This window comes from Tibeticola sediminis, assembly GCF_003843835.1.
Classification (GTDB): Bacteria; Pseudomonadota; Gammaproteobacteria; order Burkholderiales; family Burkholderiaceae_C; genus Tibeticola; species Tibeticola sediminis.
Genome location: NZ_RKQL01000001.1, coordinates 1,012,813 through 1,055,579, shown reverse-complemented (window position 1 = coordinate 1,055,579; position 42,767 = coordinate 1,012,813). Strand labels below are relative to the sequence as shown.

The 42,767-nt window shown below is 65.1% G+C and carries 40 protein-coding genes and 5 tRNA genes (1 of these 45 running past the window's edge); 32 read left to right on the top strand and 13 right to left on the bottom strand.

Going from position 1 to position 42,767, the window contains the following annotated elements:
* Positions 1 to 101: 101 nt before the first annotated feature.
* The 10 genes from EDC62_RS04905 to EDC62_RS04860 form a co-directional block, all read right to left on the bottom strand.
* Positions 102 to 629 (bottom strand): CinA family protein, encoded by a 528-nt coding sequence (locus EDC62_RS04905; RefSeq protein ID WP_124221008.1) that lies wholly within the window; start codon positions 627 to 629, stop codon positions 102 to 104.
* A 118-nt stretch (positions 630 to 747) separates the two neighbouring features.
* Positions 748 to 1,359 (bottom strand): phosphatidylglycerophosphatase A family protein, encoded by a 612-nt coding sequence (locus tag EDC62_RS04900; RefSeq protein ID WP_124221006.1) that lies wholly within the window; start codon positions 1,357 to 1,359, stop codon positions 748 to 750.
* 42 nt (positions 1,360 to 1,401) lie between these two features.
* Entirely contained in the window at positions 1,402 to 2,385 is a 984-nt protein-coding gene (gene thiL / locus EDC62_RS04895) for a thiamine-phosphate kinase (protein WP_124221167.1), read from the bottom strand.
* A 5-nt stretch (positions 2,386 to 2,390) separates the two neighbouring features.
* Positions 2,391 to 3,224 carry a gamma-glutamyl-gamma-aminobutyrate hydrolase family protein gene (locus EDC62_RS04890; protein WP_124221004.1) on the bottom strand — a complete coding sequence of 278 codons (834 nt, stop codon included), beginning with the start codon at positions 3,222 to 3,224 and terminating at the stop codon, positions 2,391 to 2,393.
* Between the two features lie 84 nt (positions 3,225 to 3,308).
* Positions 3,309 to 4,433, bottom strand: a complete 1,125-nt coding sequence (locus tag EDC62_RS04885) for a YbdK family carboxylate-amine ligase (RefSeq protein ID WP_124221002.1) — start codon at positions 4,431 to 4,433, stop codon at positions 3,309 to 3,311.
* Positions 4,423 to 5,715, bottom strand: a complete 1,293-nt coding sequence (locus tag EDC62_RS04880) for a cation:proton antiporter domain-containing protein (protein WP_124221000.1) — start codon at positions 5,713 to 5,715, stop codon at positions 4,423 to 4,425. Before EDC62_RS04880 ends, EDC62_RS04885 begins: the two co-directional genes overlap by 11 nt.
* Positions 5,708 to 6,928, bottom strand: coding sequence for a cation:proton antiporter (locus EDC62_RS04875; protein WP_124220998.1), 1,221 nt, complete (start codon positions 6,926 to 6,928; stop codon positions 5,708 to 5,710). The genes EDC62_RS04880 and EDC62_RS04875 overlap by 8 nt, the downstream gene beginning before the upstream one ends.
* 39 nt (positions 6,929 to 6,967) lie before the next feature.
* Positions 6,968 to 7,357 (bottom strand): Co2+/Mg2+ efflux protein ApaG, encoded by a 390-nt coding sequence (gene apaG, locus EDC62_RS04870; RefSeq protein ID WP_124220996.1) that lies wholly within the window; start codon positions 7,355 to 7,357, stop codon positions 6,968 to 6,970.
* 97 nt (positions 7,358 to 7,454) lie between these two features.
* Positions 7,455 to 7,886, bottom strand: coding sequence for a DsrE family protein (locus EDC62_RS04865; RefSeq protein ID WP_124220994.1), 432 nt, complete (start codon positions 7,884 to 7,886; stop codon positions 7,455 to 7,457).
* An 87-nt stretch (positions 7,887 to 7,973) separates the two neighbouring features.
* The gene (locus EDC62_RS04860) at positions 7,974 to 8,564 is read right to left on the bottom strand and encodes a chalcone isomerase family protein (RefSeq protein ID WP_124220992.1); all 591 of its coding nucleotides are present in this window, start codon (positions 8,562 to 8,564) and stop codon (positions 7,974 to 7,976) included.
* Between the two features lie 393 nt (positions 8,565 to 8,957).
* Between EDC62_RS04860 and trpE the strand changes: the two genes are divergently transcribed.
* The 25 genes from trpE (at position 8,958) to EDC62_RS04740 (ending at position 33,982) form a co-directional block, all read left to right on the top strand.
* Positions 8,958 to 10,457 carry an anthranilate synthase component I gene (gene trpE, locus EDC62_RS04855; protein ID WP_124220990.1) on the top strand — a complete coding sequence of 500 codons (1,500 nt, stop codon included), beginning with the start codon at positions 8,958 to 8,960 and terminating at the stop codon, positions 10,455 to 10,457.
* Between the two features lie 5 nt (positions 10,458 to 10,462).
* Positions 10,463 to 11,047 (top strand): anthranilate synthase component II, encoded by a 585-nt coding sequence (locus tag EDC62_RS04850; protein WP_124220988.1) that lies wholly within the window; start codon positions 10,463 to 10,465, stop codon positions 11,045 to 11,047.
* A gap of 26 nt (positions 11,048 to 11,073) precedes the next feature.
* The gene (locus EDC62_RS04845; RefSeq protein WP_124220986.1) at positions 11,074 to 11,748 is read left to right on the top strand and encodes a LysE family translocator; all 675 of its coding nucleotides are present in this window, start codon (positions 11,074 to 11,076) and stop codon (positions 11,746 to 11,748) included.
* Positions 11,749 to 11,770: 22 nt separating this feature from the next.
* Entirely contained in the window at positions 11,771 to 12,808 is a 1,038-nt protein-coding gene (gene trpD, locus EDC62_RS04840) for an anthranilate phosphoribosyltransferase (RefSeq protein WP_124220984.1), read from the top strand.
* 1 nt (position 12,809) lies between these two features.
* Positions 12,810 to 12,971 carry a hypothetical protein gene (locus tag EDC62_RS12970; RefSeq protein ID WP_170159010.1) on the top strand — a complete coding sequence of 54 codons (162 nt, stop codon included), beginning with the start codon at positions 12,810 to 12,812 and terminating at the stop codon, positions 12,969 to 12,971.
* A complete protein-coding gene (trpC, locus tag EDC62_RS04835) occupies positions 12,968 to 13,768 on the top strand; it encodes an indole-3-glycerol phosphate synthase TrpC (protein WP_124220982.1) in 801 nt (266 codons plus the stop codon). The genes EDC62_RS12970 and trpC overlap by 4 nt, the downstream gene beginning before the upstream one ends.
* The gene (locus EDC62_RS04830; protein ID WP_124220979.1) at positions 13,765 to 14,445 is read left to right on the top strand and encodes a uracil-DNA glycosylase; all 681 of its coding nucleotides are present in this window, start codon (positions 13,765 to 13,767) and stop codon (positions 14,443 to 14,445) included. The genes trpC and EDC62_RS04830 overlap by 4 nt, the downstream gene beginning before the upstream one ends.
* Positions 14,446 to 14,537: 92 nt before the next feature.
* Positions 14,538 to 14,623: transfer RNA gene (locus EDC62_RS04825), tRNA-Tyr, on the top strand.
* 97 nt (positions 14,624 to 14,720) lie between these two features.
* Positions 14,721 to 14,794 (top strand) — tRNA-Gly (locus EDC62_RS04820).
* A 30-nt stretch (positions 14,795 to 14,824) separates the two neighbouring features.
* Positions 14,825 to 14,899: transfer RNA gene (locus tag EDC62_RS04815), tRNA-Thr, on the top strand.
* 68 nt (positions 14,900 to 14,967) lie between these two features.
* The gene (tuf, locus tag EDC62_RS04810) at positions 14,968 to 16,158 is read left to right on the top strand and encodes an elongation factor Tu (RefSeq protein ID WP_124219223.1); all 1,191 of its coding nucleotides are present in this window, start codon (positions 14,968 to 14,970) and stop codon (positions 16,156 to 16,158) included.
* Between the two features lie 20 nt (positions 16,159 to 16,178).
* Positions 16,179 to 16,254 (top strand) — tRNA-Trp (locus tag EDC62_RS04805).
* Positions 16,255 to 16,356: 102 nt separating this feature from the next.
* Positions 16,357 to 16,743 (top strand): preprotein translocase subunit SecE, encoded by a 387-nt coding sequence (gene secE / locus EDC62_RS04800; protein WP_124220977.1) that lies wholly within the window; start codon positions 16,357 to 16,359, stop codon positions 16,741 to 16,743.
* Positions 16,740 to 17,327: a transcription termination/antitermination protein NusG gene (gene nusG, locus EDC62_RS04795; protein WP_245968739.1), complete on the top strand. Its 588-nt coding sequence runs from the start codon at positions 16,740 to 16,742 to the stop codon at positions 17,325 to 17,327. The genes secE and nusG overlap by 4 nt, the downstream gene beginning before the upstream one ends.
* A 110-nt stretch (positions 17,328 to 17,437) precedes the next feature.
* On the top strand, positions 17,438 to 17,869 hold the full coding sequence (gene rplK, locus EDC62_RS04790; RefSeq protein WP_124220973.1) for a 50S ribosomal protein L11: 432 nt from the start codon (positions 17,438 to 17,440) through the stop codon (positions 17,867 to 17,869).
* Between the two features lie 3 nt (positions 17,870 to 17,872).
* Positions 17,873 to 18,574 carry a 50S ribosomal protein L1 gene (rplA, locus tag EDC62_RS04785; RefSeq protein ID WP_124220971.1) on the top strand — a complete coding sequence of 234 codons (702 nt, stop codon included), beginning with the start codon at positions 17,873 to 17,875 and terminating at the stop codon, positions 18,572 to 18,574.
* Between the two features lie 405 nt (positions 18,575 to 18,979).
* A complete protein-coding gene (gene rplJ, locus EDC62_RS04780; protein WP_124220969.1) occupies positions 18,980 to 19,504 on the top strand; it encodes a 50S ribosomal protein L10 in 525 nt (174 codons plus the stop codon).
* 42 nt (positions 19,505 to 19,546) lie between these two features.
* Positions 19,547 to 19,927: a 50S ribosomal protein L7/L12 gene (gene rplL, locus EDC62_RS04775; RefSeq protein ID WP_124220966.1), complete on the top strand. Its 381-nt coding sequence runs from the start codon at positions 19,547 to 19,549 to the stop codon at positions 19,925 to 19,927.
* A gap of 263 nt (positions 19,928 to 20,190) precedes the next feature.
* Entirely contained in the window at positions 20,191 to 24,303 is a 4,113-nt protein-coding gene (gene rpoB, locus EDC62_RS04770) for a DNA-directed RNA polymerase subunit beta (protein WP_124220964.1), read from the top strand.
* Positions 24,304 to 24,372: 69 nt separating this feature from the next.
* On the top strand, positions 24,373 to 28,605 hold the full coding sequence (gene rpoC / locus EDC62_RS04765; RefSeq protein WP_124220963.1) for a DNA-directed RNA polymerase subunit beta': 4,233 nt from the start codon (positions 24,373 to 24,375) through the stop codon (positions 28,603 to 28,605).
* Between the two features lie 73 nt (positions 28,606 to 28,678).
* Positions 28,679 to 30,019 (top strand): 16S rRNA (cytosine(967)-C(5))-methyltransferase RsmB, encoded by a 1,341-nt coding sequence (rsmB, locus tag EDC62_RS04760; RefSeq protein WP_211330908.1) that lies wholly within the window; start codon positions 28,679 to 28,681, stop codon positions 30,017 to 30,019.
* A gap of 247 nt (positions 30,020 to 30,266) precedes the next feature.
* The gene (locus tag EDC62_RS04755) at positions 30,267 to 30,815 is read left to right on the top strand and encodes a DUF4390 domain-containing protein (protein ID WP_245968761.1); all 549 of its coding nucleotides are present in this window, start codon (positions 30,267 to 30,269) and stop codon (positions 30,813 to 30,815) included.
* Positions 30,812 to 33,094, top strand: a complete 2,283-nt coding sequence (locus tag EDC62_RS04750) for an ATP-binding protein (RefSeq protein ID WP_124220959.1) — start codon at positions 30,812 to 30,814, stop codon at positions 33,092 to 33,094. Before EDC62_RS04755 ends, EDC62_RS04750 begins: the two co-directional genes overlap by 4 nt.
* A gap of 37 nt (positions 33,095 to 33,131) precedes the next feature.
* Positions 33,132 to 33,836: a response regulator gene (locus EDC62_RS04745; RefSeq protein ID WP_124220957.1), complete on the top strand. Its 705-nt coding sequence runs from the start codon at positions 33,132 to 33,134 to the stop codon at positions 33,834 to 33,836.
* A gap of 70 nt (positions 33,837 to 33,906) precedes the next feature.
* A tRNA-Phe gene (locus tag EDC62_RS04740) sits at positions 33,907 to 33,982 on the top strand.
* 272 nt (positions 33,983 to 34,254) lie between these two features.
* Here EDC62_RS04740 and cadR read toward each other — a convergent pair.
* A complete protein-coding gene (gene cadR / locus EDC62_RS04735) occupies positions 34,255 to 34,674 on the bottom strand; it encodes a Cd(II)/Pb(II)-responsive transcriptional regulator (protein ID WP_037989410.1) in 420 nt (139 codons plus the stop codon).
* Between the two features lie 139 nt (positions 34,675 to 34,813).
* On the opposite strand from cadR, the gene EDC62_RS04730 reads away from it, so the two are divergent.
* Positions 34,814 to 35,710: a cation efflux transmembrane domain-containing protein gene (locus tag EDC62_RS04730; protein ID WP_072756553.1), complete on the top strand. Its 897-nt coding sequence runs from the start codon at positions 34,814 to 34,816 to the stop codon at positions 35,708 to 35,710.
* A gap of 256 nt (positions 35,711 to 35,966) precedes the next feature.
* Positions 35,967 to 36,356 (top strand): EAL domain-containing protein, encoded by a 390-nt coding sequence (locus tag EDC62_RS04725; RefSeq protein WP_082438493.1) that lies wholly within the window; start codon positions 35,967 to 35,969, stop codon positions 36,354 to 36,356.
* A 199-nt stretch (positions 36,357 to 36,555) separates the two neighbouring features.
* Here the strand turns inward: EDC62_RS04725 and EDC62_RS04720 are convergent, their stop codons facing one another.
* Together EDC62_RS04720 and EDC62_RS04715 are read right to left on the bottom strand one after the other, a co-directional pair.
* Entirely contained in the window at positions 36,556 to 37,938 is a 1,383-nt protein-coding gene (locus EDC62_RS04720) for a heavy metal sensor histidine kinase (RefSeq protein ID WP_124220953.1), read from the bottom strand.
* The gene (locus EDC62_RS04715) at positions 37,939 to 38,622 is read right to left on the bottom strand and encodes a heavy metal response regulator transcription factor (protein ID WP_072756547.1); all 684 of its coding nucleotides are present in this window, start codon (positions 38,620 to 38,622) and stop codon (positions 37,939 to 37,941) included.
* A gap of 175 nt (positions 38,623 to 38,797) precedes the next feature.
* On the opposite strand from EDC62_RS04715, the gene EDC62_RS04710 reads away from it, so the two are divergent.
* The 5 genes in view from EDC62_RS04710 to EDC62_RS04690 are tightly spaced (at most 54 nt apart) and all read left to right on the top strand, a layout consistent with a single transcriptional unit that may run on beyond the window.
* Positions 38,798 to 40,657 (top strand): copper resistance system multicopper oxidase, encoded by a 1,860-nt coding sequence (locus EDC62_RS04710; protein ID WP_124220951.1) that lies wholly within the window; start codon positions 38,798 to 38,800, stop codon positions 40,655 to 40,657.
* Between the two features lie 23 nt (positions 40,658 to 40,680).
* Entirely contained in the window at positions 40,681 to 41,598 is a 918-nt protein-coding gene (locus tag EDC62_RS04705) for a copper resistance protein B (RefSeq protein ID WP_170159009.1), read from the top strand.
* Positions 41,599 to 41,652: 54 nt separating this feature from the next.
* The gene (locus tag EDC62_RS04700) at positions 41,653 to 42,165 is read left to right on the top strand and encodes a cupredoxin domain-containing protein (protein ID WP_170159012.1); all 513 of its coding nucleotides are present in this window, start codon (positions 41,653 to 41,655) and stop codon (positions 42,163 to 42,165) included.
* A 24-nt stretch (positions 42,166 to 42,189) separates the two neighbouring features.
* Positions 42,190 to 42,672 carry a DUF411 domain-containing protein gene (locus EDC62_RS04695; RefSeq protein ID WP_124220944.1) on the top strand — a complete coding sequence of 161 codons (483 nt, stop codon included), beginning with the start codon at positions 42,190 to 42,192 and terminating at the stop codon, positions 42,670 to 42,672.
* Positions 42,673 to 42,691: 19 nt separating this feature from the next.
* Positions 42,692 to 42,767: the beginning of a DUF2933 domain-containing protein gene (locus EDC62_RS04690; RefSeq protein WP_207895076.1), read on the top strand. It continues 179 nt past the right edge of the window; the window shows 76 of its 255 coding nt (coding positions 1-76); it begins with the start codon at positions 42,692 to 42,694; its stop codon lies off the right edge, out of view.

Sequence of the window (42,767 nt, the reverse complement as noted above, 5' to 3'; positions counted from 1 at the left end):
GAGGATTTGCAACGCCGCCCCCGCGCCCGAGGGCGACTCGAACGGGTGCGCAGCGCTCACCCAAACGGTGAACGGCCTGCGCACCGAAAATTGCTGAAACATCAATACCTTGCTTTACGCGAGCAGCGGTCAACTGCCGGATTTAGGTTCAACCGGCGCACGATGCCCGCCAGCGCATGCGCCACCGTTTGCGCGCGCACCGCGGCGCGGTCGCCGTCGAAACGGCGGTACTCGGTTTCGGTGTGCAGCCCACCCTCGGGTGTGCGCAGGCTCCAGCCGAACCAAACCGTGCCCACGGGCTTTTCAGGGCTGCCGCCGGTCGGGCCCGCGATGCCGGTGACGGCGACGCTCATCTGGGCATGCGCGTGTCGGAGCGCACCCTCGGCCATCGCGCGCGCCACGGGCTCGCTCACGGCGCCAAAGCGCTCGATCAGCGCGGGGTCCACACCCAGCAGTTCGGCCTTGGCGGCGTTGGAGTAGGTGACGAAGCCGCGCTCGAACCAGGCGCTCGAGCCCGCCAGGTCCGTGCAGGCCGCTGCGATCAGGCCGCCGGTGCAGCTTTCGGCGGTGGCCATCATCCAGCCGAGTTTTTGCAGTTTTTCGGCCAGTTCCCAGCGTATTTCGGTCATTTCATGCTCCTGAAAACAGAGCGACCCCGCTGCCACGCCCGGGGCCCTCAGAGGCTGAGAGGGAATCGGGCGTGTTTTGGGGCGTCAAAGCGGGCATGACCAATTCCCTCTCAGCCTCTCAGGCCAGCCAGGCGCGCCAGGCGGCGATCACCAGCAGCGTGCAGAACGCAGCGACCAGGTCGTCGAACAAAATCCCCCAGCCGCCGCGCCAGCTTCGGCCGTGAAACACCCGGTCGGCCCAGCCCACGGGGCCGCGCTTGATGGCGTCGAACGCGCGAAACAGCGCAAACGCCACCGCCTGCGCGAGCCAACCCGCAGGCAGCAGCAGCCACAGCACCAGCCAGAAAGCGACCACCTCGTCCCAGACGATGGCGCTCGGGTCGTCGGTGCCGAGGTTGCGCGCGGTGACGGTGCAGGCCCACCAGCCCACCAGCAACGCGCCGAGGATGAAAAATCCTTGTTGCGCCGGTGTGAGCCAGGGTGCAAGCGCCGCCCACGCCAGCCAGGCCCAGAGCGTGCCGGCCGTCCCCGGCGCGACCGGTGACAGGCCCGAGCCGAAGCCCAGCGCAATCGCATGCGCCGGATGCGCGAGCATGAAGCGCGCCGTGGCCCGCGGCGGCAGCGGCGGCAGGCTCGAGGCGGGGCATGCTGCCGGGCCGGCTTCCGGCACGGATGCAGACCGGTCGGCGGCGTCGGGGGATGCAGCGGAGGGCGTGGTTTCGATGGGCATGGTTTCATTATCCGCAGCGCTGACCCCGACTTCGGCGGCAACTCAGGCGAAATGGTCGAAGCCGCCGTAGGGGCAGGGGCGGACATGGCCGTCGGCTGCGCGCAGGCGCAGGCCCGGCGCGGCTTCGATCGTGCCGATGCATGTGACCGGCGTGCCGGCCGCCTGGGCGGCGCGCAACACCGCTCCGTGCGCCGCGGCCGGGGCTGTGAACACGAGTTCGTAGTCGTCGCCCCCGGCGAGCACCCACTCCAGACGTTTTTCAGGGGGAATTTCGCCGTATCCCAGCGCCAATTGGTCCGGTTTCGCTAGTAAAGATGTAGCAGTTGCGGCGTCGATACACGCGCCGACGCCGCTTGCGGTGAGGATGTGTCCGAGGTCGCCCGCGAGCCCGTCGCTCACATCGGCGCAGGCGCTGGCGATGCCGCGCAGCGCGAGCCCCAGCGCCACGCGCGGGGTGGGGGTTTCCATGCGTGCGCGCACGCGCTCGAACGCGGCCTGCGGCAGCGAGAGCGTGCCGCGAAACACCTCGAGCGCCAGCCGCGCCTCGCCCGGTGTGCCGCTGACCCACAGCTCGTCGCCCACGCGCGCGCCGCTGCGCCGCAGGGCCTGGCCCGGTGGCACCTCGCCGAAGACGGTGATGCACAGGTTCAGCGGACCGGCGGTGGTGTCGCCGCCCACCAGCGCGCAGCCATGCGCATCGGCCAAAGCGAACAGCCCGCGCGCAAAACCCTCCAGCCAGGCGGCGTCTGGCCGCGGCAGGGCCAGCGCGAGCGTGAAAGCCAGCGGCCGCGCGCCGCAGGCCGCAAGGTCCGAAAGATTCACCGCCAGCGCCTTGTGGCCCAGCCGCTCGGGCGCAACGGTGCTCAGGAAGTGCCGGCCTTCGACCAGCATGTCGCTGGAGACGGCCAGTTGCTGGCCCGCCGTGGGGGCCAGCAGCGCGCAGTCGTCGCCGATGCCCAGGGCCACGCCCGGCGCGGTCTTGCCGCTTCTGTGGAAGAAGCGCTCGATCAGCTCGAACTCACCCAGCTGGCTCATGGCTGCGGCGCCGCCGGGGTGGGGGTGGCGCGCGCACGGCCGCGCAGCCGCCGCGCGCGATGGCGTGCGGCGGCGAGGAAGCTCTGCATCATCGGCCCGCTGTCGAGCAGGCCCAGCGCCTGGTCGCGCTGGGTGAGGTGGAACTCAGGGTGCCACTGCACGCCCAGCCCAAAGCCCGCGCCTTTGAGCCGGATCGCCTCAATCACCCCGTCGTCGGGGCAGACCGCCTCGACGGCGAGCCCCGTGCCCAGCCGGTCCACGCACTGATGGTGGATGCTGGTGACGCGATGCGCTCCCGGGCCATAGATCTCCCGCAGGTCGGACCCGGCGGTAAAGCGCACGGCATGGGTGAGCCGGTCGTAGCGGTTCAAGTCCTGGTGCACCACGGCGCCGGGGCGCTGGGTGGGAATGTCCTGCACCAGGGTGCCGCCCAGGGCCACGTTGAGCAGTTGCGCGCCGCGGCACACGCCCAGCACCGGCTTGCCCGCGGCGATGAAGGCGCGCAGCAGCGCGAGCTCGTAGCGGTCACGCACCGGGTCGTGCGGCCAGGGGCCGGGCAGCGGCTCGGCGCCGTAGGCCTCGGGCGAGATGTCGATGCCGCCTTGCAGCACCAGGCCGTCGAGCAGGTCGACGATGTCTTCCGTGGGCGCGGGAGTCATGGCGAACGGGGCGCGTTCGTCGATGAAGGGCACCATCAGCGCAAGGGCGCGATGCGCCATGATCCAGTGCGCCATAGAGCTCTCGAGGAACTGCAAAGGCTTGAGCGGCAGGCCCAGGCCCGCCGGCGGTTCGTGCAGCAAGCGAGCGGTGATGCCGATGCGCAGGGTCATGGGGCGGTGGCGGGCAGGCGTTCGGGAGGCAATGCTGTGAAGAATGCGGGCGCGGCGGCTTCGTTCATGCAAGCGCACAGGTGCTCAACGCGCGTCGGCACGGAATCGCCGACCGGCCTGGCGCACCACTTCGCCTAGCCACTGCGCGGACTGCTGCTGCTCCCGCAGCCAGCGCGCGTCGTTATGGCCGCGCTCCACGCTCTCGCGCAGCAGCGCCAGGCCGGCCGTGGCGTCGAGCGTCTGCGCATAGGGCGCGAGCCGCTCGAAGCTCTGCAACAGATGCTCGCGCAGCGACAGATGCTCGCCGCTGCCGGGGTCCACGTAGATCGCGTCGAGCCCGAAGCGGCAGGCCTGGAAGCGGTTGTAGGTGTAGACGAGGTAATCGTCCTCATGCGGCTCAAACGGCTCGGCGCGCATGAACCACGCACCCAGGCACTGTACATAGGCGGCCAGCGCTGCCGCGCGCTCGACCGTCAGCGGCGTGTCGAACACGCGGATTTCGATGGTGCCGTACTCCGGCTTGGGGCGGATGTCCCAATAAAAATCCTTCATGCTCTTGACCACGCCGGTGCGCGTCATCTTGTCGAAGTAGGCCTCGAAATCGCTCCAGCGCGTCACAAAGGGCGCGCGCCCCGACAGCGGGAAGGCAAACACCGAGTTGAGCCGCGCCGAGTCGAACGCCGTGTCATGCCCTTGCACATACGGCGAGGAGGCCGACAGCGCAATGAAGTGCGGAATGTAGCGCGACATGCGGTGCAGCGTGCGCAGCGCGGTGTCGGCATCGGGGCAGCCCACATGCACATGCTGGCCGAAGATGGTGAACTGCTTGGACAGATAGCCGTACAGCGCCGAAAGTTCACGAAACCGCGGCTTGTCGTAGATGCGCCGCTCGTGCCAGAGCTGAAACGGATGCGTGCCACCGCCGCATACCGCAATGCCCAGCCGGTCGGCCGCGCGCACCAGCGCATCGCGGATCTGCGCGAGCTGCGACAGCACCTCCGCGCTGCTGTGGCACACGCCGGTGGAGATCTCGATCATCGCCGAGGTCATCTCCGGCACCACGCTGCCCGGCAGTTTCTGCGCGCGCATCAGGCGCAGCATGTCCTCGGCATAGGGCGCGAGGTCGTAGTCGTGGGTGTTGACCAGTTGCAGTTCGAGTTCCACCCCCAGCGACAGCGCGCTCGAGGTGGTGAAGGCTTCAAGCGCCATCGCGGCCTCCCTTCTCGTTGTTCGTCGGCGCGGGCGTGCCGCCGCCCAGGCCCGCGGACGGCGGGCACTCGCCTGCGCGGCGCAGCGCGTGCGCCGCGAGCATCGCGCCGAGGAGCTCCATCACCAGAATTGCCGGCAGCGCCAGCGCGGCGATGTCGGCCGCCTGGGCCGGCCGCGCACTGGCGAATTGCGAGGTCAGCACCAGCGCCACCGCCGACATGGGCGACATCGTCGCCGCCACCCACAGCGCCTGCGAGGGCCGCAAGGCGCCGCCCACGCTGCCCAGCACCAGGCCCAGCGCCTTGGCCAGCAGCCGCGCAGCCAGCACCGCCGCCACCGAGGCCCAGAGCGCGGGGCTCCAGTCGCCCTGCGCGGCCAGCGCCGCCACCAGCACGAACATCAGCAGGACCAAGGGGCTGGCCAGCGTCTGCAGCGTGGCCGGCCAGCGCCAGGGCCGCGGGTCGATCTGCTTGAGCAGCAAGCCGCCCAGCAGGCCGGCCAGCGGCGCCGAGCCGCCGAGGTGCGCGCCCAGAGTGGTGAAGGCCGCCAGCAGCGCCACCAGCACGATGGCGGTGTGCTCGACCGAGCCCGCGGGCAGCATCAGCACCAGCCGCATCGCCAGCGCCATCAGTGCCGCCGCGACGAAGGACAGCCCCAGCACCACCAGCACCGGTTGCAGCGCCGCCAGCCGCAGCGGCGCTGCGGCCGCGTCGCCACCGGCGGACGTCCCCAGCCCCGCGAGCGCGCCGCCAATGGTCAGCACATACAAAGTGTTGAGCGTGGTGAGCGTGCGGGCGCGCTCCGTCACCGGCCCCGAGGCCCGCAGATCCAGCGCCACCCGTGAGAGCACCGCCGGCGAGGCCGCCATGCCGATCAGCGCCAGCGGCAGTGCCACCGCATCTGGCACGGCCAGCCAGGTCAGCAGCGTGCGCACCGCCAGAAAGCTCAGGCCCGCCTCCAGCACGCTTTGCACCAGCACCATCGGGTTGTGGCGGAACCAGCGCAGCGACACCCGCGAGCCCGCCTCGAACAGCACCACCGACAAGCCCAGTTCCAGCAGAAAGCGCCCCAGCCCGGTCAGCGGCCAGGCGCTCGCCGCAAAGCCGCCCAGCCCGGCGAGCGCGCCCACCACCGAGTAGCCCAGAATGGCCGGCACCGCCAGCAGCCGCTGCAGCAACTGGCCGGCCAGGGCGGCTGCGGCCAGCAGCAGCGCCCACTGCACCGCGGGAAAGCCCGCCGAAGGGCGGATCCACTCGCCCCAGAAACTTTGCAGTTCAGCCATGTATCTCCTTGTCGGGTTCATCGGCGGCCAGCCGGTCGCCCGACCAGCGGAAGGCCTGCGCGGCAACCGGCGGCCCGATAGTTTCGAGCACCGCCACCGCCGCCAGCACCACCGCCGAAACGGCCGCGCCCTGCTCGGGGAACAGGTTCAGCGTGGTCGCGGTCAGCCCGATGGCCAGGCCCGCCATGGGCATCAGCAGCAGGCCCGCACTCAGGCCCTGGCGCACCGGCACGCCCGTGAGATAGCCCACGCCGCCCACGGTGATCAGCTTGGCCGCGCCGCGCGCGAGCACGAAGGCGCCGGCCGCCGCCGCGTAATGCCACATCTCGGCCAGGTGCAGATTGGCGCCGGCGTAGACGAAGAGCGCGATGAAGAACAGCTCAAACGCCGCGCCGAACGCCAGGTCCGCGATCAGGCTTTGCTGCTCCAGGCTGCGCACCGTCACCCCGAGCACCAGCGGCGCGAACAGCCCCGACAGGTGCAGCGACTGCGAGCCGCCCAGCGCGAACATCACCGCCCCGATCACCAGCGCCAGGTGGTACTGCGACGCGCGCTTGGTGCGCCGCGCCGCCCAGTGCAGCAGCCAGCCCAGCGCCACACCCAGCGCCGCCGAGCCGAGCAGCCGCCATGCCGGCGCACCCAGCGTCACCGCCCAGCCCGCGTCGTTGTGCTGGTAGAGCACCGGCAGCACCGCCGAGAAGGCGACGAAGGCCATCATGTTGTTGAGCGCCACCAGCGCGCGGGCGCGCTCCGTCACCGGGCCGCTGGCGCCGAGCTCGTGGCCGACGTGGATCAGCACCGCCGGCGAGGACGAAATGCCGATGGTGGCAATCACCGCCGCCACCACGCCGCTCACGCCCACCAGCGCCAGCGCCGCGTAGATGAGGACAAACGTGGCCACCCCTTCGGCCAGCGACACCAGCAGCAGCCGCCGGTCCGCCAGCAAGGCCTTGAGATCGAGCGAGAGGCCGAGCCGGTAGAGGATCAGCGCCAGCGCCACGTCGACGATGACCTTCGCCTGGGCCATGCCCTCGGGGCCGATCAGCCCCAGCCCCTGCGGCCCCACCGCCAGGCCCACGGCCATGAAGCCGGTGATGCTGGGCAGCCAGCGCAGCCGGTGCGCGAAATACCCGCCCAGCGCCCCGCCGAACAGCAGCAGGCCGAACAGCAGCAAGGTGTTGATCTCGGGCGGCCAGCTGGGCAGGAAATTCATGGGCGGCGGGTGCGGTTGATTCGGTTCGGCCAGGAAAGCTCAGTGCAGCGTGCGGGGCCCGAGGTGGCCGGTGGCGTCGAGCGTGAACGGGGCGATCGGCACGTCGAAGGGCTCGCCCTCGTCGGTGACGAAGCGGTAGCGGCCGCGCATGGTGCCCGTGGGCGTGTGCAGGCGGCAGCCGCTGGTGTATTCGAACGATTCGCCGGGCTGCAGCAGCGGCTGGTGTCCGACGACGCCGAGGCCACGCACCTCTTCGAGATGGCCGTCGCTGTCCTCGATCACCCAATGGCGCGAAATGAGCTGGGCCGCCGCGTCGCCCAGATTCGTGATCGTGATGGTGTAGGCAAAGCCATACACCTCGTCGATCGGCTCCGAGGCTTCGGGCACGTAGCGGGTTTGGACGCGGATGTCGATCTCGGGTGGGTGCATGGGCTTGATGATAAGCGTCCCCGTCTTTGCCCATGGCCGAAAAGGGCAACGGCGCCCGAAGGCGCCGTTGCGAGGGACGGGTTCAGCGTGTCCCGAGTCAGGGCTTGAGGTAGACGTAGCCTTCGCGGGCCTGCAGCTTGGCGACTTCGGCCACGCCCGAGGGCACGATCTTGGCTTCCATCACGAGCCGCTTGGGGTCGATCTTGCGCGCGACCAGCGTGTTGTTGCACACGCGGAACTCCACGCCCTTGTTGGCCAGGTCGCTGATGGAGCCGGCAAACGGCTGGTCTTGCTGGTTGGTCGCACCGTCGAGCAGAAAGTCGATGCCCAGGCCGTGCGTGACGACGACGATCTGGACCGTCGGGTCGGCCGCCAGGTGATTGCGGATGTTGCCGATGGCGCGCGACGCCTGCGGAATGCCTTCGCTCAGGTGGTAGACCACCTTGATCGGCGCATCCGCAGCCTGCGCGCCCTGCGCGATGAGGGCGGCGCCAAAAAGCGCCAGAAAGAAACGGAACAGACGGTTCATGGAAGGCTCCTATGGGGCAAAACTCGTTCTTTCAGCATAGACCAAATCATGCCCGCAGCCATCCGGGCAAACCATCACCCGTGCCGTTCACGCGGGTTTGCCGAGCAGGGCGTCTTTCAGCCGCCAGTCGGCCGGGTTGGGGCCGAGCCAGATGCGCATCATGGCGTTGAAGAATTCCGGTTCCTTGAACGGTTCGCCCTGCGGCTGGCCTTTGACGGTGATGATGGTTCCTTTCCCCGGAATCCAGTCGATGCTGAAGGTTTCACCGGGCGAGAGCTTCTTCTGCTCGGCAAAGATCTGGCCCATCCGGATCAGGCCCGGAATCAGTTTGGACATTTCGCTTTTGGGCGTGTTGTCCTCGACGCCGCGCGTGAACAACTTGCCGAGTTCATTGGTGTCGATTTCACGCACCATGGTGATGTGCATGCGCTTTGGGCCTTGCAGGGCCAAGACCGCTTCGGGTGTGTTGGCCTTTTGCGGCAGGTAGAGGGCTGCGACATAGACCTTGAAGATCGCCTTGGTGCGCACCCCCGCGCCGTTGAGCACCAGCGTCTTGCCCGCCAATTCCACGCTGTCGTCGACTTTCACGCCCGCGACCTCCAAGGGCGCAGCCGCGGCCCAACCCGAGGCCAGCAGCAACAGGCACGACATCAGAAAGCGTTTGCGGGAAAAGTTCATCTCGAGGCTCCTCAGCAATATGAACGGTCGTTCGATGGCGCTTGATTGTCCGACCGATCGGGCCGTCGTGCATCAGGGTTTGTTCGAGGGATGGCGCGCGCCCTGGGCGGCTGGGTATGCGGTTTGGACGAGACGTTTGCTAAACTGGCTGCATCATGAACGTCGCTTCGCTACGCACTGAGCTGCTGGATGCTCCGGGGCAGAGCCGGCCCCGGGGGGCTTGGCCCTGGCGGCGCTCGCCTGTGCTGCCGCTTTGAGCCTGCGCGTTTTCGCGCGCTCGGCACCGGTTCGGTTTCCCGCCCGCAGCGGGCACGGTGCCCTCACCCCCTTCCCGTATGACCCCTGCCGACGTGGCCTGTGTGCTGCGTCTGGCCACCCGAAGAGATGCGCTTCATGATGACCGAGCTCGAATTCAAAAGCCTCGCCGGCCAAGGCTTTAACCGCATCCCGCTGATGATCGAGGCCTTTGCCGACCTCGAAACCCCGCTGTCGCTTTACCTCAAGCTTGCGCACGGGAAGGACGGCGGGCGCTACAGCTTTTTGCTCGAATCCGTCGTGGGCGGCGAGCGTTTCGGCCGCTACAGCTTCATTGGCCTGCCCGCGCGCACGCTGCTGCGCGCCAGCGGCTTTGGCGATGCGGCCCGAACCGAAGTGGTGCGCGATGGCGTCGTGATCGAAACCGCGCAGGGCAATCCGCTCGATTTCATTGCGGCCTACCAGCAGCGTTTCAAAGTGGCGCTGCGCCCGGGGCTGCCGCGTTTTTGTGGCGGCCTGGCCGGCTACTTCGGCTACGACACGGTGCGGCACATCGAGAAAAAACTCGTGCATTCGTGCCCGCCGGACACTCTGGGCTGCCCCGACATCCTGCTGCTGCAGTGCGAGGAACTGGCCGTCATCGACAACCTCTCGGGCAAGCTCTACCTCATCGTCTATGCCGACCCGGCCCAGCCCGAGGCCTACTTGACGGCGAAGAAGCGGCTGCGCGAGCTCAAGGAGCAGCTTCAATACTCGGTCAGCGCGCCGGTGGTCAAGCCCACGCAGAGCTACCCGGTCGAGCGGGAATTCGCCAAGGCGGACTATCTCGCGGCGGTTGAGCGCGCCAAGCGGCTCATCGAGGCGGGCGACTTCATGCAGGTGCAGGTCGGGCAGCGGCTCAAGAAGCGTTACACCGAGTCGCCGCTGTCGCTCTACCGCGCGCTGCGCTCGCTCAACCCGAGCCCGTACATGTACTACTACCACTTCGGCGACTTCCATGTCGTCGGCGCCTCGCCCGAGATTTTGGTGCGGCAGGAGCACACGGCGGCGGGCGACAAGGTCACGATCCGTCCGCTCGCGGGCACACGGCCGCGCGGCGCCACGCCCGAGGCCGACCAAGCGATCGAGCAGGAGCTGCTGGCCGACCCGAAGGAGCGCGCCGAGCATGTGATGCTCATCGATCTTGCCCGCAACGACATCGGCCGCATCGCCAAAATCGGCTCGGTCAAGGTCACCGAGGCCTTCGTCGTCGAACGCTACAGCCATGTCATGCACATCGTGAGCAACGTCGAGGGCCTGTTGCAAGACGGCATGAGCAGCATGGACGTGCTCAAAGCCACCTTTCCCGCAGGCACGCTCACCGGCGCGCCCAAGGTCCACGCGATGGAACTGATCGACCAGCTCGAGCCCAGCAAGCGCGGCCTCTACGGTGGCGCTTGCGGCTATCTCAGTTACGCCGGTGACATGGATCTGGCCATCGCCATCCGCACCGGCATCGTCAAGGACGGGCAGCTCTATGTGCAGGCCGCCGCGGGCGTGGTGGCCGACTCGGTGCCCGAAATGGAATGGCGCGAAACCGAACACAAGGCGCGTGCGCTGCTGCGTGCGGCCGAACGGGTCGAGGAAGGTCTGGAGTGAACGCCATGACGAACCGCATCAAGCTCCTGATGGTGGACAACTACGATTCGTTCACCTACAACCTCGTGCAGTATTTCGGCGAACTCGGCGCCGAGGTCGAAGTGTTTCGCAACGACGAGATCACGCTCGAGGGCATCGCCGCGCGCGCGCCGGATCGGCTGGTCATCTCGCCGGGGCCGTGTTCGCCGGCCGAGGCGGGCATTTCGGTCGCCGCCATCGAGCATTTCGCCGGCAAGCTGCCCATACTCGGCGTGTGCCTCGGGCACCAGAGCATCGGGGCGGCCTTCGGCGGACGCATCGTGCGGGCGAAGCAGCTCATGCACGGCAAGACCAGCGTCATCACCACCACGCAAGAGGGCGTGTTCGCCGGGCTGCCCGAGCGCTACACCGTCAACCGCTACCACTCGCTGGCCATCGAGCGCGAGACTCTGCCCTCGTGCTTGAAGATCACGGCCTGGACGGACGACGGCGAGATCATGGGCGTGCGTCACACCGAGCTCGACGTGCAAGGCGTGCAATTCCACCCCGAGTCCATCCTGACCGAGCATGGGCACGCGCTGCTGAAGAACTTCCTCGACGGCGCGCTCTGACCGTCCCGGACATTGAAGAAGCCGCCATGCCAGACGCCCACCATCTCCTGCTGTTCGTCGCTGCGGGCCTGCTGCTCAACCTCACGCCGGGCCCGGATGTGCTGTGCGTGACCACGCAGGGCTTGCGCGCGGGTTTCCGCGCCGGGGTGGCCGCAGCACTCGGCGTGGCAGCGGGCTGCTTCGTGCACATCGTGGCGGCGGCGGCCGGCGTGGGTGCGCTGCTGGCCGCTTCGGGTCAGGCCTTCCTCGTGCTCAAGCTCGTGGGCGCCGCTTACCTGCTCTGGGTCGGCCTGCGGCTGCTGCGCCATCCCGGCGAGGTTGATATCAAATCAATAGCAATAACCGACCGAATCACGCCGGCTTTCGGGGTAAAAAGCTTTAAAGATGCCTTTTTGAACGGCTTTTGGACCAACGCGCTCAATCCGAAGGTCGCCTTGTTCTTCCTGGCCTTCGTGCCGCAGTTCATCGCGCCCGACGCGGCCGACAAGACACGCGCGTTCATCGCGCTGGGCCTCGTGTTCAACGCCAACGGTTTGCTCGTCAACCTGGGCTGGGCGGCCATGGCGGCGTGGATGCGCCATGGGCTGGGCCGCGCTGGCCACCGGCTCGAGCGCGTGACCCGTGCGCTCGACCGTGCCGCAGGCGTGCTGTTCGTGGCCTTCGGTATCAAATTGGCTGCTGCCGCCGGCCCGGCGAGCTGATGTTTTTCGAGGAGACCCTTTCATGCCCATCACGCCCCAGGAAGCGCTGCAGCGCGTCATCGAACACCGGGAAATCTTTCACGACGAGATGCTTCATCTCATGCGCCTCATCATGCGCGGCGAGCTCTCGCCGGTCATGACGGCTGCCCTCATCACGGCCCTGCGCGTGAAGAAAGAGACCATCGGCGAAATCACCGCGGCGGCACAGGTCATGCGGGAGTTTTCCACCAAAGTGCCGGTGGCCGACACCACGCACCTCGTCGACATCGTCGGCACCGGCGGGGACGGCGCGCAGACCTTCAATATTTCGACCTGCGCGATGTTCGTCGCCGCCGCCGCGGGGGCTCGGGTCAGCAAGCACGGCGGGCGCAGCGTCTCGAGCAAAAGCGGCAGCGCCGATGTGCTCGAGAGCCTTGGCGCCGACATCAACCTCAGTCCCGAAGCCATCGCCCGCTGTATCGCCGAGGTCGGCATCGGCTTCATGTTCGCGCCCAACCACCATCCGGCCATGAAGAACGTGGCGCCGGTGCGGCGCGAACTCGGCGTGCGTACGATCTTCAACATCCTCGGCCCCCTGACCAACCCCGCGGGCGCGCCCAACATCCTCATGGGCGTGTTCCACCCCGATCTCGTCGGCATCCAGGTGCGCGCGCTGCAGCGGCTCGGTGCCGAGCACGCGCTCGTCGTCTACGGCCGCGACGGCATGGACGAAATCAGTCTCGGCGCGGCCACCCTCGTCGGCGAGCTCAAGGGCGGCGAGATCAGCGAATACGAAATCCATCCCGAAGACTTCGGCCTGCCGATGGCGAGCAACCGCGCGCTGCGCGTCGAGACGCCCGAGGCCTCGCGCAGCTTGTTGACCGAGGTGCTCGACGATGTGCCCGGCCCGGCGCGCGACATCGTCATCCTCAACGCCGGCGCGGCGCTGTATGCAGCCAATGTCTGCGCCGACATTGGAGAGGGCATCGCCCGTGCGCGCGCAGCCATCGCTTCGGGCGCGGCGCGGGAGCGCTTGCACCGCTTCGTCGCGCTCACCCGCGAACTGGCCGGAGCGCGCTGAGATGGCCAGCCTCTGGCGTGACCCGGGCGCCTGGATCGCCATCGGCATCTCGGTGCTGTTTTTGCTCGTCGCCTGGGTCATGCACCGGGTGATCGTCAAAGTGCTCAAGGCGCCGCCCCCAACCCAAGAAGCCGCGGCTCGCAAGCCGCCCGACACCCCATGAACGACATCTTGCAACGCATCGTGGCCGTCAAGCGCGAAGAAGTCGCCGCCGGCCAGAAGAAGAAACCGCTCGCCGCCATGCGCGCCGACGCCGAAAGCCGCGTGCTCACCCGCGATTTCCTCGGCGCCATGCGCCGCAAGCTCGAGGCGGGGCAGGCCGCGGTGATCGCCGAAGTCAAAAAAGCCAGCCCTTCGCGCGGCGTGCTGCGCGAGGACTTCTACGCCGCCGATATTGCCCAAAGCTATGCCGAGGGCGACGGGCACGTCCAGGCGGCCTGCCTCTCGGTGCTCACCGACACCTCGTTTTTCCAGGGTTCGGCGGACTACCTCAAGCAAGCGCGGGCCTCCTGTCCTTTACCCGTGCTGCGCAAAGACTTTCTCATCGACCCCTGGCAGGTCTTTGAATCGCGCGCCATGGGTGCAGATGCGATCTTGCTCATCGCCGCCTGCCTCGACGACGCACAGATGGCCGACTTCGAGGCCATCGCGCGTCACCTCGACATGGCCGTGCTGGTCGAAGTCCACGATGCGGCCGAGCTCGAACGCGCCCTGCGTCTCCAGACCCCCCTGATCGGCATCAACAACCGCAACCTACGGACCTTCGAGGTCACGCTCGACACCACGCTCGCCTTGCGCCCGCGCGTGCCAGCCGATCGCATCGTCGTCGCCGAAAGCGGCATCCTCATGCGCAGCGACGTGCAACGCCTGCGCGACGCCGACGTACACGCATTCCTCGTAGGCGAAGCCTTCATGCGCGCGCGGGACCCTGGCCTCGCGCTGGCCGAACTGTTTGCATGAGGCCCGACGAGCTGCCCCGGGCGTTTGCGCACGCGCCGGACGCGTGGCGCGCCGTTCTGCCCGAGTGGGATGCGGCACTCGAGCAGCGCATCTCGGACGCGGTGCGGCGGGTGTCCGGGTCGGCGCCGATGGCCCCGAAAGATCCTTTTCGCGCTTTGCGGCTCGTCTCGCCCGAGCAGGTCCGAGTCGTCATCTTCGGGCAGGATCCCTATCCGGGCGCCGGCCATGCCGATGGCCTCGCTTTCTCCGCGCCCACGAGCAGCCGGCCCTCCCTGCGCCGGATCTTCGACATCCTCGAAGCCGACCGACCCGGCTGGCGCCGGCCGCGCAGCGGGCGCCTCGACGCCTGGGCGACCCAGGGCGCGTTGCTGCTCAATCCGACCTTGACTGTCGAGGTCGGGAAAATCAACAGCCACGGCCGCGTCGGCTGGCAGCTGCTGACGGGCGCGATCGTGCGCTGGCTGGCGCAGCGACCTCAAGCCCCGGCGTTTCTGTTGTGGGGAAGCCACGCGCAGCGGTTTTTCGACGCAAGCCTCGCGGGCGCACCGCCCGTCGCGGCACCGGTACTCACGACCCGTCACCCTTCGAACGACTTTCATCGTCGCTTCATGGCTGAAGGCAGCCACTTTCAAGCCACCGCCGACCGGATCGATTGGTGGGTGCTCACCGATGCGTGAAGACGACCCACTCGAACGCCACGCAGCGCCGTCGCCTTCAAAAAATTCGAGCCGTGGCGGCCGAAACGTGGCATAATTGATGGCTGCGCTGCGGAGGGGTGCCCGAGTGGCTAAAGGGGGCAGACTGTAAATCTGTTGGCTTACGCCTACGCTGGTTCGAATCCAGCCCCCTCCACCAAGCTGTTGGCCGGCTTGGCAAGCAGACGAGCGACGAGCGATTGGAACAGGTTTTTCCACGCATGGACTCACCGCGGGCGTGCTGCCGCGTGAACGATGCGGGAGTAGTTCAATGGTAGAACCTTAGCCTTCCAAGCTAATGACGCGGGTTCGATTCCCGTCTCCCGCTCCAGCTTGGTTGTTTGTCGGTGGCAGAGATTTCGCCCTTGTGGCTCAGTGGTAGAGCACTCCCTTGGTAAGGGAGAGGTCGCGGGTCCGATTCCCGCCAAGGGCACCAGATTCGGGTGGGTGGCGTCGTCACCCACCCGGTTTCCGTTGGGTTCAATTTTTTTCGGAGTCGAAAAAATGGCAAAAGAGAAATTCGAGCGGACCAAGCCGCACGTGAACGTGGGCACGATTGGTCACGTCGACCACGGCAAGACCACGCTGACGGCGGCGATCACCACCGTGCTGGCGAGCAAGTTCGGTGGGGCGGCCAAGAAGTACGACGAGATCGACGCGGCTCCCGAAGAAAAGGCCCGCGGCATCACCATCAACACCGCGCACGTCGAGTACGAGACTGCCAACCGCCACTACGCCCACGTCGACTGCCCTGGCCACGCCGACTACGTCAAGAACATGATCACGGGCGCGGCCCAAATGGACGGTGCCATCCTCGTGGTGTCGGCTGCCGACGGCCCCATGCCCCAGACCCGCGAGCACATCCTGCTGGCCCGTCAGGTCGGCGTGCCCTACATCATCGTCTTCCTCAACAAGTGCGACATGGTCGACGACGAGGAACTCCTCGAACTCGTCGAAATGGAAGTGCGCGAACTGCTCAGCAAGTACGACTTCCCCGGTGACGACACCCCCATCATCCGTGGCTCGGCCAAACTCGCCCTCGAAGGCGACAAGGGCCCGCTCGGCGAGCAGGCGATCATGAAGCTCGCCGAAGCGCTCGACACCTACATCCCCGAGCCCAAGCGCGCCATCGACGGCCCCTTCCTCATGCCCGTCGAAGACGTCTTCTCGATCTCTGGCCGCGGCACCGTCGTCACCGGCCGTATCGAGCGCGGCATCATCAAAGTCGGTGACGAAATCGAAATCGTCGGCATCAAGCCCACGCTCAAGACCACCTGCACCGGCGTCGAAATGTTCCGTAAGCTCCTCGACCAGGGCCAAGCGGGCGACAACGTCGGCATCCTGCTGCGCGGCACCAAGCGCGAAGAAGTCGAGCGCGGCCAAGTGCTGTGCAAGCCCGGCTCCATCAAGCCGCACACCCACTTCGTCGGCGAGGTCTACGTCCTCTCCAAGGAAGAAGGTGGCCGTCACACGCCGTTCTTCAACAACTACCGTCCGCAGTTCTACTTCCGCACCACCGACGTGACCGGCTCGATCGAGCTGCCCGAGGGCAAGGAAATGGTGATGCCCGGTGACAACGTCGCCATCACCGTCAAGCTCATCGCTCCGATCGCCATGGAAGAAGGCCTGCGCTTCGCCATCCGCGAAGGCGGCCGCACCGTCGGCGCCGGGGTCGTGTCGAAGATCATCGAGTAAAGCGATCGGAGCGTTCGTATAGGGGTATAGCTCAATTGGCAGAGCGTCGGTCTCCAAAACCGAAGGTTGTAGGTTCGATTCCTACTGCCCCTGCCACCTGAATGTGGCTCCGCGATGGCCCGCCAGATGTCTGGCGGGCTTCTATGTCTGAAGCGACACATTCTTCGAACCGGAGGCGCACTCGAGGCGCCGGTATCTATGGCATCTGTTCACGACGTTGAAACCGTCCACTCCGGCGCTGAGCGGGTTCGCCTCGCGGCTGCGGGTGTCTTGGCCTTGGCCGGTTTCGTCGCCTTCTTCCTTCTGTCTAAACAGGGGGGGCTCGTTCAGTGGGCGGCCCTGCTGGTGGGTTTTGCGGCCGCGGTGGGCGTGTTTCTGACGACCGAGCCGGGTCGCCGCCTCATCGCCTTTGGTCGCGAATCCTGGCGTGAGGTTCAAAAGGTCGTCTGGCCCTCACGGAAAGAGTCGCTGCAGGTGACGGGCTATGTTTTTGCGTTTGTCGTCGTCATGGCGCTGTTTCTCTGGTTGACCGACAAGACCTTGGAATGGCTGCTCTACGACTTGATTCTGGGATGGAGAAAATGACTGCCGACGCACCCTCGTCCGAGATTACGGCCGGCGCCGCGCCCGCGCGCCCCGACATGCGTTGGTATGTCGTGCATGCCTACTCCGGCATGGAAAAGGCCGTGGAGCGCAACCTTCGGGAGCGTATCCAGCGCGCCGGCATGGAAGACAAATTCGGGCGCATCCTGGTTCCGACCGAAGAGGTGGTCGAGGTCAAGGAAGGCCGTAAGCGCACCACCGAGCGCAAATTCTTCCCCGGCTATGTCCTCGTCGAGATGGTGATGGACGACGACACCTGGCACCTCGTGAAAAACACGAACAAGGTCACGGGTTTCGTGGGCGGCGCCAAAAACCGTCCCGCACCGATTTCCGAAGCCGAGGTGCAGAAAATCGTCAGCCAGATGCAGGAAGGCACTGAGAAGCCGCGCCACAAAGTCGAGTTCGAGGTTGGCGAGTACGTGCGCATCAAGGAAGGCCCGTTTGCCGACTTCAACGGCACGGTCGAAGACGTGAATTACGAAAAGAGCAAGCTTCACGTCTCGGTCACCATCTTTGGCCGCGCGACGCCGGTGGAGCTCGATTTCGGCCAGGTCGAAAAAGCCTGATTTTGGGGTCTGCGTGCTTGCCGGCTCGGCGCGCGGACCGTTTGATCGTTGAGCCGTAACCCCGGGGAGCCGCAGACCACTGCGGCGCCTGAACCCGCAAGGAGTCCATCATGGCGAAGAAAATCGTCGGCTACGTCAAGCTGCAAGTGCCAGCTGGCAAGGCCAATCCCTCACCCCCCATTGGTCCGGCGCTGGGTCAGCGCGGCCTCAACATCATGGAGTTCTGCAAGGCGTTCAACGCCCAGACTCAGGGTGTCGAGCCCGGCCTGCCGCTTCCGGTCGTGATCACGGCCTACGCGGACAAGAGCTTCACGTTCGTCATCAAGACGCCGCCGGCGACCACGCTGATCAAGAAGGCGCTCAAGCTCGACAAGGGTTCGGCCAAGCCGAATTCGGTCAAGGTCGGCAAGATCACGCGCGCTCAGCTCGAAGAAATTGCCAAGACCAAGATGCCCGACATGACGGCGGCCGACCTCGATGCAGCCGTTCGTACGATCGCGGGTTCCGCCCGGTCGATGGGCGTCAACGTGGAAGGGGTGTAAGCCATGGCCAAACTGACCAAACGCCAAAAGGCCTGCCAAGGCAAGGTCGACAGCACGAAGCTGTACCCGTTGCCCGAAGCGCTCGGCATCGTCAAGGATTGCGCGACGGCCAAGTTCGATGAATCGATCGATGTGGCGGTCCAGCTGGGCGTCGATGCCAAGAAGTCGGATCAAGTGGTGCGCGGCGCCGTCGTGCTGCCGCACGGCACCGGCAAGACCAAGCGCGTTGCCGTGTTCGCCCAAGGTGCCAAGGCCGAGGAAGCCAAAGCCGCCGGCGCGGACATCGTCGGCATGGATGACCTCGCCGAGCAGATCAAGGCGGGCAACATCAACTTCGACGTGGTGATCGCAGCCCCCGATGCGATGCGGGTCGTCGGTACGCTCGGCCAAATCCTGGGTCCGCGCGGCCTGATGCCGAACCCGAAGGTCGGTACCGTGACGCCGGACGTCGCCACCGCCGTGCGCAATGCCAAGGCCGGTCAGGTGCAGTTCCGCGTCGATAAGGCCGGCATCGTGCACACGACCATCGGTCGCCGTTCGTTCGACACCGACAAGCTGCAAGGCAACCTGGCCGCGCTGATCGATGCGCTCAACAAGGCCAAGCCTGCGAGCAGCAAAGGTGTTTATCTGCGTAAGCTGGCCGTCTCGTCGACCATGGGTGTTGGCGTTCGGGTCGACCCGCAGACGGTGGCTGCGCAGGCCTGATGCAAGGAATTCGGTGCGCGCCTTTCGGGCAACGCTGAATCAGTTCCTGCGATGGCGCGCGAGCGGCCGCGGGATGGGATGCGAGGCGCAAACCGCAGCCATAGCCAAAGCTATGGCGAGGATTTGCAACGAAGCAGACCGCCCGCGGCTGGGATGCGCGGCGCGTGAGGGACTGGTTCAGTGTTGCCTTAGCGTGCGCCGGAGTGGTGGGCTGACCCGGCTTGAAGGAGCTGGGTCGGGCCATCCGAGACCGTTGGCGCATGGGGTACATGCTTAATGGCCGTTCGGCCGCCAACGCAGATGGCGATCCCGCTGCTGGAGGATTTCGATCCCGAAACAGTTGGTCGCTGCAATGAGGCGTGTCGGTTGCCCGTCGGCATCCGACGCAATTTGAAGGAGTAGACCTTGAGTCTGAATCGCAGTGAGAAAGAAGCGGTCATTTCCGAAGTGACCGGCCTCGCCGCTAAAGCTCAAACGCTCGTGATGGCGGAATACCGCGGCATCACGGTCGCGGCCATGACGAAGCTGCGTTCCGAAGCGCGCAAGCAGGGCGTGAGCCTCAGCGTGTTGAAAAACACGCTGGCTCGCCGTGCGGTGGCAGGGACGCCGTTCGAAGTGGCGGTGGACCAGATGACCGGCCCGCTGATCTATGGCTTTTCCGAAGATGCCGTGGCCGCCGCGAAAGTGGTGGCTGAATTCGCCAAGACCAACGACAAGCTGGTCATCCGCGGCGGCGTTTACAGCGGCAAGAGCCTGGATGCGAACGGCGTGAAGCAGCTCGCCAGCATTCCGTCGAAGGAAGTGCTGTTGGCCCAGCTGTGTGGCTTGCTCAAGTCGCCGATCTCGCGCACGGCCGTGGTGCTGGGTGCGTTGGCGGCCAAAAAGGGCGAAGGCGCTGCCGAACCGGCAGCCGAGGCAGCTGCCGCTTGATCGCGACGGCTTTCGTTTCAACCAATTGTTAGGAAATTCAAAATGGCATTCGACAAAGACGCATTTCTGACCGCGCTCGACAGCATGACGGTCATGGAACTCAATGACCTCGTCAAGGCGATCGAAGAGAAGTTCGGCGTGAGCGCTGCCGCCATGGCCGCTCCGGCCGCGGGCGCTGCCGCTGGCGGTGGTGCCGCTGCTGCCGAAGAGAAGACCGAGTTCACCGTCGTCCTGACCGACGCCGGCGCGAACAAGGTTTCGGTCATCAAGGCCGTGCGCGAAATCACCGGCCTGGGCCTCAAGGAAGCCAAGGACCTGGTCGACGGCGCGCCCAAGCCCGTCAAGGAAGGCGTGGCCAAGGCCGACGCCGAAGCCGCCAAGAAGAAGCTCGAAGAAGCTGGCGCCAAGGTCGAACTCAAGTAATTGGTTCGGCCCAAAAAGGCTGGGGCCCCTCTGGCAGGGTGCCCCAGCCTTTTGGCCTTCCTGGAGTGCAGATGCAAGCCTGGCGTGCCGGGCTTGCATCTGTCCTCTGACCCCGACTGCAGAGGATGTCTTGGTTCGGGCCGTGTGCAATGCATGGCCGTCCGCCAATGGTTGGTAGTGGCCAGCCGCCAAGGACCGTCGAGCGCCGCTCGACTCATCAAGTCGCAAAGACCCCAGGACGCATGTCTTTGACCGGAGAACCCATGGCTTATTCCTATACCGAGCGCAAGCGCATCCGCAAGAGTTTCGGCACCCGCGAGAGCGTGCTCGAGGTTCCATACCTCCTTCAAATGCAAAAGGACGCTTACACGGCGTTCCTCCAGGCCGATGTGCCGCCGCGCAAGCGGAGTCATGAAGGCCTGCAGGCGGCCTTTGAGTCGGCGTTCCCGATCGTCTCGCACAACGGCTTCGTCGAGATGAAGTTCCTCGAGTACAACCTGGCCAAGCCCGCGTTTGACGTTCGCGAATGCCAGACCCGCGGCTTGACCTACGCCTCGGCGGTGCGGGCACGGGTTCAGCTCATCATCTACGACCGCGAGGCCTCCACCGCGCAATCGAAGGTCGTCAAAGAAGTGAAAGAGCAAGAGGTCTATATGGGCGAGGTTCCGCTCATGACCGACAAAGGCTCGTTCATCATCAACGGGACCGAGCGCGTCATCGTCTCGCAGCTGCACCGCTCGCCCGGCGTGTTCTTCGAGCACGACAAGGGCAAGACCCATAGCTCGGGCAAGCTCTTGTTCTCGGCCCGCATCATTCCGTACCGCGGCTCGTGGCTGGACTTCGAGTTCGACCCGAAAGACCTGCTGTACTTCCGCGTCGACCGTCGCCGCAAGATGCCGGTCACGATTTTGCTCAAGGCGATCGGCCTCACGCCCGAGTCCATCCTGGCCAATTTCTACGTGAACGACCACTTCCGCCTGATGGACAGTGGCGCGTTGATGGAGTTCGTGCCCGAGCGTCTGCGGGGTGAGGTGGCGCGCTTCGACATCACCGACAAGACCGGCAAGGTCGTCGTGGCCAAGGACAAGCGCATCACGGCGCGCCACACGCGCGAGCTCGAGCAGTCCGGCACGACTCACATCAGCGTCCCCGAGGACTTCCTGATCGGCCGCGTCGTCGCGCGCAACATCGTTGACCCCGACACCGGTGAGATTCTCGCCAAGGCCAACGACGAGCTCACCGAGGCTTTGCTCAAGAAGCTGCGCGCCGCCGGCGTTCAGGATCTGGCCTGCATCTACACGAACGAGCTGGACCAGGGGCCGTACATCTCCCAGACTCTGCGCACCGACGAGACCGCCGACGAGTTTTCCGCGCGGGTGGCCATCTACCGCATGATGCGCCCGGGCGAGCCGCCCACCGAGGACGCGGTGCAAGCGCTGTTCCAGCGCCTGTTCTACAACCCGGATACCTACGATCTGTCGCGCGTCGGCCGCATGAAGTTCAACGCCCGCGTGGGCCGTGACGATCCGACCGGCCCGATGGTGTTGACCAATGAAGACATTCTCGCCGTCGTGAAGATCCTGGTCGATCTGCGCAACGGCCGCGGCGAAGTCGACGATATCGATCACCTCGGCAACCGCCGCGTGCGCTGCGTGGGTGAACTGGCCGAAAACCAGTACCGGACCGGTCTGGCCCGCATCGAAAAGGCCGTGAAGGAGCGTCTGGGTCAGGCCGAGCAGGAACCCTTGATGCCGCATGACCTGATCAACTCCAAGCCGATTTCGGCCGCGCTCAAGGAGTTCTTCGGTGCTTCGCAGCTGTCGCAGTTCATGGACCAGACCAACCCTCTGGCCGAGATCACGCACAAGCGTCGGGTTTCCGCGCTCGGCCCGGGTGGCTTGACCCGCGAGCGCGCCGGCTTCGAGGTGCGCGACGTGCACGTCACCCACTACGGTCGCGTCTGCCCGATCGAGACGCCCGAGGGCCCGAACATCGGCCTGATCAATTCGCTGGCTTTGTATGCGCGCCTGAACGAATACGGCTTCATCGAGACGCCGTACCGCCGCGTCGTCGATGGCAAGGTCACGAACCAGATCGATTACCTCTCTGCCATCGAAGAAGGCAAGTACGTCATCGCGCAGGCTAACGCCACGCTCGATGCGGAAGGACGTCTCGTCGGTGAGCTCGTCTCGGCGCGCGAGAAGGGCGAATCGGTGCTGGTCGGTCCCGAGCGTGTCCAGTACATGGACGTTTCGCCTGCTCAGATCGTTTCCGTCGCCGCCTCGCTGGTTCCGTTCCTCGAGCACGACGATGCCAACCGCGCGCTCATGGGCGCCAACATGTCCCGTCAGGCGGTTCCGGTGCTGCGGCCCGAAAAGCCGATGGTGGGCACGGGCATCGAGCGCGTCGCTGCGGTCGACTCCGGCACCGTGGTGGTGGCCAAGCGCGGCGGTGTGGTCGACTACGTCGATGCGACCCGTATCGTGATCCGGGTCAACGACGCGGAAGCCGTGGCCGGCGAGGTCGGGGTGGACATCTACAACCTCATCAAGTACCAGCGCTCGAACCAAAACACGAACATCCACCAGCGCCCCATCGTCAAGAAGGGGGACAAGCTGGAGAAGGGGGACGTGATCGCCGACGGCGCCTCGACCGACCTCGGTGAAATCGCGATCGGCCAGAACATGCTGATCGCGTTCATGCCCTGGAACGGCTACAACTTCGAGGACTCGATCCTGATTTCCGAGCGGGTCGTGGCCGAGGACCGCTATACCTCGATCCACATCGAGGAACTGGTCGTCATGGCGCGCGACACCAAGCTTGGCGCCGAGGAAATCACGCGGGACATCCCGAACCTCTCCGAGCAGCAACTCAACCGGCTCGACGAGTCGGGCATCATTTACGTCGGCGCGGAAGTCCAGCCCGGGGATGTGCTGGTCGGCAAGGTGACGCCCAAGGGCGAGACCACGCTGACGCCCGAAGAGAAGCTTCTGCGCGCCATCTTCGGCGAGAAGGCGTCCGACGTGAAAGACACGTCGCTGCGGGTCGAGCAGGGCAGCTCGGGCACCGTGATCGACGTCCAGGTCTTCACGCGTGAGGGCATTCAGCGCGACAAGCGCGCGCAGCAGATCATCGACGATGAACTCAAGCGCTTCCGCCTGGACCTCAACGACCAGTTGCGCATCGTGGAGGCCGACGCCTACGACCGGATCGAGAAGCTGCTCGTGGGCCGCGTGGCCAACGGGGGGCCGAAGAAGCTGGCCAAAGGCACGAAGATCGACAAAGCCTATCTCGACTCGATCGAGAAATTCCACTGGTTCGACATCCGTCCGGCCGAGGACGACGTGGCCGCGCAGCTCGAAAGCATCAAGAACGCGCTCGAGCAAACCCGGCACAGCTTCGATCTCGCGTTCGAAGAGAAGCGCAAGAAGCTCACGCAAGGCGACGAGCTGCCCGCAGGCGTCTTGAAGATGGTCAAGGTGTATCTCGCGGTCAAGCGCCGGCTGCAGCCCGGTGACAAGATGGCTGGCCGTCACGGCAACAAGGGCGTGGTGTCGAAGATCGTGCCGGTGGAAGACATGCCCTACATGGCGGACGGCACGCCGTGCGACATCGTGCTCAACCCGCTCGGCGTGCCTTCACGCATGAACATCGGGCAGGTGCTCGAAGTCCATCTGGGCTGGGCGGGCAAGGGCCTGGGCCAGCGCATCGGTGATTTGCTGCAGCGCGAAGCCAGCGCGGCGGAACTGCGTTCCTTCCTGGACAAGGTCTACAACCAGACCGGTCGCAAAGAAGACCTGAGCCAACTTAGCGACGAACAACTGCGCGAGATGGCGTCCGAACTCGTCAAGGGCGTGCCCTTCGCGTCGCCGGTGTTCGATGGCGCATCCGAGGCGGAAATCCGCGAGATGCTCATGCTCGCCTATCCGGATGAGGTGGCACAAGCCAAGGGCCTCACGCCGAGCCGCACGCAAGCGTGGCTGCGCGACGGGCGCACGGGAGACCTCTTCGAGCGTCCGACGACGGTGGGCTATATGCACTACCTGAAGCTGCACCACCTGGTCGACGACAAGATGCACGCCCGCTCGACCGGTCCGTACTCGCTCGTGACGCAGCAGCCGCTGGGCGGCAAGGCCCAATTCGGTGGTCAGCGCTTCGGTGAGATGGAAGTGTGGGCGCTCGAGGCCTATGGGGCCGCGTACGTGCTGCAGGAAATGCTCACGGTCAAATCCGACGACGTCCAGGGCCGGACCAAGGTCTATGAAAACATCGTCAAGGGTGAGCACTCGATCAGCGCGGGCATGCCCGAGTCGTTCAATGTTCTGGTGAAGGAAATTCGTTCGTTGGGCCTGGATATCGAACTCGAACGGTCCTGAGACCCCGGCGGGCACGCACGGCCCCTGCCGGCGTGCCCCCTCCCCCATTGACGAAGAAGGAAGAGTCACATGAAATCCATTCTTGACCTGTTCAAGCAGTTCACCCCCGACGAGCATTTCGATGCCATCCGCATCGGTTTGGCTTCACCCGAAAAGATCCGCTCGTGGTCGTTCGGTGAAGTGAAAAAGCCCGAGACCATCAACTACCGCACGTTCAAACCGGAGCGTGACGGCCTGTTCTGCGCCAAGATCTTCGGCCCGATCAAGGACTACGAGTGCTTGTGCGGCAAATACAAGCGGCTCAAGCACCGCGGCGTGATCTGCGAAAAGTGCGGCGTCGAAGTCACCCAGACCAAGGTGCGCCGCGAGCGCATGGGTCACATCGACCTGGCTGCGCCCTGTGCCCACATCTGGTTCCTGAAGTCGCTGCCGTCGCGCCTGGGCCTCGTGCTCGACATGACGCTGCGCGACATCGAACGCGTGCTGTACTTCGAAGCCTATGTGGTGACCGACCCCGGCATGACGCCGCTGAAGAAGTTCAGCATCATGACCGAGGACGAATACGAGGCCAAGCGCCGCGAGTTCGGCGATGAATTCGAAGCCAAGATGGGCGCCGAAGGCATCAAGGACTTGCTCCAAGGCATCGACATCGAGGCTGAGATCGAGCGCCTGCGCGGTGACCTGACGGGATCCGAGGTCAAGGTCAAGAAAAACGCCAAGCGGCTCAAGCTGCTCGAAGCGTTCAAGAAGTCGGGCATCAAGCCCGAGTGGATGGTGCTCGAAGTGCTGCCGGTGCTGCCACCGGATCTGCGCCCGCTCGTTCCGCTCGACGGCGGTCGCTTTGCGACCTCCGACCTCAACGACCTGTACCGGCGCGTCATCAACCGCAACAGCCGCTTGAAGCGGCTGCTCGAGCTCAAAGCGCCCGAGATCATCGCGCGCAACGAAAAGCGCATGTTGCAGGAGGCCGTCGACAGCCTGCTCGACAACGGCCGTCGCGGCAAGGCCATGACGGGTGCCAACAAGCGGGCGCTGAAGTCGCTCGCCGACATGATCAAGGGCAAGGGTGGTCGTTTCCGCCAAAACCTGCTGGGTAAGCGCGTCGACTACTCCGGCCGCTCGGTCATTACCGTGGGCCCGACGCTCAAGCTGCACCAGTGCGGCTTGCCCAAGCTCATGGCGCTCGAACTGTTCAAGCCCTTCATCTTCGCGCGCCTCGAGCAGATGGGCATTGCCACGACCATCAAGGCTGCCAAGAAGGAAGTGGAAGCCGGCACCCCCGTGGTCTGGGACATTCTGGAAGAGGTGATCAAGGAGCATCCGGTGCTGCTCAACCGCGCACCGACCTTGCACCGTCTGGGCATCCAGGCCTTCGAGCCGATCTTGATCGAGGGTAAGGCGATTCAGCTGCACCCGCTGGTCTGCGCGGCCTTCAACGCCGACTTCGACGGCGACCAGATGGCCGTGCACGTGCCGCTGTCGGTCGAGGCGCAGATGGAAGCGCGCGTGTTGATGCTCGCTTCGAACAACATCTTGTTCCCGGCCAACGGCGAGCCCTCCATCGTCCCCTCGCAAGACATGGTGCTGGGCCTGTACTACGCGACCCGCGAGCGCATCAACGGCCGCGGCGAAGGGATGGTGTTTGCCGACGTGGGGGAAGTCCAGCGGGCGCTGGACGCCGGCGAGGTGGAGCTGACTTCGCGCGTGACGGTACGCCTGACCGAATACCAGCGCGACAAAGAGACCGGTGCGTTCACGCCCGAGACCCGATTGGTCGAAACCACGGTGGGTCGCGCGCTCCTGAGCGAAATCCTGCCGAAGGGTCTTCCCTTTGCCTACCTCAACAAGGCGCTGAAGAAAAAGGAAATCTCGCGCCTGATCAATGCCTCGTTCCGCAAGTGCGGCCTCAAAGAAACGGTGGTGTTCGCCGACAAGCTGCTGCAAAACGGCTTCCGTCTGGCGACCAAGGCCGGCATTTCGATCTGCGTCGACGACATGCTCGTGCCGCCGCAGAAGGCCGAGATCATCGCGCGCGCCGAGCGCGAGGTGAAGGAGATCGAGCAGCAATACGTCTCCGGTCTCGTGACGGCCGGTGAGCGTTACAACAAGGTCGTCGACATCTGGGGCAAGGCTGCCGACGAGGTGTCGAAGGTGATGATGGCCCAGCTCGCCAAAGAGAAAGTCATCGATCGCCACGGCAATGAGGTCGAGCAGGAGTCGTTCAACTCGATCTACATGATGGCTGACTCGGGGGCGCGCGGTTCTGCGGCCCAGATCCGCCAGCTGGCCGGTATGCGGGGCCTGATGGCCAAGCCCGATGGCTCGATCATCGAGACGCCGATTACCGCCAACTTCCGCGAAGGCCTCAACGTTCTGCAGTACTTCATCTCGACGCACGGCGCGCGTAAGGGTTTGGCTGATACGGCGCTGAAGACGGCGAACTCGGGTTACCTCACGCGTCGTCTCGTCGACGTGACGCAGGATCTCGTGGTGATCGAGGAGGACTGCGGCACGCAGAACGGCTCGGTGATGCGCGCCATCGTCGAAGGCGGTGAAGTGATCGAATCGTTGCGCGAGCGCATTCTGGGCCGCACGGCGGCCGAGGACATCGTCCATCCGCAGACGCGGGCGGTGGTGGTCAAAGCCGGCGAAATGCTCGATGAAGACGCCATCGACCTGCTCGAGGAAGCCGGTGTCGACGAAGTCAAGGTTCGCACCGCGCTGACCTGCGAGACCCGCTACGGCTTGTGCGCGAAGTGCTACGGCCGCGACCTGGGACGCGGCGGGCTCATCAACGTCGGCGAGGCCGTGGGCGTCATTGCCGCACAGTCGATCGGCGAGCCCGGCACGCAGTTGACGATGCGGACCTTCCACATCGGTGGTGCCGCGTCGCGCGCAGCCATCGCGTCGAGCGTCGAGGCGAAGTCCAACGGTTTCATCGGCTTCAACGCGACGATGCGCTACGTCACCAACAGCAAGGGTGAGCTGGTGGTCATCGCTCGCTCGGGCGAGATCGTGATCCATGATGAGCATGGCCGCGAACGCGAGCGGCACAAGGTGCCGTACGGCGCGACCCTCACCGTCAAGCCCGATCAGGCCGTGAAGGCCGGCACGATCCTGGCCACCTGGGACCCGCTGACGCGCCCGATCATCACGGAATTCGCCGGTACGGTGAAGTTCGAGAATGTCGAGGAAGGCCTTACGGTTGCCAAGCAGGTCGACGAAGTCACGGGCCTTTCGACCCTGGTCGTCATCGATCCCAAGCGACTGGGTACCAGCAAGGCCAGCAAAGTCGTGCGGCCGCAGGTCAAGCTGCTCGATGACCAGGGCAACGAGGTCAAGATCCCGAATACCGATCACTCGGTGACGATCGGGTTCCCCGTCGGCGCGCTCATCCAGGTCCGCGATGGACAAACCGTGCATCCGGGCGAAGTGCTCGCGCGCATCCCGATCGAAGGCCAGAAGACCCGCGACATCACCGGCGGTCTGCCGCGCGTGGCCGAACTGTTCGAGGCGCGCTCGCCCAAGGACAAGGGCATCCTCGCGGAGATCACCGGCACCGTTTCGTTCGGCAAGGAGACCAAGGGCAAGATCCGCCTCAAGATCACCGACCCCGAAGGCAAGGAATGGGAAGAGCTCATCCCGAAGGACAAAAACATCCTGGTCCACGAGGGGCAGGTGGTCAACAAGGGCGAGAGCATCGTCGACGGACCGGCCGATCCGCAGGACATCCTGCGCCTGCTCGGCATGGAAGAGCTCGCGCGCTACATCGTCGACGAGGTGCAGGACGTCTACCGCCTCCAGGGTGTGAAGATCAACGACAAGCACATCGAAGTCATCGTGCGCCAGATGCTGCGTCGCGTCGTGGTCGAGAATCCGGGCGATTCGACCTACATTGCCGGCGAACAGGTCGAGCGCTCCGAAATCCTCGACACCAACGATGCCTTGCGCAAGGAAGGCAAGATTCCGGCCACCTACAGCAACATCCTGCTGGGTATCACCAAGGCCTCGCTGTCGACCGATTCCTTCATCTCTGCGGCCTCGTTCCAGGAAACGACGCGCGTGCTCACCGAGGCGGCCATCATGGGCAAGCGCGACGAGCTGCGCGGACTCAAGGAGAACGTGATCGTCGGTCGTCTGATTCCGGCCGGTACGGGTTTGGCCTATCACCAGGCCCGCAAGGTTCGCGAGCAGATGGACGAGGAAGAGCGCCGGGCCATCGCCGAAGCCGAGGCCGAGAGCTTGGCCGAAGCGCAGGCTGCGGCGGGCAACGGAGCCATGGACGTCGACACGGACCGCTGATCGACTCCTAAAACCATAGCGCCCAGGCGGGGAATCATCCCGGCGCTGGGCGCTTTTTATTGGAAAGTGCGTCGTGGAACGTCTCCCAGCGAAGCCCCGGACGGCCGAGGCCCCGGCGCTGAGCCACCAATTGCAAATCGTCTCGTTGCTGGTGGCGGAAGTCCGTGCCGGCCGTTCCCTGACGTCCGCGCTCGATCGCGTGCCTTCGGCCGACCGCGCCGGCGCCCAGGCTTTGGCCTTCGCGGTCATGCGGCACTTGGGGCGGGCGATGGCGCTGCGTCGCCGTCTGGCACGGCGCGCGCCGCCGCCTCCGGTAGACGCGTTGTTACTCACGGCGCTGGCGCTGCTGACCGAGGAGGGCGATCGGGCCTACAAGCCCTATGTGCTCGTCGATCAAGCCGTCGAGGCCGCCAAGGGCCGCGCGCAGACGCGCGCCCAAGCGGGTTTCCTCAATGCCTGTCTGCGCCGGTTTCTTCAGGATCGGGACCGCCTCATTCAAGAAACCGATGCCGACCCCGAGGCCCGCTACAACCATCCGCGTTGGTGGATCGAGCGCCTGCAGCGCGATCACCCCGAGCACTGGGAGGCGATCCTGCAGGCCGATCAGCAGGCCGCCCCTCTGTGTCTGCGCGTCCATCGGCGGCGCATCGACCCGGAGTCTTATCGAGAGCGTCTGGCGGCGCAGGGGCTTTCGGCTCGGCGCGTTGGGCCCGTGGGTCTGGCGCTCGAGCGTTCGGTTCCGGTGAGCCAGCTGCCGGGATTTGCCCAAGGTTGGGTCTCGGTGCAGGACGCGGGCGCGCAACAGGCTGCGCCTTTGCTGCTCGATGCCTTGGGGGAGCGCGCGGCCCATGCCCGCATCCTCGATGCCTGCGCCGCGCCGGGCGGCAAAACGGCGCATTTGCTCGAATCGGCCGATGTCGAGGTCACCGCGCTCGACGTCGACCCTGCGCGCTGTGTGCGGATCCGGGAAAACCTCCACCGCCTCGGGCTCGATGCGGAGATCCGCGCGGCCGACGCGCGTCAGCCCGCGCTCTGGTGGGACGGCCGCCGCTTCCAAGGCATCTTGCTCGACGCTCCCTGCACCGCCTCGGGGATCGTGCGGCGACATCCCGATGTGCGGTGGCTGCGCCGCGCCGAGGATGTGGATGCGCTCGTGCAGACTCAAGCCGAACTGCTCGAGGCGCTCTGGCCGCTGCTTCAGCCCGGCGGCGTCCTGCTCTATTGCACCTGCTCGGTTTTTCGCGCCGAGGGCAGTGACCAGATCGAAGCGTTTCTTGCGCGCCACACCGACGCGTTCGAGCTCCCCGCGCCGGGGCATTTGCTGCCGATTGCCGACCGAAAGAACCCCGGACTGCCAGACAATGCCGTGGGTGAGCATGATGGATTCTTTTACGCGCGCTTGCAGAAGCGTTAAGGCAACGCTGAATCAGTTCCCGCGATGGTGCGCGCCCGGCTTCGGGATGGGATGCGAGGCGCAAACCGCAGCCATCGCCGAAGCTATGGCGAGGATTTGCAACGACGCAGACCGCCCGCAGCTGGGATGCGCGACGCGCGAGGGACTTGTTCAGCGTTGCCTTAACCCGTTCCGGGTACGCCGCGCTTCCCCGTGCCTGATTCAGTGCTGCCTGAGTCTCGTCGTCCTTACGATCGGCCAGTTGCTGGTGGCTGCAGCGGCATGGGCCGATGCGCCGCCGCTGCACATCAGCCAGTTTCAGCTCGAGCGTTCGGATCAAGGCGTGTTTTTGAGCGCCCAGGTTGAGCTTCGGCTGCCGGCGGCGGTGGAGGATGCGGCGCGTCGCGGGGTGCCTCTGTATTTCGTCGCCGAGGCGGATTTGCGGCGCGAGCGCTGGTATTGGTACGACAGCAAGGTCGCGTCGGTGCGGCGCTACCTGCGGCTGGCGTTTCAGCCCTTGACGCGTCGTTGGCGCATCAACATGGCTGCGGAGCCGATGACCAGCGCCGTGCTCGGTGTGAGTCTCGCGCAAAGCCATGAGACGCTCGAAGAAGCGCTGTCTGCCATCGGCCGCTTCTCACGCTGGCGCATTGCCGATGCGGGCATGATCGAGCCCGGGGTGCGCTACGGGGTCGAATTCCGCTTTGCGCTCGACGTCTCGCAGCTTCCCCGGCCGTTTCAAATCGGAACTGCCGGACAGTCGGACTGGAGCTTGGCCGTGACCCGCAGCGAGCGGTTGCCGGAGGACGCTCGATGAGCCACGCAGGCGCCGGGCCAGGGTCGCGTGCCGAGGCTTCCGCGCGCGCCCGGTGGGCTTTGCTTGTCGCCGCCGTGATGGTGGTTGGGATCGGGCTGGTGCTCCTCTTTCTGCTAGCGCAGGCCACGAACAACCGTGAACTGTACGAGCGCAATTACCTGCGCCTGTTCGTCCTCAACATCGTCGTCGCCGGGTTTTTGGCCGCTTTCGTGCTGTGGGCCGCCCTGCGTCTTTGGCGGCGCCTGCGCCAGGGCAAATTCGGCAGCCGCTTGCTGGTCAAGCTCGCGACGATCTTCGCGCTCGTCGGATTCTTCCCGGGCATGCTGATCTACGTCGTCTCCTACCAGTTCGTCTCGCGCTCGATCGAGAGCTGGTTCGACATCAAAGTCGAGGGCGCGCTCGAAGCCGGCTTGAACCTCGGCCGCGCGACCCTCGACGCGCTCAGCCAGGACCTGGCAAGCAAAACCCGCGCTGCGGCGGCCCAACTGGCGCCTTTGAGTGACACGGCGGCAGCGCTCGCGCTGGAGCGGCTGCGCGAGCAGCTCGAGGTCAGCGACGTCGTGCTTTGGAGTGCGTCGGGGCAACTCATCGCCAGCTCCGGTCAGTCGCGCTATGAGCTGAGGCCCGAGCGGCCGACCACGCAGCAATTGCGTCTGGCACGCAGCCAGCGGGTCGTCACGCAGTTAGAGGGCTTCGATGAGGCCACCGCCGCTCAGACGTCGCCGGCGCAGGCTCGGATCCGCGCGCTTGCCGTCGTGGTACCGCAGAGCTTCGGCCTGACAGCCGAGCCGCGTTATCTGCAGGTCACCCAGGTGTTGCCGCCTTCGCTCGTCGCCAATGCGCTCGCGGTCCAGGAAGCCTACCGCGAGTATCAGGAACGCGCCCTGGGACGCGAGGGCCTGCGGCGCATGTACATCGGCACCTTGACCCTCACGCTGTTCCTGGCGCTCTTTGGCGCGGTCTTGTTGGCGGTCTTGCTCGGCAACCAACTCGTGCGCCCGCTGATCTTTCTGGCCGATGGCATGCGACGCGTGGCTGCGGGCGACCTCACGCCCATCACCGCGATGCCCGGCAAGGATGAACTCGGCGGCCTCACCCGCTCGTTTGCGACGATGACCGAACAGCTCGCGGAGGCGCGAACCGCGGCGGAAACCCATCTCGGCGCGCTTGAAGCCGCACGGGCCAGCCTGCAGACCATCCTCGACAACCTCACGGCTGGCGTCATCGTGCTCGACCGCCAAGGCCGCGTTCGCTCGAGCAACCCGGGCGCGGATCGCATCCTGCGGCTCGATGTCTCGGCGCACCGGGGCTCGGCGCTTGCCGAGATTCCCGGGCTCGAGGCGCTCGGTCGTTGGGTCGCGGCGCAATTCGATGCCTTCGAAGGCGAGCGCGAGACCCACGGTTTGGATCATTGGCAACAGACCTATGAGCTCCACACCACCGGCCACGGACAGGATGAACAGTCCGTCACGCTGGTGGTGCGCGGGGCCTTGTTGCCCGATGGAAACCGCCTGCTGGTTTTCGATGACATCTCCGAAATCGTCTCGGCGCAGCGTGCCCGTGCCTGGGGCGAGGTGGCGCGCCGCCTCGCGCATGAAATCAAGAACCCCTTGACCCCCATCCAACTGTCGGCTGAGCGCCTCGAGCGCAAGCTGGCCGACAAGCTCGATCCCGCCGACCGCGCCGTGTTGGTCAAGTCCGTCAAGACCATCGTCGATCAGGTCGATGCCATGAAGCGCTTGGTCAACGAATTTCGCGACTATGCGCGCCTCCCCACGGCAGACCTCAAGCCGCTCGACCTCAATGCGCTCGTCCACGAGGTCTTGCAGATGTATGAAAACGACCCGTCTCAGCCGCACCGTCGCATTTCCGTTCGGCTCGACCCGCAATGTCCACCGATCGTCGGGGATGCCCAGCAGTTGCGCCAAGTCCTGCACAACCTGATTCAAAACGCGCAGGATGCCTGCGATGCGGCGCGGCAAAGCGGCGGGGAACCCGGCGGCATCGAGATCCGCACCCAGTGGATTGCGGCTGCAGGGCGCGTGCGCCTCACGGTCGCCGACACCGGTTGCGGTTTTTCCGAATCGACCCTCAAGCGCGCGTTCGAGCCCTACGTCACGACAAAGCCGAAGGGCACGGGGCTCGGGCTTGCGGTGGTCAAGAAAATTGCCGATGAACACCGCGCACGTGTCGACATCTCCAACCGCAGCTCCGACGGTCGCGTCGAGGGTGCGCAGGTGTCGCTATCATTCCCCCTCGACGCGGGAGGCAAGGGCTGATCCAGACCCTTGAGCGCGCCCCACACACAGACGAGACATGGCAAACATTTTGGTGGTCGACGACGAGCTCGGGATTCGGGATTTGCTTTCGGAAATCCTCAACGACGAGGGCCACGCCGTCGAGTTGGCCGAAAACGCCGCCCAGGCGCGTGAGGCGCGGCTGCGCTACCGCCCCGACCTCGTGCTGCTCGACATCTGGATGCCCGATACCGACGGCGTGACCTTGCTCAAAGAGTGGGCGGCCCAGAGCATGCTCGACATGCCGGTCATCATGATGAGTGGCCACGCCACGATCGAAACCGCGGTCGAGGCCACGCGCATCGGGGCGCTCGCTTTCCTTGAAAAGCCCATCACCCTTCAAAAACTGCTGAAAGCGGTTGAGCAAGGCTTGACGCACCGCACGCCGCTGGCCACCAAGAAGACCGAGCGCGAACCCTTCGCTGCCTCGACGGCCCGCTCGGGCGCTGACCTTTCCGTCCAAGAGGCGATGACCGGAGGACAGAGGCTCGCCAACGCCGAAGACCTCGGCCCCGCCCAACGCCAAACCTTCGACCTGGACCGACCCTTGCGCGACGCCCGCGACGCTTTCGAGAAAGCCTACTTTGAGTTCCATCTCGCCCGCGAGGGCGGGTCCATGACCCGGGTGGCTGAGAAAACCGGCCTCGAACGCACGCACCTGTATCGCAAGCTCAAGCAGCTCGGGGTCGACCTCTCCCGCGCCAAGCGGGTCAACGGAGACTGAGGATGCACGGTCGCCCGCCGGCGGGTAGGCGTTCGAAGCAGCGTGTGGATGATGCTACAATTCCAGCTCTGGCCCGGTAGCTCAGTTGGTAGAGCAGCGGATTGAAAATCCGCGTGTCGGTGGTTCGATTCCGCCCCAGGCCACCAAAACCCAAAATCCCAACCCTTATCGGTTGGGATTTTTTTGCCCTGAGCGCCAGTGTTGGCGCGGTTCCGGCCCGTTGCCTCGTGAGCGCTGCACCGCCAAACGACGCCGTTTCGGAGTACTTCTCGCCTCTCTGCTGCCGTTTTTCTCTGCTGGGCTCGTGAGCGTTCACCGAGCCAGAGCCAGCACTGGCGCGGGTTTCCGGCTTCCGGGTTGCGATTGTGAATTGGTCGGCCGTTGGTTACCGAATCTGCACTGCTCACCTCGTCTTGCATCAAGGTACGGCGAGCTCGGCGGCAGATACTGGTTGAGACAGTTCGCACAGGATGCCGCACTGTTCGGCGCTTCTGCCTTCGGAACACATTTCCCTCAAGGATCTGAGCTGCTGCTCAAGTGCGCTCAGTTCCTGGATACGCACCGCGACCTGCTCGATGTGTGCCTCAAGAACACGGTTGACCTCACTGCAATCTTGGGTTGGCACGTTCTTGAGGCGCAACAGCACACGAATCTCGTCGAGCGTCATGTCCAGCGAACGACAGCGGCGAATGAAAAGCAAGCGTTCGACGTGCGCGTCGCCATATAAGCGGAAATTGCCCGCGCTCCGGGACGGGGGCGGCAGGAGTCCTTCCTGCTCATAAAAGCGAATCGTTTGAATCGGACACCCGGTTTGCCGGGCAAGCGCTCCGATCTGCATAGCTGCAACCCCTTTTTATCATCGACTTGACTCTATAGTAGCTATAGAGTGTTAAATCTCAAAATACCCTCCGGATGCTTGCTGGTTTCTGCAAGAGCCTCGCCGGATCAGGAACGAGAAGAATCAAGGACCAATGACTATGACTGATGAATGCCAGAAATCCTGCGGATGTGCGTCCGAGCGGAAGGCGGAGTCCATGACGGGTGCCACGCCGACCGGGACGGGAAGGATGAGTCTGTTCTCGGTGCCGAAGATGGACTGCCCTTCGGAGGAGCGCATGATCCGGCTCGCGCTCGAGAATACGAGCGGGCTGGCCGCACTCGAGTTCGATCTTGGCAAGCGCGAGTTGCGTGTTTTTCACGACGGCCCCGTCGAACCCATTGCAAGCAAGCTTGAAAGTCTCGGCTTGGGCGCCCGTCTCATTGCGTCAACTGAATCGAATGGCCCGCACACTGTCGATGGGCAAAGCGACAGCCAGCCGTCCTCCGAGCAAGAGTCTCGCGCTCTCAAATGGTTGCTTGCCATCAACGCCGCCATGTTTGTCGTCGAAGTGACGATCGGGTGGATTGCGCAGTCCACGGGGCTCATGGCTGACTCACTGGACATGTTCGCGGATGCCGCCGTCTACGGGCTCGCGCTCTACGCCGTCGGCCGTCCTACCGGGCACCAGCTGAAGGCGGCGCGGTTGTCAGGCTGGCTGCAACTGTTGCTCGCGCTCGGCGCAATGTCCGAGGTGCTGCGCCGCTTCGTCTTTGGTAGCGAGCCCGAGCCACCGCTCATGATGGGGATCGCGCTCGTTGCGCTCATTGCAAACGTTACCTGCCTTGTCTTGATCTCCAGTCATCGAAAAGGCGGCGCTCACATGAAGGCAAGCTGGATTTTCTCCACGAACGACGTGCTGGCAAACCTGGGGGTGATCGCGGCCGGGGCGTTGGTCGCCTGGACAGGATCGCGTTACCCCGATTTGGTGATTGGCTCGCTCATCGCGCTGCTGGTATTGAACGGTGCGCGGCGCATCCTGCGCCTCGGTGCCTGAAGCAGGCGAGCGCGGGACATGCCGCCCCGGCAATATCAACGACTGAATTCCCGCCCTGGAATTTCACGCTGCGCTGCCCAATCCAATGGCAAGGCTCGCCGGATCAGGCGCTCCAGCACAAGCCCGACTGCCTTTTCCACCACGCACGCCTCGACGATGTCAGGTGCAAGCCGGGTCAGTTGCGCGATCCGACTTGCATGCCCCCGGTCAATGCTCTCGGCTGCCGCGATCTCGGTGATGGAGGGTCACGCGCGCCCTGACCTCGGCCGGGTTTGCGCTGTCCATCGATGATTTCGGCACCGGGTATTCCTCACTGGCTTACCTCAAGCGATTTCCCGTTCATAAACTGAAGATCGACATCTCGTTCGTGCGGGACATGCTGACCGATCGCAACGATCTCGCCATTGTGTCCGCCATCGTTGCCATGGCGAAGAGCCTCGGCCTCAAGACCCTGGCCGAAGGTGTGGAAGAGGCAGCGCAGGCGGAACACTTGCTGGCATTGGGTTGCGACGAAGCACAGGGGTATTACTTCGCCCGTCCGGAGCCGGCCGAGGTTTTCGCGCGCAGGTGGTTGCAAAGCGCATGTCCGAGTCATGATCTCGGTCAGGACGTGGATCGCCAAGAGCAAGGCCACCTCGGTACATGACGGCAAAGCCGCTCCATGGCACCGGGCCCCGGCGCATGATCACGCCCCCGAGTTCTCTCAAACTCTTCGTAGCGTTCACGCTGATCCGTGATCGGGAGCCGTCAGCCCGGTCGGTTCAACAGCGATCGGGGCCATTGCCTCTGCGAAAGCGCACAGACCAAAGGCCCTTGGGCTGGCTCGCCCCAACTGCTTCACCTCATCAGGTTCCGCCTGGGAACTCCAGGCAGAACCGGGTCCTGCCCTGCGCGGACGTCACGCTGATCGATCCTCCATGGGTTTGCATAATGGCGCGGGTAATCGCCAATCCCAGCCCTGCGCCGTCGGTTTCCGGATGTGACCGCGATGGGTCAGCACGGTAAAACCGATCGAACAGGCGCGGCAGTACCCTCGGGTCGATGTCCTCGCCGGTGTTCTCGACGCTCACCCGGGTGGCTTGGGAAGACTGGCTGATCTCGATCGTGACCTCGCCATGTGGCGGGGTGTGGCGCAGCGCGTTCGAAAGCAGATTGCTCAGGGCACGGCGGAACATCAAGCGATCACCGACGATCTCGCCCTCACCACGCTGAGCCAGTCTGACGCCCTTCTCCTCGGCGACCGCCTCATAGAACTCGATCAGGGCGTGCGTTTCCTCGGCTGCCGAGAAACGTTCCCGGTTCGGCAGCATCATCCCGCGTTCGGCCTTGGCCAGGAACAGCATATCGGACACCATGCGGCCCAGACACTGCAGTTCCTCGGCATTGGAAGCCAGGATCTCCCGGTAGGTATCGGCATCCCGCCGGGTAGCCAACGCGACCTGGGTCTGGGTCAGCAGGTTGCTCAGGGGGGTGCGCAGCTCATGCGCCAGATTCGACGAGAACTCCGACAGTCGCGTGAACGCGTCTTCCAGCCGGTCCAGCATCTTGTTGAGTTCGTGAGCCAGATCGGCCATTTCGATGGGTACCGCCTCGACGGGCATGCGCTGGTACAGCCGCTGGCTCGTGAGCGTGGTGGCTCTGGATTTCATGGCACGCAATGGCGCCAGCCCCTTGTACGCGGCAAACCAGCTCAGCAAGCCACAGATGACGATCGTCACGACGGCATAGGTCATCAGGGTGCGCCGCAACTCCAGCATGAACCGTGTGTGATGCGCCGTGTCCATGGCAACGAGGATGTCCAGCCGCGTCGTTGCGTCATAGGCTGGAATAACCCGGACAAGCATCCCGCGAAACGCCTGCCCTTCGTCGGCCCAATGGATCAGCGCGTCGTTGCCGTTGCCTTCATCCGCCGGTGACAGTTCGCGCGGGAGGCGAAATCCTTCGGACTGGAAGAGCGTTTCACCTTTCGAATCATGGACGCTGACGTACAGCCCGTGATGGTGGCTCAATGCCTCACGCAGCAGCCACTTGGCGTCCTCGGCCGAATTGGATCGCGCCAAAATATCCTCGATCAGGTGCTGCTTGTCCTGCAGCGCCATGTGATCCAGCTCGATGAAATGCCGCTCGGATGCAGCGATGACCAACAAGGCCAATCCAAACACCACAGCCGCAGCCGCCAACGTAAAGAAGAGGGTGAGCCGGGTCGTCAGTGACAGGGAGCGAAACATTCAGCGCTCCTCCGGTGCTTCCAATACGTAACCCATGCCACGTACGGTGTGGATCAGCTTGACCTCATGACCCTCATCAATCTTCGCGCGCAAGCGCCGGATGGCCACCTCGATCACATTGGTATCGCTGTCGAAATTCATGTCCCAGACCTGCGAGGCGATCAGCGAGCGGGGCAGGACCTCGCCATGACGGCGCATCAGCAGTTCCAGCAAGCCGAACTCTTTGGCAGTCAGACTGATCCGTCGCCCGCCGCGTGAAACGCGTCGGCGCAGCAGGTCCAGTTCGAGATCGGCCACGCGCAGCACGGTGCTCTCGTTGCCACTGCGCCCCCGGCGCAGGATCGTGCGCACGCGGGCCAGCAATTCGGCAAAGGAGAAAGGCTTGACCAGATAGTCGTCCGCACCGAGTTCAAGGCCTTTGACCCGGTCTTCCACCTGATCGCGTGCGGTCAGGAACAGCACCGGCATCTGCAGGCCGCGATGGCGCAAGGACTGCAGTACCTGCCAGCCGTCGAGGCCGGGCAGCATCACATCCAGGATGACCAGGTCGTACTCGCCCTGCAAGGCCAGGTGCAGACCATCGGCGCCGTCTTGCGCCAGATCGACCACGAAACCCGCTTCGCTCAAGCCTTGTCGCAGGTAGTCGCCCGTTTTGGGTTCATCTTCGACGATCAATATCTTCATGCGGATGCTCGGCCGTATCCGATAAACGCCAGTGTGACGATTTTTAGCGCACCTGACGCATTGATGACAAACATGTAATCGTTCAGACAGCTTCCTGACAGCGGTGCGCCCCTAGCATCCCAGCACTCATCCGCCGAATTAGAAACTCACTGCAGAAACTCTCCGCGAGGATCCCATGCCCCCTTTGAGACCGTTTCATTCACCATGGCCGTCCGTGCCCTCGCGGCGGCGCTTCGTGCGCGGCTTGGTCGCCGGCGGCGTGATGGTCGGCCTGTCACCCTGGGTGCGTGCTGCGGCACAGGGGCTGGCCGACACGCGCACGGGTGCAGCGCCCGTGCTCAGCGGCACGAATATTGACCTGGTGGTCGCCGAATCGCCGGTCAACTTCACCGGCACACCAAGGATGGCGACCACCATCAACGGCTCCATCCCGGCGCCGACGCTCAAACTTCGGGAAGGCGACACGGTCACCATCCGCATCACCAACCGCCTGCGCGAAGCCACGTCGATCCACTGGCACGGGATCATCCTGCCCTACCAGATGGACGGGGTGCCCGGCATCAGTTTTCAGGGCATCCCCCCGGGCGAAACCTTCACCTACCAGTTCCGTCTCGAACAAACCGGCACCTACTGGTATCACTCGCACTCCGGCATGCAGGAGCAGACCGGCATGTACGGGGCGTTGATCGTCGAGCCGCGTGAGGCAGACCCTATCCGCGCCGACCGGGACTACGTGGTGCAGCTGTCCGACTGGACCGACGAAGACCCCATGCGGGTGCTCGCCAAGCTCAAGGTGCAGAGCGACTACTACAACTACCACCAGCCGACGGCCATTGACTTCTTCCGCGACGTCGCCGACATGGGGCTTTCCCGCGCACTCGACAAGCGTGCGATGTGGAACCAGATGCGGATGAACCCGACCGATCTGGCCGATCTCTCGGGGGCGACATTGACCTACCTGATGAACGGCGTCACCCCTGCCGGCAATTGGACTGGCCTGTTCCGGCCGGGCGAGCGCGTGCGTCTGCGGTTCATCAACGGCGCGGCCAACACCTTCTACGACGTGCGCATCCCGGGGCTCAAGATGACGGTGGTGCAAAGCGACGGGCAGAACGTCGAGCCCGTCACCGTCGATGAGTTCCGCTTCGGGCCGGGCGAGACCTACGACGTGATCGTCACGCCCCGAGAGGACGCCTACACGATCTTCGCGCAATCAATGGATCGAACCGGCTTCGCCCGCGGCACGCTCGCGGTGCGAGAGGGCTTGAACGCCGCCGTGCCTGCGCTCGATCCCGTCGAATGGCTCACCATGGCCGACATGATGGGCGCGATGGACCACGGCGCGATGAGGCATGGCGGCTCGGCCATGGGCGCGATGGACCACGCGGCGATGGGCCACGACATGCCGGGCATGAAGCACGACATGTCCGGCATGAACCATGGCGCGATGGCCATGGATCACGGCCAGCACGCGATGCATGGCATGGCCGGCGGCGCGTTGGCCAAGCCCAGCGCCACGGTCCGTCACGCGCGCACGGAATACGGCCCAAGCACGGACATGCGTGTGGACATGCCCCGGACGAATCTCGACGATCCGGGCATTGGCCTGCGCAACAACGGCCGGCGCGTGCTGACGCTGGCCGACCTCAAAACGATCGGCGGCCCTCTCGATCCTCGCGGGGCCGAGCGCGAGATCGAGCTGCACCTCACCGGCAACATGGAGCGCTATACCTGGTCGCTCGACGGCCTCGAGTTCGGCAAGAGCACGCCGGTGCACCTGAAGTACGGCGAGCGGGTGCGCGTCATCCTGCACAACGACACGATGATGACGCACCCGATGCATTTGCACGGGATGTGGAGCGAGGTGGAAACGCCCGACGGGCAGTTCCTGGTGCGTCGCCACACCATCCCGGTTCAACCCGCGCAGCGCGTCAGCTTCCTCGTGACCGCCGACGCCCTGGGTCGCTGGGCCTGGCACTGCCACCTGATGTTGCACATGGACATGGGCATGTTCCGCGAGGTGGTCGTGTCATGAAACTGATCAAAAGAAGATTCGCCATGAAACCCTGTTCTCTCTTCACTGCGGCGCTGGTGTTGCTCGGTGCGGCACCCGTCTGGGCGCAAACACCGATGGAAGGCGGCGGCCATGCCGGGCACCCGGGCACGGCTCCAGCCCCAACGCGAGCCGAATCGCCCGCGAGCGCCACCATGGACCACGGCAGCATGAACATGCAGGGCGGCCCCGCCCCCGCCGATGCCCGTGATCCGCACGCGTATTCCAATGGCTTGACTTTGGAGTCGGGCCCTTACGCACTCCCCGGGCCACGGCAACTTCGGCTGTCCGATGAACATGCGTTCGGCAGCGTGCTCCTCGATCGCCTGGAGCGCGTTTACACGAAGGACGGGAACGCGACCGCCTATGACGCGCAAGCCTGGTTCGGCGGCACCTACGACCGCCTGGTCCTCAAGGCCGAAGGTGACGTCGCCAAAGGCAAACTGGAGGAGGCACGCACGGAGGTCCTGTGGGGCCATGCGATCGCCTCGTACTGGGACACCAAACTCGGGGTGCGGCAGGACAGCGGCACGGGGCCTGACCGGACCTGGCTCGCTTTCGGCATCCAGGGACTCGCGCCGTACTGGTTCAATGTCGATGCCACCGCCTACGTCGGCAGCTCGGGACGCACGGCACTGCGCCTGTCGGGCGAGTACGAGCTCCTGCTCACCCAGCGCCTGATTCTGCAGCCCCGCATGGAAGTCAATCTGTATGGCCAGCGCGATGAAGCGCGTGGCCTGGGAAGTGGGCTGGCCGATGCAGCGGCGGGCTTGCGCCTGCGTTACGAGTTCTCGCGCCAGTTCGCGCCCTACGTCGGTGTCGAATGGGCTGGCAAGTTCGGACAGACCGCCGATTTTGCGCGCGCCGAAGGACAGCGTACCCGGGAAACGCGGTATGTGGCGGGTGTGCGGCTGTGGTTCTAGAAGCCGCCACGCGCAACTCCGATCTTATTCACCAACCCTAAGGAGAAACCGATGATGAAGAAAACCCTGAGCGTTTTGATGCTGAGCGCCTTGCCTGTGTTGGCGCTGGCCGGTGGGGACCATCAGGGCGGCCATGACATGGCCGGGCACGACATGCAGGGCATGCACGGTTCGATGCACGGGGGCACATCACCCTCCGAAGTCGGCAAGCCAGGCGATCCCGCCAAGGTCGACCGCACCATCGAGGTGGTCATGGACGACTCGATGCGGTTCACGCCGGCGAACATCGCGGTCAAGAAGGGCGAGACCATCCGCTTCTTCGTCAAGAACACGGGCAAGGTGCCGCATGAAATGGTGATCGGCTCCGTGAAGGAGCTCAAAGAGCACGCCGAGATGATGCGCAAGATGCCGCAGATGCAGCATGCCGAACCAAACATGGTGACGCTCCAGCCTGGCCAGCGCGGCGGGCTGGTTTGGCAGTTCGATCAGCCCGGTACGGTGGACTTCGCCTGCCTCGTCCCCGGCCATATGGAAGCGGGCATGGCGGGCAAGATCGTCGTCGAGTAAGCAGCATCACCGGGAGTCCTTGTCATGCACCAAACCGGTGATCAACCGTTCCCCCGGCGGCGTAGGCTGCTGCTGGCGGTGCTTGCGCTGAGTCTTCCCTCCCTGGCACCAGCCGCCGCACCGCAGACGCTTGCCGTGCAGGTGTGGAAGGACCCGAACTGTGGGTGCTGCAAGGACTGGATTATCCACCTGGAGAAAAGCGGATTCCGCGTGAATGCCGTCGACCAGGGCAACGGCGCGGCCCGCGCTCGCCTCGGGATGCCGCAGAAATTCGGTTCCTGCCATACGGCCCTGATCCAGGGCTATGTGATCGAAGGCCACGTACCCGCCACGGACATCCAGCGGCTGCTCAAGGAAAAGCCCCAAGCCCTGGGCTTGGCGGTGCCGGGCATGCCCATTGGTTCACCCGGCATGGACGGGCCGGTGTATGGCGGCCGACGTGATGCCTACCAGGTCTTGCTGGTTGGGAAAGACGGGTCGGCACAAGTGTTCAGTTCCCATCCATGAAGAAACCCCTCACCCGGCGATGAGCGCGACGCATCATGATCACCACCCCGACACGCGTGGCTCGTCCGGCCTGAGCCGGCGTGTCAGGATCGCGT

Coding starts and splice junctions, on each gene's coding strand:
- EDC62_RS04905 (WP_124221008.1), bottom strand. CDS start 629: ATGACCGAAATACGCTGGGAACTGGCCGAAAAACTGCAAAAACTCGGC.
- EDC62_RS04900 (WP_124221006.1), bottom strand. CDS start 1,359: ATGCCCATCGAAACCACGCCCTCCGCTGCATCCCCCGACGCCGCCGAC.
- EDC62_RS04890 (WP_124221004.1), bottom strand. CDS start 3,224: ATGACCCTGCGCATCGGCATCACCGCTCGCTTGCTGCACGAACCGCCG.
- EDC62_RS04885 (WP_124221002.1), bottom strand. CDS start 4,433: ATGGCGCTTGAAGCCTTCACCACCTCGAGCGCGCTGTCGCTGGGGGTG.
- EDC62_RS04880 (WP_124221000.1), bottom strand. CDS start 5,715: ATGGCTGAACTGCAAAGTTTCTGGGGCGAGTGGATCCGCCCTTCGGCG.
- EDC62_RS04875 (WP_124220998.1), bottom strand. CDS start 6,928: ATGAATTTCCTGCCCAGCTGGCCGCCCGAGATCAACACCTTGCTGCTG.
- apaG (WP_124220996.1), bottom strand. CDS start 7,357: ATGCACCCACCCGAGATCGACATCCGCGTCCAAACCCGCTACGTGCCC.
- EDC62_RS04865 (WP_124220994.1), bottom strand. CDS start 7,886: ATGAACCGTCTGTTCCGTTTCTTTCTGGCGCTTTTTGGCGCCGCCCTC.
- EDC62_RS04860 (WP_124220992.1), bottom strand. CDS start 8,564: ATGAACTTTTCCCGCAAACGCTTTCTGATGTCGTGCCTGTTGCTGCTG.
- trpE (WP_124220990.1), top strand. CDS start 8,958: ATGATGACCGAGCTCGAATTCAAAAGCCTCGCCGGCCAAGGCTTTAAC.
- EDC62_RS04850 (WP_124220988.1), top strand. CDS start 10,463: ATGACGAACCGCATCAAGCTCCTGATGGTGGACAACTACGATTCGTTC.
- EDC62_RS04845 (WP_124220986.1), top strand. CDS start 11,074: ATGCCAGACGCCCACCATCTCCTGCTGTTCGTCGCTGCGGGCCTGCTG.
- trpD (WP_124220984.1), top strand. CDS start 11,771: ATGCCCATCACGCCCCAGGAAGCGCTGCAGCGCGTCATCGAACACCGG.
- EDC62_RS12970 (WP_170159010.1), top strand. CDS start 12,810: ATGGCCAGCCTCTGGCGTGACCCGGGCGCCTGGATCGCCATCGGCATC.
- trpC (WP_124220982.1), top strand. CDS start 12,968: ATGAACGACATCTTGCAACGCATCGTGGCCGTCAAGCGCGAAGAAGTC.
- EDC62_RS04830 (WP_124220979.1), top strand. CDS start 13,765: ATGAGGCCCGACGAGCTGCCCCGGGCGTTTGCGCACGCGCCGGACGCG.
- tuf (WP_124219223.1), top strand. CDS start 14,968: ATGGCAAAAGAGAAATTCGAGCGGACCAAGCCGCACGTGAACGTGGGC.
- secE (WP_124220977.1), top strand. CDS start 16,357: ATGGCATCTGTTCACGACGTTGAAACCGTCCACTCCGGCGCTGAGCGG.
- nusG (WP_245968739.1), top strand. CDS start 16,740: ATGACTGCCGACGCACCCTCGTCCGAGATTACGGCCGGCGCCGCGCCC.
- rplK (WP_124220973.1), top strand. CDS start 17,438: ATGGCGAAGAAAATCGTCGGCTACGTCAAGCTGCAAGTGCCAGCTGGC.
- rplA (WP_124220971.1), top strand. CDS start 17,873: ATGGCCAAACTGACCAAACGCCAAAAGGCCTGCCAAGGCAAGGTCGAC.
- rplL (WP_124220966.1), top strand. CDS start 19,547: ATGGCATTCGACAAAGACGCATTTCTGACCGCGCTCGACAGCATGACG.
- rpoB (WP_124220964.1), top strand. CDS start 20,191: ATGGCTTATTCCTATACCGAGCGCAAGCGCATCCGCAAGAGTTTCGGC.
- rpoC (WP_124220963.1), top strand. CDS start 24,373: ATGAAATCCATTCTTGACCTGTTCAAGCAGTTCACCCCCGACGAGCAT.
- EDC62_RS04750 (WP_124220959.1), top strand. CDS start 30,812: ATGAGCCACGCAGGCGCCGGGCCAGGGTCGCGTGCCGAGGCTTCCGCG.
- EDC62_RS04745 (WP_124220957.1), top strand. CDS start 33,132: ATGGCAAACATTTTGGTGGTCGACGACGAGCTCGGGATTCGGGATTTG.
- cadR (WP_037989410.1), bottom strand. CDS start 34,674: ATGCAGATCGGAGCGCTTGCCCGGCAAACCGGGTGTCCGATTCAAACG.
- EDC62_RS04730 (WP_072756553.1), top strand. CDS start 34,814: ATGACTGATGAATGCCAGAAATCCTGCGGATGTGCGTCCGAGCGGAAG.
- EDC62_RS04720 (WP_124220953.1), bottom strand. CDS start 37,938: ATGTTTCGCTCCCTGTCACTGACGACCCGGCTCACCCTCTTCTTTACG.
- EDC62_RS04715 (WP_072756547.1), bottom strand. CDS start 38,622: ATGAAGATATTGATCGTCGAAGATGAACCCAAAACGGGCGACTACCTG.
- EDC62_RS04710 (WP_124220951.1), top strand. CDS start 38,798: ATGCCCCCTTTGAGACCGTTTCATTCACCATGGCCGTCCGTGCCCTCG.
- EDC62_RS04705 (WP_170159009.1), top strand. CDS start 40,681: ATGAAACCCTGTTCTCTCTTCACTGCGGCGCTGGTGTTGCTCGGTGCG.
- EDC62_RS04700 (WP_170159012.1), top strand. CDS start 41,653: ATGAAGAAAACCCTGAGCGTTTTGATGCTGAGCGCCTTGCCTGTGTTG.
- EDC62_RS04695 (WP_124220944.1), top strand. CDS start 42,190: ATGCACCAAACCGGTGATCAACCGTTCCCCCGGCGGCGTAGGCTGCTG.